Here is a 55953-nt window from a genome sequence, read left to right as displayed (position 1 = left end):
CGGCCCCAGCGGAAGGCATTGATGTTGGCCTCGGCCGCGGCGCCGTTGGCGCGCAACGCCGCCTCGATCGAGGCAGCCGAGATCGGGAGCGCACCGGCCTGGAAGGCCGCACCGACGAGCACTGTGTTGGTCATCAGGTGGTTGCCGAAGATCGCCTCGGCGATCGCGTTCGGGTCGACGGCGACGTTGTCCGCGGCGCGTGACACCTCGCCGAGCTCGGCGAGCAGCAGACCGGCGTCGGGGTAGGCGATGCTCGGGTCGACCGCCATGTCGGCAGTCGGCGTGATCGAGGTCGACGCCACGATGACGGTGCGACCGGGCGAGGCGAGGGCGACGTTCCTGGGCGCCATCGAGGTCAGCAGGTCGAAGGCGAGGAACAGGTCGGTCTCGCCCTCGGCGATCTGCGCCGCGGGCTCGGCGGACGGGTCGGTGAAGACCTGCAGCTGGGAGACGACGGGGCCGGCCTTCTGGCTGGACCCGGTCAGGTCGAGGTTGCGGACCAGCTTGCCGTCGATCGCGGCCGCGGTCGCGAGCACCTGGCTCATCGTGACGACGCCGGTGCCCCCGATCCCGGTCATGGCGATGTTGAAGCGCTGCTGGTCGACGAGCTGCGGCGGCTCGGGGACGGCCGGCGCCTCGGCGACGTCGCGCTTGCGGCGTACGGCGTCCTTGGTCTCGACCTTGAGGAAGGACGGGCAGTTGCCGTCGGCGCAGGAGTAGTCGAAGTTGCAGGACGACTGGTGGATCGTGGTCTTGCGGCCGAACTCGGTCTCGAGGGGCTGCACCGAGAGGCACTGGGACTTGGCGTTGCAGTCGCCGCAGCCCTCGCACACCCGCTCGTTGACGCCGATGCGCTGGGTGGGGGTGGCCATCTGCTTGCGCTTGCGCAGTCGCCTCTTCTCGGCAGCGCAGTACTGGTCGTGCAGCAACACCGTCACACCGGGGACGGTGGCGAGCACCTCCTGGGCCTCGATCAGCCGGTCGCGGTGCCACACGTCGACGCCCGGCGCGAGCCTGACCCGGCGGTACTTCTTCGGGTCGTCGGTGGTGATGATCGTGCGTCGCACGCCCTCGGCCTCGAACAGCTTGGTGAGGGCGGGGACGCTCATGCCACCAGCGACCTCCTGCCCGCCGGTCATGCCGACGGCGCTGTTGTAGAGCAGCTTGTAGGTGATGTTGACGTCGGCCGCGACCGCCGAGCGCAGGGCCAGGCTCGCGCTGTGGTGGAAGGTGCCGTCGCCGACGTTCTGGAAGATGTGCGGGGTCGCGGTGAACGGCGCCATCCCCACCCACTGCGAGCCCTCGCCGCCCATCTGCGTGTAGCCCGCCATCTCGCCGTACTCCTCGCGCGGCACGACGAGCTCCAGGATGTGGCAGCCGATGCCGGCAGCCACGGTCGCGCCCTCCGGCGCGATGAGCGAGCGGTTGTGGGGGCAGCCGGAGCAGAAGAACGGCTTGCGCGAGGTGACCAGCGGGAGCATGGTCCGCGGCCGGACCACCTCGGGGAGCAGGACGTCGGGACCGAGCAGGTCCCGCAGCACCGGACCCACGCGGCGGGTGAGGATGTCGCTGGTGAGGGCGCCGTGCTCGGGCAGCACGGAGCGACCGTCGGGACCTCGCTTGCCGATGACCTGGGGGGCGTCGGCCCGGCCGTACAAGGACTCCTTGATGAACCGCTCGAGCAGGGGCTTCTTCTCCTCCACGACGACCACGTGCGCCAGGCCGTCGGCGAACTCCTGCCACTCGCCGTCGCTGACCGGCCACAGCGCGCCGACCCGCTTGAGTCGCACACCGAGCCGGTGGAGCACGGTCTCGTCGAGACCCATCTCCGCGAGCGACTTGAGGAGGTCGTAGTACGTCTTGCCTGCCGCCACGATGCCGACCCGGGCGCCCTGCGGGTCCACGGTGATCGGGTTGAGCCGGTTGAGCCGGATGTACTCCTCGGCGATGGTCCTGCGCTCCTCGACGAGGTCGCGCTCGGCCTCCCGCATCGGTCCGCCCGGGGTGTTGACCCGCAGCACCGGCTGGAACGGCTGACCGTCGCTGCCGGCCACGTCCGGACGCACGAACGTCAGCCGGTCGGGATCGACGTCGGCCGAACCGGAGGCGTCAGCGGTCTCGGTGACCATCTTGAAGCCGATCCACAGTCCGCTGAGGCGCGAGAGCTCGTAGCCGTGCGCGCCGAGGTCGAGGATCTCCTGCACGTTGCCGGGGAACAGCAGCGGCATCCCCCAGTCGATGAACATGCCGTTGCTGTCGGTCGGGAAGTTCGTCGACGCCGCATCGGGGTCGTCGCCCGCGACGACGAGGACGCCGCCGTGGCGACCCGCCCCCCGGATGTTGCCGTGCCGCAGCGCGTCGGCCGCCCGGTCCACGCCCGGCGCCTTGCCGAACCACATCCCGAACACACCGTCGACCGTCGCGCCCGGCAGCTCGGTCACCGTCTGCGCACCCCACAGCGCGGTGGCCGCGAGCTCCTCGTTGAGCCCGGGACGGTGGACCACCCGGTGCTCGGTGAGCAGTGCGGACTGCTTGGCCATCTCACCGTCGACACCACCCAGCGGCGACCCCGGATAGCCCGAGACCAGTCCCCCGGTGTCGAGCCCGTGCGCGACATCACGGCGTCGCTGGTCGAGCAGGATCCGGACCAGTGCCTGGATGGCCGTCAGGTACGTCTGGTCCTGCTGGCTCCCGAAGCGGTCCGCCAGGGTGAATTGTCCCTCCGGGCGGCTGGTGAGCGTCATCGTCGGACCTTTCTGGGTGGTTGAGGGCGCGCTCGTCCGCGCCCGCAGCCGAGTGGGTGGAATACGGGGGTACGGCGGTCAGGCCGCCGGGCAGTTCAGGGAGGTGGGGCGGGCTCAGAGCTCGGCGATCTTGTACTTCTCCACGTAGTCCCAGTCGATCTTCAGGCCGAGTCCGGGGCCCTCAGGAGCGACGGCGTAGCCCTGGCTGTCGACCTGCACGGTCTGCTCGACCGCGAAGTCGAAGGTGTGGGTGGGCACGAGCTGTTCGAAGAACTCGGTGTTCGGCAGCGACAGCGCGACGTGCAGCGCGGCGGCGTCCATCATCGGGTTCGGGTTGGTGTGGATCTCGAGGTTCTTGCCGAAGGCCTCGGCCAGCGCACCGATCTTGCGGGTGTGGCCGATGCCGTAGGTGAAGGACGGGTCCGCCCGGATGATGTCGCAGGCGTTGGAGGCGGCCCACTCGGCGCGCGCCATCAGGCCGCCCTCGTTGGTCTCCGTGCCGGCGATCGCGATGTCGAGACGCTCGGTGAGCATCCGGTAGCCGGCGAGGTCGTAGTCGCGCAGCGGCTCCTCGAACCAGTGGTAGCCCAGGTCCTGCAACGCGTATCCGACCTTGAGCGCACCCGCGTGGTCGTACGCCGACACGGCGTCGACCATCAGCTTGAAGTCGTCCCGCGTCGCTGCGCGCACGGCCTTGCAGCACTCGATGTCGAAGTCCGGGTCACCCAGGACGTGCAGCTTGTACCCGTGGTAGTTGAGGTCCTGGAACTGCACTGCCTCCTCGACGAACGCCTCGACGGTGGTGTGCGTCATCGAGCTGGCGTAGGTCGGGATTCTCGTCCGGAAGGTACCGAGGACCTCGTGGATGGGCGCATTGCGGATCTTGCCGTACAGGTCCCACAGGGCGACGTCGGCGGTGCCCACCATGAAGAGCGGGCTGAACCAGAGCCGGTTCAGGTCCCACATCTCCTTCGAGTTGGCCTCGCGCTCGAGCGGGTTCCGCCCGAGCAGGAACGGCCTGATGGACGAGGCGAGGTAGTGGCCCATGCCCATGCCACCGCCGAGGCTCAGGGTCTCTCCCACGTGCCCCGAGTCACTGATGACCTGGAGGGCGACGATGTCGCTCGTCAGGTGCTGCATGGACTGGCCCTTGATCTTGGTTCCGTCGCCGGGGCGGCGGAACACGGTGATCTTGACGTCTTCGATCTTCATGACTTCTCCGTGGTGAGGGTGAGGTCGGCAGCCCGGTCAGGGGCTCCCGCGAGGGCGAGCTCGGGGGCGGTGAGGTGGCAGGCCACCGCGCCCCCGGACGTGAGGGGGGTGGGTATCGGTGGCACCGAGGTGCACGCGTCGGTGACGTCGCGGCAACGGCTGGCGAAGATGCAGCCCTTCGGCTTCGCGAACTGGTCGGGCGCCTCACCGGAGATCAGCACCCGGGCCCGCAGGTCGCGCTTGCTCGGGTCGGCGATGGGCATCGCGGCGATGAGGGCCTTGGTGTACGGGTGCTCCGGAGAGGTGTGGACCCGCTCCGTGGGTCCGCGCTCGACGACGTGACCCATGTACATCACCAGCGTCTCGTCTGCGATCCACCGCACGACACCGAGGTTGTGGGAGATGAAGACGTACGCCAGTCCGTAGCGGGCCTGGAGGTCGTTGAGCAGGACGAGGATCTGGTTCTGCGTCGACACGTCGAGGGCGCTCACGGCCTCGTCGAGCAGCAGCACCTTCGGGTGGGTCGCGATGGCTCGCGCGATGGCGATCCGCTGGCGCTGGCCGCCCGAGAACTCGTGCGGGTAGCGACGGGCGGAGTCGCGTGGGAGGCCCACGTCGTCGAGCAGCTCGGCGATCCGGCGGGAACGGTCGACCCGCGACATCCTCTCGTGCACGATGAGCGGCTCGGCGAGCGAGCTCCCCACCGACGACGACGGGTCGAGGGAGGAGAACGGGTCCTGGAAGACCATCTGGATGTTGCGCCGCTGCGCCCGGCTCGGCCGCGCGAAGGTCTCGCCCAACAGGCTCACCCGTCCGGAGTGCAGCGGCACGAGTCCGGCCATCGCCCTGGCGACGGTGGACTTGCCCGAGCCCGACTCCCCCACGATCGCGAGGGTCTTGCCGGGCTCGACGGCCAGGCTCACGTCGGAGACCGCACGCAGGCGTCGGCGGCCGCGCCCGAACTCGACGCTCACGCCCTCGGCGACGAGGGCAGGGACCTGGTCAGACATGGATGCTCCCTTCGAGGGCGAGCGTGAGCTCGGTGGTCCGTGCACACCGGGCCTCGTGGCGGATGCCGACCTCCAGCAGCGCCTGCGGCTCGGCGCACACGTCGGTGGCGAAGTCGCAGCGCGGCGCGAACCGGCAGCCGGCGGGGAAGTCGGCGGGACGCGGCGGCGCGCCCGGGATGGAGAAGATCGGCTCGCCACCGTGACGTGGCCCGGTGGGCATCGAGCGCAGCAGGCCTGCGGTGTACGGGTGCCGGGGATCAGCGAACAACGGGCCCACGGCTGCCTGCTCGATGATGTTGCCGGCGTACATCACGGCGACCCGGTCGGCGACCTCCGCGACCACCCCGAGGTCGTGGGTCACGAAGATCATCGCCATCCCGCGCTCCTCCTGGAGCCCACGCAGCAGGTCGAGGATCTGGGCCTGGATCGTCACGTCGAGCGCCGTGGTCGGCTCGTCGGCGATCAGCAGTCGCGGCTCGCAGCTCAGCGCCATCGCGATCATCACCCGCTGGCGCATGCCACCCGAGAACTCGTGCGGGTAGGACCGGGAACGCTGCTCGGCGTTGGGGATCCCGACGGCCTTCATCGCCTCGATGGCGGTGGCCATCGCTGCCCGCCTCTTGAGCCCGAGGTGGCGGCGGACGGCCTCGGCGATCTGCTCACCGACGGTGAAGGCCGGGTTCAGGCTGGTCATCGGCTCCTGGAAGATCATCGCGATCCCGGCGCCCTTGACCTGGTCGAGGTCGCGCTTGCGCAGCGTCAGCAGGTCACGTCCCTCGAACTCGATCCGTCCGGTGACCCGCGACTGGCGGGGCGGCAGCAGACCGAGCAGGGACATCGAGGTGACCGTCTTGCCCGAGCCGGACTCGCCCACGATGGCGAGCGTCTCGCCGGCGTCGACGGACAGGTCGACACCGGTCACGACGCCGGTCCAGTCCCCGCCGATGCGGAACTCGACGGTGAGGTCCTCCACGGACAGGACGGTGCGGCCCTTCGCGGTGGCGGCCGAGCTGGTGGCGAGGGTCTCGGTCATCGGTCGTTCCCGTCCCCGCTCACGCGGCCGATCGAGTCGCGGAGTCCGTCTCCGACGAGGTTGAGCGCGAGCACCGCGAGGGCCAGCACCACGCCGGGGACGATCACCAGCGAGGACTGCTGGTACAGGAAGTTGTAGCCCTGGGAGATCATCAGGCCCCAGCTGGCCTGGGGCGGTGCCACACCGAGACCCAGCAGGCTGAGGCTGGCCTCGGCGATGAGCGCCATGCCGGTGACGATGGAGGCCTGCACGAGCACCGGCGGCAGCGCGTTGGGCGCGATCCGGGTCAGCACCAGGCGCAGGGTCGGCGTACCGATGCTGCGGCTCGCCTCGATGTAGGTCTCGCTCAGGATCTCCATCACCGCGGCCCGCACGATGCGCAGGAAGGCAGGCGAGAAGACGACCCCGATGACGACCATGGCGTTGGTCAGGCCGGGCCCGATCGCACCGAGCAGCGCGATCGCGAGCATCAGCGGCGGCAGGCTCTGCAGTGCGTCGGTCAGCCTCATCACGATGAGGTCCACCCACTTGCCGCCCATGGCGGCGACGAAGCCGAGCGGGATGCCGATCAGCATCGACACCGTCACCGCGGTGGCGGCAGCGCGGAGCGCGACGCGGTCGGCCGCGATGATCCGGGAGAGCACGTCGCGGCCCAGGTTGTCCGTGCCGAGCAGGTGCGCGCCCTGCGTGAAGGGGGCGACGAAGGTGTTGTCGAGGTCCTGCTGGTTCGGCGGGTGCGGCAGGATCCACGGCTCCAGGACGGCCGCGAGGACCAGGACGAGGAGGAACACCAGCCCGATCAGAGCCGGGACGTTGCGCAGGAAACGCCGTACGGACCGGTTCTGGGTCACGGCCCGCAGGAGGCTGGCCCGCGGAGCGACGGCGCCGGACGCGCCGATCGATGAGCTGCTCATGCTGCCCTCAGCTTCGGGTTGAGCCATCCGTACATGACGTCCACGCCGAGGTTGATCACCTGGACGGCGACGGCACAGACGAGCACGACGCCCTGGATCACCGGGATGTCCTGCTGGAGCGCGGCGTTGTAGGCGAGTGCCCCGAGCCCCTGGATCCCGAAGATCTGCTCGATCAGGACGGTGCTGCCGATGACCACGGCCATCTGGGTCCCCAGTGCGGTCACGCCCGGGACGGCGGCGTTCTTGAGGGCGTGCTTGAGCAGGACCGTGCGGCGGGGAAGTCCCTTCGCCGTCGCGGTGCGGGTGTAGTCCTGGGCCAGGACGCCGATCAGCGCACTGCGGAGCTGGCGGGCCAGGATCGCCGCCGGCACCAGGCCCAGCGCGATCGACGGGAGGACCAGGTGTCGGGCCCATTCCCCGACACCGGCGCTCAGGTCGACGTACCCGGTCGGCGGGAACCACTGCAGCCGGTTGGCGAGGAAGACGATGAGGACCAGGCCGACGACATAGCTCGGGGCCGAGAGGGCCACGGCCGTGATCACGCTGGCGATCCGGTCGGCGATGCGTCCGTGGTGGGCGCCGGCGATGACGCCGAGCGGCACCCCCAGCAGCACGGCCGTCACCAGAGCGCCGAGCACCAGGTACAGCGTGACGGGCAGCCGCTGGTTGATCGCGTCGAGGACCGGCTGCGCGCTGAAGAGCGAGGTCCCGAGGTCACCGCTCAGGACGGACCCCAGCCAGGAGAAGTACTGGCCGAAGAGGGACTGGTTGAGGCCGAGCTGGTCTCGGATCGCCGCGATCTGGGCGTCGGTCGGCGAGTCACCGGCGAGGGTCACGGCCGGGTCACCGGGGACCAGCTGGACCAGCGAGAACGCCAGGATCGACACGAGGAAGAGGACCGGAACGGTCGCGGCGAGCCGTCGGAGGAGGAGCCTGCGCACGTTCGTCTCCTTTCGGTGCTGTCGGACGGGAGCCTGGTCGGGGCAGCGGGATCGCCGCTGCCCCGACCGGGGTGGTTACTTCAGGGTGATGCCGCGGGTCGGGGCGTAGGCACCGACGTACGACGGGGTGTAGCTCGAGACGGTGTCCGCGTTGACGGCGAACAGCACCTCGGGCTGGATGAGCGGCACGTTGAGCACCTGCTCGGCCGCGATCAGGCTGGCGGCCTGGGAGTAGGTCTCCCGGTCCGCCTGCTCGGTGGCCCCGCGGAGCTGGGCGATGACCGCGTCCAGCCCACCGGGCGCGTCACCGCTGGGGTTCAGCGTGCTGCCCGACTCGAACTCCTTCTGCAGCGACTGGCCCGGATCGGCGACCTGTCCGCCGCCACCGAGCATCGCGTCGGCGTTCTTCTCGGTGAAGTAGATCGGCGACAGCTGGTTGATGTCGACCGGCTTCAGGTTGAGCGTGATCCCCGCCTCGGCGAGCTGGCTCTTCAGCAGCTCGGCGAACTGCGGGTACGGGTCGGCACCGGCAGCGAAGAGCATGGTGAACTCGAAGCCGTCGGGCAGACCTGCGTCGGCCAGCAGCGCCTTCGACTTGGCGATGTCGTGGGCGAAGTAGTCCGGGGTGACCTCGGGCGAGGCGCCCCACGAGTCGCTCGCGAAGATCGACGACGTCGCCTGGCAGTGGTCGAAGTAGACCGCCTTGCAGATGGCGTCGCGGTCGATCGCGTGGGCGACCGCTTGGCGCACCTTCACGTCGCTGAGCTTGCTGCGCTGACGGTTCGTGAAGATGTTGATGAACCACGTCCCGGCCTTGGCCTCGACCTCCAGACCAGCGGCGGCAGCGGCGTCGTACTGCGACGGCGTCAGGTAGGTGATGTCGTACTTCTTCGACGTCGCGCCGTTGAGTCGCGCCTGGCCGTCACCGACCGCGTCGATCTCGATGCGCTCGGTGCCGGCGGCGGCCTCGTCCCAGTAGCCGTCGAACTTCTCGTAGACGGCCTTCTCGCCGACCTTGTACTCGGTCAGCTCGTACGGGCCGGAGCCCGCCTCGGCGTTGGCCAGGTCGGTGCCGGCCTCGATCGCCTTGGGGCTGACCATCAGGCCACCCCGGTCGGCGAGCGCGGCGGGCAGGGACGAGTCGACCTCGTTCAGCAGGAGGCTAGCGGTGTGGTCACCGGTGACCTCGACGCCCTTGACCGCCCGGAACATGCTGGAGACCGGGGACTCCTTGGCCGCGAGCAGACGCTCGATGTTGACCTTGAACGCCTCGGCGTTGAACGGGGTGCCGTCGTGGAAGGTGACGTCCTCCCGGAAGGTCAGGTCGAGCGTGGTGTCCGTGAACGCCCACTCGGTGGCCAGCATCGGCTGGACCAGGCCGTCGGTGTCGATGCGGGTGACGCCGTCGTACATCGGCTCGGTGTACGTCGTCAGCTGCCAGATCGGGATCTCGAGCGGATCGAGCGACCCCGGAGCCAGGTGGTAGGCGACGTTCAACGTGTCGTCGCCGTCACCGGAGCCCGAGGATGATCCCCCGCATGCCGCCATGGTGACGAGGAGGACACCCGATGCGAGGGCGGCAATGCCCTTGCGTACCTTCATTCCTGCAGTTCCTTTCGGGAGTTGCCGTTCCGTCGACCGGACCCGGTGCGATGCGTGACCGGTCGGCGGATGGCGATGGGTTCCGAGATCGGGGCCGAGATCAGAGCTCGGCGACCTTGTGCGCCTTGATGTAGTCCCAGTCCAGGGGGCGCCCGATGCCGGGGCCCTCCGGGAGGTGGACGAAGCCTTCGGCGTCGATGGACGTGGGCTCACAGGCGGGGAAGTGGAAGAACCGCTCCGGGACGAGCTGCTCGAAGAACTCGCTGTTGTTCATCGCCGCGATGCAGTGCAGGTGCGCGGTGTCGATGTGGCTGTTGGCGTTGGTGTGGACCTCCATGTTGAGTCCGAACGCCTCGGCGAGGTGGGCGGTCTTCATGACCTGGCCGACGCCGCCGGTGAAGGAGATGTCACCGCGCACGATGTCGACGGCCCGCTCGACGATGTACTCCGGCTTGGAGTAGACCGCGCCGGGGATGACCTCGAGCGCCATGACCGGGATGTCGAGCTTGTCGGCGAGCATCTTGTAGCCGTGGATGTCGAAGTCGCGCAGCGGCTCCTCGTACCAGTGGAAGTCGAGCTCCTCGAGCGCCCGGCCCACGCGCAGCGCCTGGGTCTGGTTGTAGGCACCGGCCGGGTCGATCATCAGGGTGTAGTCGGGACCGACCGCCTCGCGCACCGCGGCGCAGGCCTCGATGTCCTCCTTCCACTCCCCCTTCACGTGCAGCTTGTAGCCCTGGTAGCCGGCTTCCTTGTACTTGAGGGCGTCCTCGGCGAACCCGGCGGGCGTCGGCAGGGTCATGCCGCTCGCGTAGGCCGGCACCTTGTCCCGGACACCGCCGAGCACGCGGTAGAGCGGCTCGTTGATCGACTTGCAGTAGAGGTCCCAGATCGCCAGGTCGACGGTGCCGATCGCGAACTGGGTCGTGTAGAGCAGGCGGTCGAGGGTCCACAGCTCCTGCCAGATGGCCTCCCGCATGCCCGGGTCCTTGCCGATGAGGAACGGCCGGATCCGGTCGGCGATGGAGTGGCCGAGGCTGAGCCCGCCGTAGGGGCTGATCGCCTCGCCGACGAGGCCCTCGTCGGAGACGACCTCCACGGCCAGGAAGTCGGTCACGTAGGGGGCGATCGACTGGCCCTTGATCATGACCTCCTCGAGCCCGCCCGGAAGCGGGATGCGGAAGGAGGTCAGCCTGACGTCCTGAATCTTCACTGTTTCAGCCTCACTGTTTGTCGTGGTTCGAAGTTGACACTCGTATCAATTTGATGTGCGCGTCAAGTGTGGGCCCCGTCACTCACCAGGTCAAGCCCTGAGCCGGGGAGACTTCAGTTGTTCCCCGCGGCGGCGGGGCCGGTTCCGATCTGCTCGAACCACAGCTCGGCCATGGCACGGATCGCCTCGTCCTTGCCCGCGGGCATGCCGCGCAGGATCCACAGGAAGCAGAAGCGCTCATGCTGCACCGTGAGCAGCGCAGCGCGCCCCAGGGCGACGTCGTCCGGGTCGCCGAGCTCGGCACGCACCAACGGCGCGACCATCCTGGCGAGCTCGGTCACCCGCTCGCCGTACGCAAGCGCGAGAGACTCCTCAACGGCGATCGCTTCGTGAATTGCCAGCAGACGCTGACGATTCTCGGCATAGAAGGCGTAGGTACGGTCCAACCACTCGGTCAGGTCGACCAGCCCCCGAGACTCCATCCGGACCAGGTCGCGGTAGAGCACCAGGAGAGATCGACGCACCACGTCCCACATGTTCTCGACCAGTTCCGCCTTGCCGACGAAGTGGACGTAGAACGTGGCCCGACTGGTCCCCGCGCGCTTGGCGATGTCCTCGATCTTGCACTGGACGTAGCCGCGCTCCTCGAACTCCGCGATGGCCGACTCGGCCAGTCGCTGACGAGTCTGCGCCTTGTACTGGCTGCGCATGGTGCCGCGACCCGGACCACCCGAGCCGGCTGGCTCACGATAGTTCGCCATCATCCACCCCTGAATCTCGCTGACACACCGTCACTGAATGACAGTGAGCCACATCACCAGCCGAATCGTCAAGGGGATCCGGGAAATGTCCCCGAGGGGTCGCGCGGTGATCCGCTCAGGAGCGGGTGGGCGCGAGCGCCTGGACCCAGATGTCCGACAGCGTGGCGACGAGGCGCTCCTCGTCGAACTCACGGCCGAGCGAGAACCAGACGTAGCAGGTGTACTCGAGCATCGCCCCGAGAGCTTCGGCGGTGTACTCGACGTCGATCTCCGGGCGGGTCACGCCGGCGTCGACCAACCGGGCGATGCCGCGCTGGGTCCGACGGACGAAAGTCTCCCGCAGGTCCAGACGCAGGTCGCGCAGCTCGGTGGAGAACGTGCCGACCTGCTCGATCAGCCCGATCATCCGGGCGTTCGGCCGATAGGCGTGCAGGAAGCGACGGACCGAGTCGGTGATCCGGTCGTGGAACTCGGCCTCCGGGACGGGCGGTGCCATCGACAGCAGCATCGAGTCGATGACTCCACGGGCGACGTCGGTGAAGATCGCGTCCTTGGTGTCGAAGTAGGTGTAGAAGGTGCCCTGCGAGACCTTCGCCTCGCGGACGATGTCGCTCACCCGGGTGTCGACGAAGCCCTGGCGCTCGAAGACCACGCGCGCAGCCGCGAGCAGCGTCTCGCGACGCTGCACTCCGCGGTCGGTCAGCGGACCCTGGTCACGCCGGGCCTGCTGGGGTTCGACACCACTCACTTGTTCCTCCTCGTCGACCACAGAAATATCACCCCGGCGCGGGGCTCAGCGCATCCAGGAGCGCCGTGACGGTCCGGGCCACGGGCACGTCGATGCCATGACGCTCGCCCTCACGGACGACGACGCCACTGATCGCGTCGTGCTCGAAGGGACGACCAGCCTGGCGGTCCTGCCACATCGAGGAGTGGAGGGCGTCCGGGAAGTCGGCGAAGGAATCGACCATCCGGCGGAACCGGTCGGGATCCAGGTCGGCGCCGACCTGCCGGCCGACCAGGCAGCACTCGAGGATCAGGTCATCGGCGATCCGCCGCAGCGCGGGCCGGCGGGCCACCTCCTGCACTGCGACGTCGGCGAGGGTGGTGAGCGAGTTGCTGACCAGGTTGAGGACCAGCTTCGACCACAACGCGGTCACGAAGTCGTCGACGACCTCGACCTCCAGGCTCGAGCCGCGCGCCAGCGCCGCGAAGTCCTCACCGAGACTGCCCGCCGGGACCCGCACGAGGCCCGCCAGCGTCTGCAGCACCTCGCCCGGCGCGGGGCGCTCGGCGCCGTAGGTGACGATCGCGGGTACGACGCGGGCGGGATCGACGAAGCGGGCGATCCGCTCCACCTGGTCGACGCCGTTCTGCGCGACGGCGAAGCGGGCGCCGGCGCAGCACGGGGCACCCAGCCACCGGCCGAGCCCGGTGGCGTCGTATGCCTTGGTCGCCACGACCACCCAGTCCGCGGGCGGGACACCATCGGGGTCGAGCGCGATCCGCACGTCGACCGGATCGGGTCCGGCTTCGGAGAACCGGAGACCGGGCAGTGGCGACCGGGAGCCGAGGGTCACCGAGAGACGGGGATTCTCGGCCAGTCGAGCGGCGACCAGACCACCGATGGCACCGGCGCCGATGACGAGGACGTGGCGGGGCGGAGCCATGACTCACCTTCCCACATGAGTTGACGGAGGCGTCACAATTCTCTAACTTGACACCTATGTCAACTATCTTCCACACCCGCTTCACCGAGGCCTTCGGCGTCGAGCACCCGATCGTGCAGGGCGGGATGCAGTGGGTCGGCACGGCGGACCTGGTCGCCGCCGTCGCCGAGGCCGGCGCCCTCGGCATGCTGACCGCGCTCACCTTCCCCGATCCCGAGGCCCTGGCCGCCGAGATCGCCAAGGTCCACGAGCGGACCGACAAGCCCTTCGGCGTGAACCTCACGATCCTGCCGTCGATGCGCACCGTGAACCACGACGAGCTCCGCGCTGCCGTCGTCGAGTCCGGCGTGAAGGCCATCGAGACGGCAGGCGCGAACCCGGCGCCGTACATGGACTACTTCCGCGCACACGGCGTGAAGGTCATCCACAAGTGCACGAGCGTGCGCCACGCCCTCAAGGCGCAGGCGGCCGGCGTCGCCGCGGTCAGCATCGACGGATTCGAGTGCGCGGGCCACCCCGGCGAGGAGGACATCCCCGGACTGGTGCTGATCCCCGCGGCCGCAGCACGGCTCGACATCCCCGTGCTCGCCGCCGGCGGCATCGCGGATGCCCGCGGCCTGGTCGCGGCCCTGGCCCTCGGCGCCGAGGGCGTCACGATGGGCACCCGGTTCCTGTGCACCGCCGAGGCCCCGATCCACCACCGTGTCAAGGAGGCGATGGTCGCCGCCACCGAGCGCGACACCGAGCTCCTGTTCCGCCCGCTGGGCAACACCTCCCGGGTGCACAGCAACGCCGTGGCGCGCGAGGCCGTCGGGATCCTCGCGGCAGGCGGGGAGTTCGCCGACGTGCAGCACCTCGTCAACGGCATCCGCGGCCGGACCGTCTACGAGCTCGGGGACCCGGAGGCGGGGGTGTGGTCGGTCGGGCTGGCCCAGGGACTCATCGAGGACATCCCGACCTGCGCCGAGCTGGTCGAACGGATGATGTCCGGGGCCGCCGCCCTGATCGACCAGCGCTTCGCGGCCATGAGGTCCTACGCGACGGTCTGACCCGTCGGGCGAGGGTCAGTCATCACCGAAGGTGACCTCGACGCTGCCCAGTCCGGTGAAGCCGGCGACGTAGGTCCCGCGCTCGGCGCGCACCGGCGCGGTGAGCGTGCCGGTCGCCACGACCCGTCCGGCCGGGAGTCCACCGAGGGCCTCGACCAGCCAGGCCAGCGCACGCATCGGATCACCCATCACCGCTGATCCGATGCCCCGCTGCTGCGTGCCGTCGGGCCCGGTCAGCACGACCTCGACCGCCGCCAGGTCCCGACCGGCCGCCGGCACCCAGGTGTCGCCGACGACGAGGTGCGCGGCCAGGCAGGCGTCGGCGATGAACTCGGGCCGGTCGAGTCGCGGACCGCCGCCCTCGGGCCACCACGAACGGAAGCGGGAGACAGGGACCTCGATCCCGGGCGCCACGTCGACCCGCGCCGCGAGGGCCGCCAGGTCGAGGTCGGGCGTGAGATCGGCACGGACCCGCATCACGATCTCGCACTCGACGAGCGGCTCGCCACCCAGCCTGATGGGCGCGGCACCGGGCCTGCCTGCGCGGACCTGACCGGACACGAAGGGGCCGTACGCCGGCGCCCGGCCGAGCCCGGTCGGCGGCGGGTCGGCCGTCGTGAAGCTCAGCTTGTGGCCCACCACCGGGCCGAGCCCCTGCGCGACAGCGGCCTGGACGGCGTACCCCTGCTCCTCGTCGATCAGCCCGGGGAGCTGCTCGATGGCGTCGGCACCGGCGTGGACCGCCAGCAGGGAGGCCGCCCAGGAATCGATGTCGTCCATGCCCACGTCCTTCGTCGCCCCGGTCGTCGCGCACCGTCGGTGGACGCGATTGACGCACTCGGGACTCCATCGTATCGTTTACCGAACGAACGTTTAGTTATCGACGAAGGAGCCGGCCGTGAAGCGCCACCTCTACAACGCCGACCACGACGAGTTCCGCTCGATCGTGCGCGAGTTCGTCGACCGTGAGGTCGTCGAGAACATCGAGCGCTGGGAGGACGAGCGGCTCATCGACCGCGACGTCTGGCTCGCAGCGGGCAAGCAGGGCCTGCTCGGCCTCGGCGCCCCCGTGGAGTACGGCGGCGCCGGACAGTTCCGCGACTACCGCTTCCGCAACGTGGTGCTCGAGGAGCTCGCCCGGGTGCACGCGACGTCGCTGTCCTCCAGCTTCTCGCTGCAGGACGACATCGCGATCCCCTACATCGCCAGCATCGGCAGTGACGAGCAGAAGCAGCGGTGGCTGCCCCCGATGATCGCCGGCGAGACGATCGGTGCGATCGCCATGACCGAGCCGGGCACGGGCAGCGACCTGCGCGGCATCCGTACCTCCGGCACCCGCGTCGACGGCGGCTGGGTCGTGAACGGCGCGAAGACCTTCATCACCAACGGCATCCACGCCGACCTCGTCATCGCGGTCGTGCGCACCGATCCCGACGGCGGCTCCCGCGGCTTCTCGCTGATGGTCATCGAGCGTGGCATGACCGGGTTCAGCCGCGGCCGCAAGCTCAAGAAGGTCGGCCTGCACGGCCAGGACACCGCCGAGCTCGTCTTCGAGGACGTCTTCGTCCCGGACGAGAACGTGCTCGGCGACATCGGCGGCGGCTTCGGCCAGCTCGTCCACCACCTGCCCCTGGAGCGGCTCTCGATCGCCGCCCACGCCGTCGCCGCAGCGAGCTCGGTGCTGACATCGACCGTGCAGTACACCGACAGCCGGACCGCCTTCGGCCAGCCGGTCGCCGACTTCCAGAACACCCGGTTCCAGCTCGCTGACGTGGTCACCGAGATCGACGTCACCCGCGCCTTCGTGGACGCCGCGATCCTCGCCTGGAACGCCGACGAGCTCACCGTCGTCGACGCCGCGAAGGCCAAGATGTGGGCCTCCGAGATGCAGAACCGTGTCGTGGACCGCTGCCTGCAGCTGCACGGCGGCTACGGCTACATGATCGAGTACCCGGTCGGTCGGGCCTACCAGGACGCCCGGATCCAGCGGATCTTCGGCGGCACCAACGAGATCATGCGCCAGATCATCGGCCAGGACCTGTTCGGTCGCCGCTGACGGCGTACGCAGCTCGCCGCCCGCCCCGCCCCACGCTCCAGGAGAACCCATGTCCCACCCCGAACTCGCGGACGTCATCGCCCGCACCCGCACCCTGATCCGCGACACCGTCATCCCGCTCGACGACCAGTACGACGGTGACATCGAGGCCGCCGGCGGCGACGACCTGCGCCGCACGATGCAGGAAGCCGCCCGCAAGGCCGGTGTCTTCGCACCCCACGCACCCGTCGACCTCGGTGGCCTGGGCCTCAACATGGTCGACCGCGCACCTGTCTTCGAGGAGGCGGGCTACTCGCTCTTCGGCCCGCTCGCCGTCAACATCGCCGCTCCCGACGAGGGCAACGTGCACATGCTCGACCACCTCGCGGTCGGCAGCCAGCGTGAGCGCTTCCTCGGACCGCTCGCCCGTGGCGAGGTCCGCTCCGCCTTCGCGATGACCGAGCCCTCCCCGGGCGCCGGTTCCGACCCGACGGCGCTCGCCACCGCAGCGACCAAGGTCGACGGCGGCTGGGTGGTCAACGGCCGCAAGTGGTTCATCACCGGCGCCGACGGCGCGGCCTTCTTCGTCACCATGGCCCGCACCGGCGGGGCGATCGGTGACCCCGGCGGGGCCACGATGTTCCTGATGCCGGCCGACACCGAGGGCATCAAGGTCGAGCGCCACCTGCGCAGCCTCGACACCTCCATGATCGGTGGGCACTGCGAGGTCTCCTTCACCGACGCCTTCTGCGCCGACGAGGACGTGCTCGGCGACGTCGGCCAGGGCTTCGCCGGCGCGCAGATCCGGCTCGGTCCGGCCCGGATGACCCACGTGATGCGCTGGCTCGGCGCCGCCCGCCGCGCGCACGAGGTCGCCGTCACCCACGTCGCCGGCCGCCAGGCCTTCGGCACCCGACTCGCCGACCTGGGCATGGTCCAGCAGATGATCGCCGACAACGAGATCGACATCGCGGCCACCCGCGCCCTGCTGATGGAGGCCTGCCGCGTCCTCGACGACGGCGGCCGCGCCGCCAAGGAGACCTCGATCGCGAAGACCTTCGCCGGCGAGGCGCTCCACCGCATCGCCGACCGCTCCGTCCAGCTGTGCGGTGGTCTCGGCACCACCCACGAGCTGCCGGTCGCGAAGATCGCCCGCGAGATCCGCCCGTTCCGGATCTACGACGGCCCGTCCGAGGTGCACCGCTGGGCCCTGGCCCGCCGCGCCGTCAAGGAGATCACCCGATGAGCGAGCTCACCCCCACCGAGCTGGCCGGCATCACCGCCGTGATGGCCCGGGCCGGCACCGTCCCGGTCGGTCCGCTGCGCGGTCGACTCCTCACCGCCGGTCGGTCCAACCTGACCTACCGGCTGGACGACGACCAGACCTCGTGGGTGATGCGGACCCCGCCGCGTGCCGGCCGCACCCCCTCGGCGCACGACGTCGCCCGTGAGTTCCGCGCCATCCAGGCTGTCGGGCGCACCGCCGTACCCGTGCCCCCGGCCGTCGTCCTCCACGAGGACGAGGAGCTCCTCGGCGCACCGTTCGCGATCTCCGGCTTCGTCGACGGTCGCACCATCCAGACCCAGGAGCAGCTGGCGGACCTCGACGACACGCAGGTCGCGTCAGCGATCGACGCGCTGAGCGCCGCCCTCGCCGCGCTGCACGCCGTCGACCACGTCGCGATCGGTCTCGAGCGGTTCGGTCGCCCCGACGCGTACGCCGCCCGGCAGCACAAGCGCTGGTCGGGCCAGTGGGAGATCCTCGGCGACGGCTTCTCGCCCGAGGTCGGCAAGCTCGCCACGGCTCTCTCCACCGCCCTCGCCGACCGCCTGCCCGTGCAGGCCGAGACCGGCATCGTGCACGGTGACTACCGTCTCGACAACACGCTGGTGCGCGTCGAGGGCCCCTCCGTCAGCATCGCCGCGATCGTCGACTGGGAGCTGTCCACCATCGGCGACCCCGTGGCCGACGTCGCCAACATGTGCGTCTACCGCGACCCGACCTTCGACCTGATCGTCGGCGAGCCCGCCGCCTGGACCAGCGACCGGATGCCGTCGGTGGAAGACCTCGCGACGTCGTACGAGAAGGCAGGTGGCGTGCCGCTCCGCGACTTCGACGAGCACCTCGCGCTGGCCTACTTCAAGCTGGCCGTGATCGCCGCCGGAATCGACCACCGCTACCGTGCAGGCGCGACACACGGAGAGGGTTTCGACACCTCCGGCGACGCCGTACCCCTGCTGCTGCAGAGTGGTCTCGACCGACTGTGAGGATGGACCGATGAACTTCGACGAGCTGATGGCGAACCGGTGGAGCTGCCGCGAGTACCTCCCCGAGCCGCTGCCCGAGGACGTGCTCACCGAGCTGTTCACGACGGCCCAGCGCACGGCCTCCTGGTGCAACACCCAGTCCTGGCAGGTGCACCTCCTGTCGGGTGATGCCACCGAGTGGCTGGGCAAGGAGCTCCACGCCCACGTCCTGTCCGGAGCGGCCGGCGTGGCCGACATGCCCATCCCGGCGTCCTACAGCGGCGTCTACAACGAGCGTCGGCGCGAGGCCGGCTTCTCGCTCTACGAGAGCCTCGGCATCGAGCGGTCCGACTTCGAGGCCCGCACCGAGCAGATGCTGAAGAACTTCACGTTCTTCGGTGCTCCCCACGCCGCGATCATCACGACCGACCGCGAGCACGGCACGTACGGCGCGATCGACGCAGGCGGCTACGTCGCCAACCTGATGAACGCCGCGCTGGACCTCGGGATCGGCTCCATCGCCCAGGGTGCGATCGCGATGCACTCCGACAAGATCCGGAGCCTGCTCGACCTGCCCGAGGACCGCGTCGTGGTCTGCGGCGTGTCCTTCGGTCGGCCCGCGACCGAGCACCCCGTCAACGCGTTCCGCACCTCCCGCGCCGAGCTCGAGGACCTGGTGATCCGGGTCGAACGTCCGTGACCGTCCTCGAGGTCACCCGCGAGGGCGGGGTGCTGCTGCTGACCCTCAACCGACCCGCACAGCGCAACGCCCTCGACCGTGAGCTCACCGACGCCCTGTCCGCGGCACTGGACGAGCTCGACGACGACCCGAGCCTGCACGTCGGCATCCTCGCCGGCAACGGTCCGGCGTTCTGCGCGGGCACCGACCTGCACGAAGGCGTGAGCCCGGCGACGGACCGCGGCGGCGAGTACGGCGTCGTACGGCGTCGTCGTACCCGGCCCCTGATCGCGGCGGTCGAAGGGGCCGCTCTCGGCGGTGGCATGGAGGTCGTGCTGTCCTGCGACCTCGTCGTCGCCGGCCGCGAGGCCCGCTTCGGACTGCCCGAGGTCGCCCGCGGCCTGGTCGCGACCTGCGGCGGCCTGTTCCGCGCCGCCGACCGGATCCCGCCGGCGATCGCCGCCGAGCTCCTGCTGACCGGCGACCCCATCGGCGCCGAGCGCGCCCACCAGGTCGGACTCGTCAACGTGCTGACCGACGCAGGCGGAGCACTCGACGGCGCCCGCGCCCTCGCTGCGCGGATCACCCGCAACTCCCCCGACGCCGTCGCCGCCTCGCTGCGGGCCCTGCACGACTCCCGTGGCCCCGCCGAGGCCATCGGCTGGACCGCCACCGACAAGGCGATCGCCACGTTGGCGAGCTCGCCGGATCCTGCTGAGGGGATTGCTGCGTTTTTTGAGAAGCGTGCGCCGCGGTGGGGTGGTGGCAGTTTCACCGCTTAGGCGGTGAAACTGCCGGACTGGGCGCACGAATCTCCCTCTGGGCACACGGAGTTTCATGTGCTCAGGGGGAGTTTCACCGCCTAAGCGGTGAAACTGCCGAATCCGCGCCCTCAGACCCACCCAGCAGATCCCGAGCTATGCCGGCTTCGGGGCACTGACCTTCTTCGCCGCAGTCTTCGCAGCGGAAGCCTTCTTCGCCGGACCCCTCACCGAGGCCTTCGCCGCCACCTTCTTCACCGGCTTCCCCGCCGACGCTGCAGCCAGCGACACGTCCCCGACCGTCCCCCGCGCCAGCTCCCGGTAGCGCACCGACATCTCCTCGGGGCTCAGCTCGCCGCCGATGCGGTACCAGGACGACACGGAGTAGCCCATCTCGATGATCGCCCGGGCGGCTTCGCGCGGGTAGTTCGTCGCGAACGCCCCGCTGCTGACGCCGTCCTCGATGATCGAGCGGAACAGCGCCTCCTGCTCGTCGCGGTAGCCGACGACGACGGTGCGTCCGGCCTCGTCGAGGCTGCGGATCTCCGAGGCGCCGATGAGGGCGTCGGCCTGGCGGGTGGTGTGGAAGATCATCCAGGCGTCCACCAGGGCCTCGAGCCGCTCGGTCGGGGAGGTGCGGCCGTCGGCCGTGGCCTCGTCGACAGCGCGTCGGGTGGCGCCGAGGACGTCGGTGATCGTGGTGATCATGACGTGCTGCAGGATCTCCTGCTTCGAGGCGAAGTGGTGGTAGATGCTGGCGACCGTGACGCCCGCGGTGCGCGCGACGTCCCGCATCGACGTGCCGTGGTAGCCGAGCGTGGTGAAGTTCTCCACCGCTGCGGCAACCAGCACCTCACGGCTGTTGCGCGACTGCCCTCTGGGCCGGGCCACGGCACTCCCCCTTCGTCTCGACCTGCTCCACGACGAGCGTCAGTCTGGCATCCCTGCGGTCCGGGTTCAGGAAACGACGGACTCCGACACGATCTGCTCGGCCGCCCACGGACGCAGTTCGCGCTTCAGGAGCTTGGCGTTGGCATTGCGGGGAAGCCGCTCGGTGCGCACGATCGTGCGGCGCGGCCTCTTGTACGACGCGAGGTGCTCCGCGCACTCGACGTCGACCTGGCTGACGTCGAAGTCGGGGTCGTCAGTCACCACGATCGCGACGGCGGTCTCGCCGAAGCGCTTGTGCGGGATGCCCACGACGGCGGTCTCGACGACGCCGGGGATCCGGGCGATGACGTCCTCGATCTCCTTGGGGTACACGTTGAGCCCACCGGAGATGATCATGTCCTTCGTGCGTCCGACCACCGTCATGAAGCCCTCCGCGTCGAGCTCGACGAGGTCGCCCGTGTGCAACCAGCCGTCACGGAACGCCTCGGCGGTCTGCTCAGGACGCTCGTGGTAACCGGCCATCGTGGCCAGCGAGCGGACGAGCAGCTCGCCCGTGCCCTCGCGTCGGATGACGCCCTCGGAGTCGCGGACCGCGAGGTCGGTGTGCGGCAGCGCGCGACCGGCGGACCCCTCGTGGTCGAAGACCTCGTCGGCCATCAGCACGGTGGTGATCGTGGGGAACTCCGAGAGGCCGTAGCCCTGGCACACGTCCACGCCGGGGATGCCGCGGCAGACGCCCTCGATGACCGTGACGGGCACCGGCTCGGCGCCGGTGACGATCCAGGTCAGCGGGCTGTCGGAGAGTCGCTTCATCAGGTCGGGTCGGCCGACCAGCTCGCGGAGCAGGCTGGGCACCAGCATCACGTGGGTGATCGCGTGCTCCTCGACCATCTCCACGATGCTCTCCATCGACGCACCGCCGGTGGGGCGCACCTGCGAGTAGCCGCCGATCCAGACCAGCGCGATGACGAGGTTGTGGAAGCCGGCCGCCCACGAGAACGACGGGATGACGGCGTACCTGTTCTCCTTCTGGAGCCCGAGGCCCTGCACCTGGCCGAACGCGTTCCACAGCACGCCGTTGTGGGTGTGCACGGCGGCCTTCGGCAGACCGGTGGTGCCGGAGCTGTAGTAGAGGATGAAGGGGTCGTCGAGCCCGGGACCGACGTGGTCGTCCGGCAGGCCGCCGGCGGCGACCAGGTCGTCGTACGACGTCGCGGCGGCACCCTGTGGAGCGGCGGCGGAGCCGACGGTGACCACCAGGTCGAAGGTGACGTCGAGGCGGGCCGTGCTCTGCACGCCGATCTCGTCGACGACGAGCGTGCGGGCACCGCTGTCGCGGCACACGTGCTCGATCTCGGGACCGGTGAGGAGCACGTTGACCGGGACGCACACGGCACCGAGCGCGGAGAGGCCGAAGAAGACCTCGATCCACTCGAACCGGTTGCCCATCATCACGGCGACCTTGTCGCCGGGGCGGATGCCTGCGCGGGCGAGTCCGCCAGCCACTTGGAGGGCTCGGTCGCGGACCTCGACGAAGGTGCGCTGCTCGCCCTCGAAGCCGAAGGCGGGCTGGTCGCCGTACCTGCTGCTGGCGGATCGATCGAGGATGCCGTAGACGTTGCGGGCCAGACTCATGAGCTTCTCCTCGGCCGGTTGCGGGCGTGGCGTGCATCACCTAGCCTAGCGAACGTTCGGTTTAAAGCAAATGCCTGAAACAACCCGAGGAGGCGGCATGACCGCGACCCCCCGCTGGGGCACCACGATCCCGCTCGAGGGCGTCCCCCTGCCCCAGCAGGCCGACGTCTGCCGTGAGCTCGAGGCGCTGGGCTACACCGACCTCTGGACCGCCGAGGGCATGGGAACCGACGGCTTCACGCCGCTCGGCATCGCTGCGGGCGCCACCACGCACGCCCACCTCGGCATCGCGATCGCCTCCGCCTTCACCCGCGGCCCGGCCCTGCTCGCGCAGACCGCCGCGACCCTTGCCGCCACGGCACCCGGGCGGTTCACGCTCGGGCTCGGCGCGTCCTCCAACGTGCTCGTCCAGCAGTGGAACGGGATCGAGTTCGACCGCCCGCTCTCCCGCACCCGCGACCTGGTCCGCTTCCTGCGGACCGCCCTCGACGGCGAGCGGGTCGAGGCGGCGTACGACACCTTCGCCCTGAAGGGCGTACGGATCGACGTGCTCGGCGACGCGCCCCGACCCTCGATCGTCGTGGCGGCGCTGCGCGGCAAGATGCTCGCGCTGGCCGGCGAGGAGGCCGACGGCGCGGTCATCAACTGGCTCTCCGCCGGCGACGTCGCCCGGGTCGCCCCGATCATCACCGCACCCGGGGCGCGCGAGGTCGTCGCGCGGGTCCTCGTCGCCCCCACCGACGACGCCGAGGTCGCCCGCGCCATCGGACGCCGCCTGATCGCGACCTACCTCAATGTGCCGGTCTACCGCGCCTTCCACGAGTGGCTGGGACGCGACGACCTCGAGCCGATGTGGAAGCTGTGGGCCGCCGGTGAACGTCGCGAGGCCTCCGCCGCCATCCCCGACCACGTCGTCGACGAGCTGGTCCTGCACGGCAGCCCCGACCAGATCCGCGCCGGCATCCAGGCCTACGTGGACCACGGCGTCACCGTGCCGGTGAGCAACCTGCTCCCGGTGCCCGGCATCGACCCGCGCCAGGCCGCCCGCGACCTCGCACCCCGCTGACCACCCCCACGAGCCCCACCCTTCGAGGAGAACCGATGAATTCCGCAACCGAACCCAACGAGCTCGCCGGCAAGGTCGTCCTGGTCACCGGGGGCAGCCGCGGCATGGGCCGGGAGATGGTCCACGCCTTCGCCGCCCGCGGCGCCCACGTCGTGATCGCCAGCCGCAAGCTCGACGCGTGCGAGGAGGTCGCCACCGAGGTGCGCGAGGCGTACGGCGTCCGCGCCCTGCCGGTCGCCTTCAACGTCAGCTCATGGGAGGACTGCGACCGCCTCGTCGAGACGGTCTACGCGGAGCTCGGCCAGGTCGACGTCCTGATCAACAACGCCGGCCTCTCCCCGCTCTACCCCAGCCTGTCCGAGGTCTCCGAGTCCCTCTTCGACAAGGTCATCGGCGTCAACCTGCGTGGCCCGTTCCGGCTGACCGCCGTGATCGGCGAGCGAATGGCCGCGGCCGACGGCGGCTCGATCATCAACATCGGCTCCATCGAGGCGATCCGCGTGCAGACCCACGCCCTGCCCTACGCGGCGGCGAAGGCCGGGCTGCACATCCTCACCGAGGGCTTCGCGCAGGCCTACGGCCCGAAGGTCAGGGTCAACACCATCCAGGCGGGCGCCTTCCTCACCGACATCTCCAGCAACTGGCCCGAGGGCCTGCAGGAGGAGATGGAGAAGAAGATCGCGCTGGGCCGCTGTGCCACTCCCGACGAGGTCGTCGGTGCCGTCCTCTTCTTCGCGACCGGCGCGTCGTCGTACGCCACCGGGGCGCTGCTGCGGCTCGACGGCGGCTGGCAGTAGGCCGAGCGCCCTTGTAACTACGTGTTCATGTCACGAGGGTCACGTCAGAGCACCCGGGCAGGTGCCACAGCACCCGGGTAGCTCTGTGCGCACCACCACGGACTCGACCATCGCTGTACGGCGGCGCCTGACACCGGCAACGCCGATGGGCCGCGGCGATCCGCGGCCCATCGGCGTCATCCACCTCGGCGCTGTGGCACCTACCCGGGTGCTGTGACAGGGCGGGGTCAACACGAACACGTAGTTACAAGCGCGGTGTGGCCCGCTGCCCCTCTGGGCCCGGCTCAGAGGCGGGTCAGATGCGCCAGGTGCGCAGCGACCCCGTGCGGCGCCGGCGTGACGGCGTCCTCGTGGCGACGCAGCTCGGTGCGCGCCACGGCGCGACGGTGCACCTCGTCGGGACCGTCGGCCATCCGCACGATCCGGGTCTCGGCGTACATCCGGGCCAGCGGGTAGTCCTGGCTGAGCCCGGCGCCACCGAAGGTCTGGATGGCGCGGTCGATGACGCGCGAGGCCATGTTGGGTACGGCGACCTTGATGCCGGAGATCTCGCTGGCGGCGGCCTTGTTGCCCACCGTGTCCATCAGGTGTGCGGTGTAGAGCGTGTAGAGACGCGCCTGGTCGATCTCGATCCGCGAGTCCGCGATCCACTCGCGCACGACGCCACGGTCCGACAGCGGCGAACCGAAGGTGCTGCGCACCTTGGCCCGCGCGATCATCAGCTCGAGCGCGCGCTCCGCAGCCCCGATCATCCGCATGCAGTGGTGGATCCGGCCGGGGCCGAGACGCGCCTGGGACATCGCGAAGCCCGCGCCGGGGTCGCCGAGCAGGCTCGTCGCCGGCACCCTGACGTTGTCGAAGACCATCTCGACATGCGACTCGAACGGGTCGTAGCCGAGGACGGTGAGGTCCCGCTCGATCGTGACGCCGGGGGTGTCCTTCGGGATCAGGACCATGCTGTGGCGGGCGTGCCGGGGCGCGTCTCCGTCGGGGTCGGTGACACCCATCAGGATGAGGAGCTCGCACTGCGGGCGCGCGGCGGCGGAGATCCACCACTTGCGGCCGTTGATGACCCACTCGTCGCCGTCGCGCTCGACGGTCGTCTCGATGTTGCTGGCGTCGCTGGAGGCGACGAGCGGCTCGGTCATGACGTACGCCGACCGGATGGTCCCCTCCATGAGGGGCTGGAGCCACCGCTCCTTCTGCTCGGGCGTGCCGAACATCGACAACAGCTCCATGTTGCCGGTGTCGGGCGCCGAGCAGTTCATCGACTCCGGCGCGAGGTGCAGGCTGCGGCCGGAGAGCTCGGCGATGCGGGCGTAGTCGAGGTTGCTGAGCGGCTCGTGGCCGGGCTCGGCGTGCGGGAGGAAGAGGTTCCACAGGCCGAGCTCGCGCGAGGTCTTCTTGAGCTGCTCCAGCACGGGAGGCTGCTCCCGGCCGGGGCCGGCAGCGCGGACCTGTGCCTCGAACTCCTCCTCGGAGGGGTAGACGTGCTCCGCCAGGAAGGACGTCATGGTCTCGATCAGCGCGGCACCGCGCGGGGTCGGGTCGAACACGTCAGTCCTCTCAGGCCACGCCGAGATAGGCGCGGCGGATCTCGTCGGAGGCACGCAGCGTCGCGGCGTCACCCTCCATGGCGACCTTGCCGTGCTCGAGCACGTAGGCACGGTCCGAGGCAGCGAGTGCCTGGTCGGCCATCTGCTCCACCAGCAGGATCCCGGCACCGGTGCGCTCGCGCACCAGCTCGATCAGCTGGAACACCTCGAGCGTCTTCAGCGGGCTCAGGCCCAGGGACGGCTCGTCGAGCAGGAGGTAGCGCGGACGGGCCGCGACGGCGCGGACCAACGCCACCATCTGCTGCTCGCCGCCGGAGAGCAGGCTGGCCTGCTGTCCCCACCGCTCGCGCAGGATCGTGAACGTGTCGAGCAGCGCGTCGACGGGGTCCTCCCCCGACGTACGTCCCCTGCCCGCGCGGCGACCCATGGCGATGTTCTCGCCGACGGTGAGTTGCGGGAAGAGCTTGCGGCCCTCGGGCACCATCACCACGCCACGGCGGGCGCGGCGCTCAGGGGCGAGCTTGGTGATCGCGACGTCATCGACGGTGATGGCGCCGGAACGCACGGCCAGCAGGCCGCTGATGGTGCGGACGAGAGTGGACTTGCCGGCGCCGTTGGAACCGACGACGGCGACCATCTCGCCCGGGTCCACCCGCAGGCTGACGCCGGTGAGGATGGGGGCCCGGTCGTAGCCGGACTCGATGGTGTCGACGACGAGGCTCATCAGTGGCCCCCTTCCGTTCCAGTCTCGTGTGGCTTGCCGAGGTAGGCCGCGACCACGCGTTCGTCCGCGAGGACCTCGGCCGCAGTGCCCCGGGCCAGCAGACGGCCCTGGTCCATGCAGGTGACTACGTCGGCCACGCGGGACACGAGGTCCATGTGGTGCTCGACGACGACCATCGCGTAGCCCTGCGCCCGCAGGGACAGGAGCAGGTCACCCAGACCTGCGGTCTCGGTGGCGATCAGGCCGGCAGCCGGCTCGTCCAGGACGATCAGCTCGGGCTGACCGGCCAGTGCCCGGGCGATCTCGAGCGCACGCTGCTTGCCGTACGGCAGCTCGCTCGCTCGCAGGTCGGCCACGTCGGACAGCCCGACGAGGGCCATCAGGCGGTCGGCCTCGACCCGCATCTCGGCGTCGCGGCGGTAGCGCCCCGGCGTCTTGAGGGCGGCGGACCACAGCGGCGTACGACCCGTGTCGGGGAAGCCCGCGAGCACGTTGTCGCGCACCGTTGCGTCGTGGAAGAGCTGCGGCGTCTGGAAGGTACGGCCGACCCCGGCGCGTACCACCTTGTGCGGCGGCTGCCCGGTGATGTCGCGACCGGCCAGCGTCGCCGTACCCGCGCTGGGCTTGTAGACGCCCGTGACGAGGTTGGCGAGGGTCGACTTGCCGGCACCGTTCGGACCGATGATCGCGTGGACCTGGCCGGGGGCGACCACGAGGTCCATCTCGGCCACGGCCTGGAGGCCGCCGAAGTTCTTGCTCATCCCGGTGAGGGCGAGCAGGGCACCGGTGGTGTCGACGGGCTCTGCCGTGGGCACCAGCTCCTCGTCCGTGTGCTCGAGGCCACCGGAGGCGTCCGCTGCGTCGATCTCGCGGGCACGCAGGCGGGCCGTGATCAGCCGACCGATGCTGCCGACGATGCCGCGCGGCATCAGGAACAGGGTGAGGATGAACAGCACGCCGAGCAGGCCGTGCGAGGAGAGGAACCACGCGTCGGAGAGCGTGTCCTGCTGCCACTGCGAGACGGAGTTCAGGGCGTCGGACTGCTCGAGCCAGACGATCGCGATGGCACCGACGACCGGGCCGAGGATCGTGCCGCTGCCGCCGAACACGACGGCCAGCACGATCGTGATGGTCAAGAAGATGTCGAAGGTCTCCGGCTGGAGGTGACCGAACGCCTGCACGGCGATCACGCCACCCAGGCCACCGAGCACGGAGGCGAGGACGAACACCGCCACCTTGCGGCGTACGACGTCGACGCCGAGGTGGGAGGCGAGCATCTCGCTCTCACCGATCGCGCTGAGCGAGGCGCCCCACGGGGAGCGGGCGATGTTGCGCGACAGGATCACGACGATCGCGGTGATGATGACGATCGGCACCATGACGGTGGCGACCTCGCCGGCGATCATCGGCGGCAACAGCTCGACGCCGAACACCGTCATCGGCTTCATCACCGTGGTGTCGTGCTGGGCGAAGTTCGGGTAGCCGGCGAGCCGACCGAAGGCGTTGCCCTCGTTGAGGATCCGCTCGATGAGCACGGCGAGGATCAGGGTGATGACCGAGAACTGCGGTCCACGCATCCGCATCGTCGCCATCGCGGCAACGGCACCGACGACGGCGCAGAAGGTCAGCGCGCCGACGATGGCGAGGACCGGGTTCCAGCCCTTGTCGAGCGCCAGGTAGGCGCTGCCGTAGGCGCCGAGGGCGTAGAAGCCGCCCTGACCCAGGGACACGAGACGGGTGTAGCCGACCAGCAGGTTGAGGCCGACGGCGGCGACGATCATCGCCGACATGCTCGCGATGAGCTGCATGGTCGAGATGGAGGTGCCCTCGCCGCTGCGGCCGGGCAGGATCGCGACGACGGCGATCAGGATCGCCAGACCGGCGAAGACCAGGTCGCGACGAATCGCGTTGCGCACGTGGCGTCGGCCCTCGCCGCCGGACGGCGACCTCCCGGCGTGACGACCCGGTCCGTCCCCGGCGTCCGCGGTCACGGGCTCGTGCTCGATGGTGCTCACAGCTTGACCTCCGTACGACGGCCGAGGAGTCCCTCGGGCTTCCACACCAGGACGGCGATCACCAGGAGCAGACCAGCGGTCTCGCCCCAGATCGTTCCCCACTGGTAGCTGGCGAACTGGCTCAGGACGCCGTACAAAGCACCGCCGAGGAGCGGGCCCCACAGTGAGCCGAGGCCACCGACGATGGCGACGGCGATCGAGGCGACCAGCAGCGGTTCACCCATGACGGGCGAGGCACCGACGGTGGCGGCGTAGAGCACACCGGCGAGGCCGGCGAGGCCCATCGCAGCGGCGTACGCACCCATGCCGACGCGGCGCGGGGAGACACCCATGAGGGAGGCGGTCTCGGGGTCCTGGGACACCGCGCGCATGACCAGGCCCATCGGCGTGCGCTTGGTGACCAGGATCAGCAGGAGCGAGATCACGACGGCGAGGGTCGCGAGCAGCAGCTGCTGCTTGCTGACGCCGGTGCCGAAGAGGTCGACGGTGCCACTGACCCGCGCGGTGTCGCTGCGCTGGGGCGAGGGGCCCTCGACGTTGGTGATCAGGTCGAGCAGCACGAAAGAGACGGCGACCGACGACAGCAGCCAGCGCACGTCGTGCTCGCCCTGCGTGGTGAAGGGAAGGATGAGGAAGCGGTGCACGAAGGCACCGACCACGCCCGCCACGAGGACGCCGACGACGACCTTGCCGACGTCGGGCAACCAGCCCCACGACGCCACCGCGAGGGTGGCGAACGCGCCGAGGGCGACGAACTCGCCGAGGGCGAAGTTGAGGGTCCTGGTGGTGATGAACGTCAGCACGAACGACTGGGCGAGGAGGGCGTAGAGCCCTCCGAGCACGAGCCCGATGATCACGGGTTCCATGGGTGCTACCTCCGGTGGCACGAATGGTGCGACGGCGAACCGTCAGGGACTGGAGTACCGGCGGGCGGAAGAGAAGTGGGATCCGCCCGCCGGTGTCCGGGGAAAGAGGTCCGTGAGGACCGTGACTGCGTCAGCAGCCCTTGTCAGCACACTCCTGGGCAGTGCCCTTGAGGACGAGGTTGAAGTCCTTGTCGAAGCCGTAGGTGAACCAGGTCGACAGGTCGTCGGTGTAGAGGCGGTGGTCGTCGGCAGCGAACGGGCTGTCGATGGTGAGCGTCTCGCCGATGTGGACGGTCTCGATGTCCTCCATCGCCTTGCGCACGGCCTCCTTCTCGTTGGCGTCGCCGACCTCCTTCACGGCCTGCGCGTAGATGTCGAGCATCGCGTAGGTCGAGATGTTGTTGGTCGGGATCGCCGGAGCGTCACCGGTGGCCTCCTGGACCGCGTCGAGGACCTCCTTGTCGCCGCCCTCGAGGAAGTTGCGGGGGTCGACGATCTGGATGTTCGCCCACTGCTCGGGCTCGGCGAGGTCCTTGTAGTTGGTCAGGATCGTGCCCGTGGTCATGATCGTGGCCGGGTCGAAACCGGCCTGGGCGATCGCCCGGGTCACGGTCGCGGTGTCGGCGCCCTGGGTGATGCCCATGAAGACCGACTCGACGCCGGAGCTCTTCATCCGCTGGATGATCGCGTTGGCGTCGGCGGCACCGGGCTGGATGCTCTCCTCGACGGTGACCTCGTGGCCGTTCTCCTTGGCCCACGACTTCAGGTGGTCCACGTTGGACTGGCCGAAGCCGTCCGCGGAGAAGACGATGCCGACCTTGGCGTCGTTGGCGAACAGACGCTGGCCGAGGACCTCCATGATCTGCTGGTTCGTGAAGTTGGTCTGGAAGGCCCAGTTCGGCTGCTGGTCGTAGTTGATGATCTCGTCGGCATTCGGGCCGGCGAGCAGCCACGGGACCTTGCTGCGCTGGATGGTCTCGGCGACCTGGAGCGCGTTGCCGGACAGCGGCGGGCCGAGGATCGCGTGCACGCCCTCGTCGTTGATCAGGGTGCTGACCGCGCGTGCGGTCTCCTCCGGCGAGGCCTTGTCGTCCTCGGCGATGACCTCGAAGCGAACGCCGTACTTCTCCTCGAAGTCGTCCGAGAACGTCTCGAAGGTCTGGTCCATGTACTGGTAGTAGAGCGAGGCGGGGCCCGTCTTGGGGCCGACGACGCCGAGCTTGACGGTGATGACGCCGTCGGCGTCGGCCTTGCCCGTGGCGTCGCTGTCGTCGCTGCCGCCACATGCCGTCAGCGAGAGGAGCGCGACCGCGGCGATGCTGGCCAGCAGCGGCTTGCGGGGTGAGGACCAGTTGAACATGTGAGGACCTTCCTGGGTGGTGCGGCGCCTGGCGCCGGCTTGCAAGTGATGGAGAGACCTTGTGATGCGCGTCGCATCCCCGAGCTGTCGTCGTGACCCTAGCCACATTAAGTCACTTGCCACAACCCCTGAGCCAAATACTTGAAACATTTGTTCGCGCGCTTTGATTGTTCAGGCTTAGACTGCGCTGCCATGAGCACACCTGCCCCCGTTCGACCGCGCACTTCAGGGCGCCGGGAGGGCAGCGACGCCCCCAGCGAGCTGATCACGGCGGCCGAGCGCCTCTTCGCCGAGCGCGGCATCGACGGGGTGTCGCTCCGCGAGATCACCCGCGAGGCCAACCAGCGCAACACCACCGCGCTGCAGTACCACTTCGGCGACCGCGACGGCCTCGTCCGGGCGATCGTGCTCAAGCACATGGAGACCGTCGCCGTACGCCGCGAGGCACTCCTCGAGATGGTCGCCGGCCGCGACAACCTGACCCTGCGCGACGGCGCGACCATGCTGGTCCAGCCCCTCATCGCCAAGCTCACCTCGGATGACGGCGGCCCGGAGTTCCTCCAGATCGCCGCCGAGCTGCTCCACCGCACCGATCGCTGGATCAACGTCGAGGAGCCCGTCGGGCCGGTCATCTACGACCACCTCTCCACCCTGGACCGCTGGTCGGAGATGTTCGAGGCCCTCATGCCCGAGGGCTCCACCGGCGCCCCGCTCCACCGCCGCTTCGCCGTCATCCGGTTCACCCACATCGAGGTCGGTCGACGTGCCCGCGTCGGCGAGCCCATCGACGTACCCCTCTTCACTGCACAGCTGGTCGACATGGTCACCGGGCTCCTCGGCGCCGAGCTCGCCGAGGAGACGAAGAAGCTGCTCAGCGCGCGCACCGACGGTCACTGAGTCGCGCCGATCGGCCCGACTCGTGGTGCAGGTTCGTCACGGGTGCGGGTGAGTCGCCCCGCGCACCTCGCAGGAGAAAACCACACACTTCGCGGGAGAAGACGCCGCACTTCGCGACCTACGAGATCCACCCCGCGAGCACCTTGTCCAGCGTGCCGACCTCGGCGAGCCCGGCCGGTCCGGTGGAGCCGGCGGAGAGGAACGGCGCGGCGCCGGGGACGACCTCCTCGCCCTCCCCGGCCACCAGCGCACGGCGGGCGGCGACCTGGGGATGGGCGGGGGCTTCGGTGAAGCTGAGGACGGGGGTGACGCACGCGTCGGTGCCGTCGTACACCTGCTCCCAGTGGGCGCGGGGCTGCGTCGCGAAGATGTCCGCGAACTGCTCGCTGAGCACCGGCCAGTTCGACTTCTCGTCGCGGCTCGGAAGCTCGGCGGGGTCGAGGCCGAGGCCGCGGACGAGCAGGTCGTAGAACTGGGGCTCGACGGCACCCGCGGCCATGAAGCCGCCGTCGGAGCACCGATAGGTCCGGTAGAACGGGGCCGCACCATCGAGGATGTTGTCGAAGCGGGTGTCGGTCCACATGCCCATCGGGCGCAGCTCCAGGATGCCGGCGAGCAGCATGCCGACGCCGTCGACCATCGCGGCGTCGACCACCTGGCCGACGCCGGTGCTCGCCCGCTGGACGAGCGCGGCGAGGATCCCGTTGACGAGCAGCATGGAGCCGCCGCCGAAGTCGCCGACGAGGTTCAGCGGCGGGAGCGGCTGATCGGCCGGACCGATCGCGTGGAGCGCGCCGGTCAGCGAGATGTAGTTGATGTCGTGCCCGGCCGTCGTGGCGAGCGGGCCGGTCTGGCCCCACCCGGTCATCCGTCCGTAGACCAACCGCGGGTTGCTGGCGTGCACGACGTCCGGCCCGAGGCCCAACCTCTCGGCCACCCCGGGTCGGTATCCCTCGACGAGCACGTCGGCGCGAGCCAGCAGCTCGAGCACGCGGTCCCGGTCGGACGGGTCCTTCAGGTCGGCTTCGACGATCGTGCGGCCGCGCAGCGTGTACGGCGTGGGCGGCTCCTGGACGCCGGGGCGCACGACCCGCACCACCTCGGCCCCCAGGTCGGCCAGCATCATGCAGGCGTGCGGACCGGGACCGATCCCGGCGAGCTCGACGACGCGGATGCCGGAGAGCGGCTGGTTCATGGATTCCTCCAGGGAAGGGTCGTCAGAGTCCGGCGGCCTCGCGCGCGCGGCGGAGCAGCACGAGCGTTGCGGCGTGCTGGCTCTCGCCGATCTCGCGGGGGGCGAGGCCGGCCAGGGAACGGGCGTAGGTGCCCTCGAGAACGATGCCGAGCTTGAAGCCCGCCATCGCGACGTACCAGTCGATCGCCGTCACGTCGCGCACCGAGTGGGCGGCGTACTCCGCCACGAGCTCCTCCGGCGTCGGGATCCCACCGGCGCGGGCGAGTGCAGCGTCGACGACCTCGGTCTCCTCGCCGCGGTACCACGTGACGAGCAGGGCACCGAGGTCCATCAGCGGGTCGCCGACGGTGCACATCTCCCAGTCGACGATGGCCGCGACGTCGCCGCCCTCGGGCGCGAGCATCACGTTGGCGAGGTGGTAGTCGCCGTGGATCAGGCCCGGCGACCACTCCGCGGGCCGGTTGGCCTCCAGCCAGTCACCGAGCTCCTCGATGCCGGGCAGCTGCGGTCCGTCGTACCCCTCGTGCCCTGAGTACGACGCCAGCTCGGCCCGCCACCGCGGCACCTGTCGTTCGAGGAAGCCCTCCGGGCGGCCCAGGTCGCCCAGGCCGACGGCCACGTGGTCGACCGCACCGAGCCCGGCCAGCGCGCGGGCCACGGCCAGTCCGGCCCGGTGCCGCAGCGCCGGGTCGGTGTCGTACGGGGCAGGGACCTCGACGGCCGGGTTGAAGCCCGTGACGGGCTCCATCACGTAGAAGACCGCGCCACCGAAGCCTTCGACGTCCGCCTCGGCGGACGCGATCGCCCGCGGGTGCGGGACATCGGTGGCGTCGAGCGCCACGAGCACCTTCAGCTCCCGGCGCAGTGCATCGTTGGACCGGGGCCGCAGGTGACGCGGGCCGCGACGGAACACCAGGTCCCGCTCGCCGCGCCGCAGCCGCAGCATCACGTTCTGCGTGCCACCCCCCAGAGGTCGCACGTCCGTGAGCGGCCCCGAACCGATGCCCTCGTCGTCGAGCCAGGCCGTCAGGCGGTCCAGGTCGACGCCGAGATCACTCCGCCCCGTCATGCCCCTAGGCCTCGACGCCGTACAGCGAGCGCGCGTGCCGCTCCTGCTCGTGGCGGATGTAGCTGGGGAACATCGCTTCCTCTGCCTTGTAGTCCTTGAGCACCTCGCGTGCGACCACCATCTTGTGCACCTCGGTGGGGCCGTCGGCAAGGCCGACGTGGAAGGAGTTGATCACCCACTCCGCGAAGGGCAGGTCATGCGTGAGGCCCAGGGAGCCGTGCAGGTGCAGGGCGCGCGAGGAGATGTCGTTCAGGACGCCGGGCATGATCGCCTTGACCGCGGAGACGTTCTTGCGGATCGCCTTCCAGTCGTTGCCCTGGTCGGCGAGCCACGCGGTCTCGAGGACGAGCAGCCGGAACTGGCGCAGCTGGACCCACGAGTCGGCGATCTTCTCCTGGACCATCTGCTTCCGGGCGAGCAGCTCGCCCTTGGTGCTGCGCGAGACGACGCGCTCGCAGGTCATCTCGAAGGCGCGGGTGGCCTGCGCGAGAGTGCGCATCGCGTGGTGCATCCGGCCGCCACCGAGGCGGGTCTGTGCGATGGCGAAGGCGGCGCCGGGCTCGCCGAGGATCGCGCTGTGCGGCACCCGGACGTCGGTGAGGCGGAGGTGGGCGTGGGTCGGCTCGACCTCGCCGTAGAAGCCGTAGTTGCGGACGATCTCGATGCCCGGGGTGTCGGTGTCGATGAGGAACATCGTGGCCCTGCGGTACGGGTCGGAGTTCTCGGGGTCGGTGACGACCATCATGATGTAGAACGCCGCGGCCTCGGCCTCGGAGGCGAACCACTTCTCGCCGTTGATGACCCACTCGTCACCGTCGCGCACGGCGAGGGTCTTGAACAGCAGCGGGTCGGCGCCGCCCTGCGGCTCGGTCATCGAGAAGCAGGACACGATGTCGTTGGCCAGGAGCGGCTCGAGGTACTTCTTCTTCTGCTCCGGCGTGCCGAAGTGGGCGAGGATCTCGGAGTTGCCGGTGTCGGGCGCCTGCGCGCCGAACACGATCGGGCCGAACCGGGACATGCCGAACTTCTCGTTCATCAGCGCCAGCTTGAGCTGGCCGTAGCCGGGGCCGCCGAGCTCGGGGCCGAGGTGGCAGGCCCACAGGCCGCGCTCCTTGACCTCGGCCTGCAGGGGACGGACGAGGCGCTGGAACTCGGGCGCGTGGATGTCCCACTGGCTGCCGAGGAGGTAGTCGAGCGGCTGCACCTTCTCCCTGACGAACGTGTCGATCCAGTCCAGCTCGGGCTGGAAGTCCGGGTCGTTCTCGAAGCTCCACACGTCAGGTTGCCGCCTCTCTCGTCGCAGCGCGTCCGTCACGCCGACCGCGGCCCACCTTGCAACACAATCGCCCTATTCGTCAATGCATTCCCCTGATAGTTTCAGTCATATGCCTTATCCCACCTATGACGACGTCCTCGCGGCCGGCGCGATCCTGCCGGCGTACGAGCGCCGGACCGTGCCCCCGGACTTCGAGGACCACAACGGGCACATGAACGTCGCGCACTACCTCACGATGGCCTCCTGGGGCGCCCAGAACGCGCTGCACGACTGGGGTGTGCCCGTGGACTGGGTCGAGCGCGAGAAGCTCGGGACCTTCAGCGCCGAGCACCACCTGCGCTACTTCCACGAGGTCCACGTCGGCGCAGAGGTCTCCACGCGGGTGCGCGCCGTCGCGCGTTCGGAGCGCGGGCTGCTGCTGCACGTGCTGCTGCTCAACGACACCGAGCGCACCATCGCCTACTCGATGGAGCTGCTCACCGTGCACGTCGACCTCAGCGCGCGCCGTACCTCTGCCTGGCCCGACGACGTGGCCGCGGGGATCGATGCGGCCATCGCCGCGCACGCCGATGTCGACTGGCCGCTCAGCGGCTGCCTGACCGTGCGCTGAGCCGCAACCGGTCAGCGGTGGGTCTGGCCGTCGTCGACCTTGACGATCGTGCCGGTGACGGCGTCGGAGGCGGGCGAGGACAGGTAGAGCAGGGTGCTCTCGAGCTGCTCCGGCACGCCGATCCGGCGGCGCGGGAACCCGGCGGCGATGTCACCCATCCGCTCGAGCATCCCGTCCATCATCTCGCTGGCGAAGGCGCCGGGCGCGATGGCGTTGACGTTGATGCCGTAGCGGGCCCACTCCACGGCGAGGGTCTCTGTCATCCGGTTCACCGCAGCCTTGGTGGTGCAGTACAGCGCCGCGCCCTCGCCGGAGTAGTGGTAGGCGGACATCGAGGAGATGTTGATGATCCGGCCCGGTCGTCCTGCATCGATGAGACGGCGGGCGACCTCGGTGGAGAGCAACCACGGGCCGCGCAGGTTGGTCGCGAGGACCGCGTCCACCAGCTCCAGCGGCATCTTGTGGGCGCGTTGCGCATCGGGCATGCCCGCGTTGTTGACCAGGATCGTCGGCGTACCCAGGGCCTCGGCGACCAGGTCGACGGCGTTCGTGATCGCGACCGGGTCGGTCACGTCGAGGGCGACCGGCACAGCACGGCCGCCAGCGGCCTCGATCTCGGCGACCAGGTCGGCCAGTCGTTCGGTGCGGCGCGCGGCCACCGCGACGGCGGCCCCCGCGCGGGCCAGGGTCAGGGCGAAGTGCCGACCCAGGCCCGCGCTGGCACCGGTCACGAGCGCGACCTCGCCCGAGAGTGGGAGGACGCCCGGCGGGAGGTCGCGGGGAGTGGGGCTGTCGGGACCAGTGCTCACCGGGCTACGATACCGAACGATCGCTCGTTTAGGAACGGAGAAGGTCCATGGACTCGCTGCTGGTCACCCACCCGATCGAGGGCGTCACGCTGCTGACGCTCAACCGACCGGACCGGCTCAACGCGCTCGACGCCGATCTCGTCCGCGCCCTCTCGACGGAGCTCGACCGGATCGCCAGCGACCGGACCTGCCGCGTGGTCGTGCTGACCGGCGCCGGCCGGGCGTTCTGTGCCGGCCTCGACCTGCAGGGGTACGACGACGGCTCGTTCACTGACGCCGACCCGCTGGCCATCCTCGACCGCCAGCGCGACATCGCCGCCCTGAGCACCAAGCTCCACACCCTCCCCCAGCCCGTGATCGCGGCCGTCAACGGCGCTGCCGCGGGCGGTGGGCTCGCGCTCGTCTGCGCGGCCGACATCCGGATCGCCGCGCCCCCTGCGATCTTCAAGGTCTCCTTCATCACCGCGGGCTACTCCGCCTGCGACATCGGCGTCTCCTGGCTGCTCCCCCGCATCGTCGGCGCCGGCAACGCCCACGAGCTGATGCTGACCGGCCGCCGCTTCGACGCCGAGGAGGCAGCCCGGATCGGGCTCCTCGTCCGGATCACCGGGCCCGACGACCTGCTCGACTCGGCCCTGCAGACGGCGGAGCTGATCCTCGGCAACGGCCCCGGCCAGGTCGAGCTCACCAAGCAGGGCATGTGGCTGGCACTCGAGCTCCCGAGCCTGCGCGCCGGGATCGAGTTCGAGAACCGCCAGCAGGTCATCACCGCGATGACGCGGGACCAGAAGGAGGCGACCGCCGCCTTCCTCGAGAAGCGCACGCCCTCCTTCGAGCGCCGCTGAGCGGCGCGCCAGCCAGCCCCTGCAACACGCTGTTGGCGTCGTCCAGACCGCGCTGGGACGGCGTGTTGCCGACGGGAACCGTCGGGCAGTCGGGTGGACAGCGTGTTACAGCCCCGCCACACCCGACCCGCCAGAACCCGCCCGCGTCGCCGCGACGGACCGAGCCAGGTCAGCAGGATCGAACTCCGGCGCGGGGAATCCGGCGAGCACGTCGGGTACGTCGCGCGGCACCTCGTCGACGAACACGGGGTCGCGCTTCTCGAGGAAGGCCGCGATCCCGTCGTGGGCGTCGCGGCTGACACCGCGCAGGTTGATCCCGACCGTCTCCGCCGTGTGGGCCACCACGGGGTGCGGGGCTCCGAGCATCCGCCACATCATCCGGCGGGCGAGCGTGGTGGAGACCGGCGCGGTGTTGTCGGCGATCTCGCGGGCCAGTGCGTACGCCGCCGGCAGGAGCTCGTCCTCGGCGTACACGTCGCGCACCAGGCCCTTCGCCAGGGCTTCCTCGGCGCCGAAGACGCGGCCCGTGTAGACCCACTCGAGGGCGGTCTGCATCGGCACCACCCGCGGGAGGAACCACGTCGAGCAGGACTCGGGAACGAACCCGCGGCGGTTGAAGACGAAGCCGAAGCGAGCCCGCTCCGAGGCGAGCCGGACGTCGCAGGGCAACGTGATGGTCGCGCCGACCCCGACCGCGGGGCCGTTGATCGCTGCGATGATCGGCTTGTCGAGGTCGAAGAGCCGCAGCACCACGCGGCCGCCGCCGTCGCGTCGCATCGGCAGGTCCTCTCCTTCGACGTCGAAGACGGTGCCGTCGGGCGCGGTGTCCGAGGTGCGCCAGAGCGTGAAGGCGTCGGAGGAGTCGGAGAGGTCCATGCCGGCACAGAAGGCACGGCCCTCGCCGGTGAGGACGACGACCTTGACTGCGGGGTCCGCATCGATCCGGTCGAGGGCCTCGATCAGCTCGACCTCCATCGTGTCGGTGAAGGCGTTGAGCCGGTCGGGACGGGCGAAGCGCAGGGTCGCGATGCCGTCCTCGACGTCGAGGGCGATGTGTTCCACGGCGGACTCCTCAAATAATCAAACGAGCGTTCACTCAGCACCCTGAGGGTAGACGTGGACCTGCTCCCGGTCAACGCGCCCCGGACCGGCAACCGAACCTCTGAGCGTCGTCTGCCTGGGGCGCGCACCAAGCGTTCTCGGGGTGAAATCGCGCGATCAGGCCCGAATTCGCTTGGTGCGCGCCCCACCCCGGACCCGGATCTGCTGGGATGGGCCCATGCTCCTCGATCTCCAGCTCGACGCCCGCCCGGACCACGCGCTCGAGCGTGCGCGGGAGCTCCGCGAGACGGGGGCGGCCGGTCTGTTCACCTTCGAGGGTCCGCACGACGTGTTCCTCCCGCTCGCCGCGATCGCCGGCCAGGTCGACGCCGACCTGATGACCAATGTCGCGATCGCGATGCCGCGCTCGCCGATGCACCTGGCACACACCGCCTGGGACCTGCAGCTGATGTCGCGTGGCCGGTTCCGGCTCGGGCTGGGCTCGCAGATCCAGCCGCACATCGAGAAGAGGTACGGCGCCCGGTGGTCCCCGCCGGCCGCCCGGATGGCCGAGATCGTCGCCGCCGTCCGCGCCATCCTCACCTCCTGGCAGGACGGCACCCGCCTCGAGTTCCGCGGCGAGCACACCACCCACACCCTGATGCCGCCGACCTTCGTGCCCGGCCCGAACCCGTACGGACCGCCGCCGCTGCTGCTCGGTGCGCTCGGTCCGGTGATGACCCGCACCGCCGCCCAGGCGGCCGACGGGCTCCTGGTGATGCCCTTCCACACCCACCAGCACTTCCTCCAGCGCACCCTGCCCGCCGTCGCCGAGGGCCTGGCCCGCCGCGAGCTCACGGACACGCCCTTCGCCGTCTTCCCCCAGACGATCGTGGCGATGGGACGCACCGACGCCGAGGTCGAGGCAGCCCGCACCGGCGTACGCCGCCTCCTCGCGTTCTACGGATCGACGCCGGCCTATCGCCCGGTCCTCGACGTCGAGGGCTGGGGAGACCTCCAACCCGAGCTCAACCGGCTCTCGAAGACCGGCGACGTCGCCTCGATGTTCGCCCTCGTCGACGACACCATGCTCGACACGATCGCCGTGGCCGGCACCCCCGAGGAGTGCGCGGCCGAGATCCGCCACCGGTTCGAGGGCCAACCGCACGTCGCCGACCGGATCGGCTGCTACTTCCCCGGGTACGAGCCGCCCGCGGACCAGATCGCCGCTCTGGCGTCGAGCCTGCGCTGACGGTGCCGATCAGCGTCCGAAGACAGGCTTCTCCTTGGCAAGGAAGGCACGAAGGCCCTCATTGAAGTCGGGTCCGGTGTAGACCTCGCGCAGCAGCGCCTCCTCGCCGTCGATCGACGCCTCGGCCGGGCGGGCACGGGTGAGGAGCTGGTGCTTGGTCGTCTCGATGGTGACCCGCGAGGCCTGCAGGATGCCGCCGACCAGCGAGCCGATCTCGGCGTCGAGCGCCGCCGCATCCGCGACGACGGCCGTGAGCGCGCCGACGGCGTACGCCCGATCGGCGTCAACCAGGCGCGACGCAAGAAGCATCTCCCGGGTCAGCGGCTCACCGAAGATCGCCTGGCAGCGGTAGAGGACCGTGCCCGAGAGCGCGTTGCCGAGGGTCCGCGCGATCGGGTAGCCGAAGCGCGATCCCGCGGTCGCGACGCGCAGGTCGCAGTGGGTCGCGACCGCCAGGCCGCCGCCGACGCAGACCCCGTCCACGGCCGCGATGGTGACCTGCGGGAGCGACCAGAGGCGGTCGAACATCTCGCGGATCCAGTTCTCGTACTCGACGGCATCGGCCTCGACGAAGTCGCTGATCTCGTTGCCCGCTGCGAAGGCCTTCCCGCCCGCGCCGCGCAGCACGACGACGCGGACCGAGGGGTCCTGCGCGGTCTGCTCCCACAGCCGGCCCAGCTCGTCGTACATCGCCTTGGTGAACGCGTTGCGGCGCTCGGGCCGGTTGAACGTCACCTCGAGCACCCCGGATCCGAGGCGGTCACGGTCGATCAGCAGGTCGTCAGTCACGGCCCGAGGGTACGGCGCGCAGCAGCACGTCCCGCACCGGAGTCCGACTGGTGAGGAGACCCAGCCCCACGCCAGCGGCGTTGGCGATCGCGTCGCGCCAGTCCATCATCCGGTCGTCGGTCAGCGTGCCCTGGGCGACCTCGAGCCCGATCCCGACGACGACCAACGCCACGGCAGCCCGCAGCACCGGCTCCCCCGGGAGGAACACCTGGACGGCGAGCGCCGCCAGCACGAAGTACGCCGTGAGGTGCTGCCACTTGTCACCGGCCGGGACGCCCGGCGACTCCGGCGGGGAACCCAGGGAGAGCACGACGACGACACCGATGAGCAGCACCCAGAGGCCGACCCAGAGGGCCGGCCAGCGCAGGTCCTTCACCGGATGCCGGAGCGGGTGCCCGCGCGAGCACCCGAGCGGAACGGCCGGCGCTCACTCACGAGCACCGCGGCCAGCACCCCCGCGACGGCACCGAACAGGTGGCCCTGCCACGAGACGCCCGGCTGGCCCGGGAGCACGCCCCACAGGACGCTGCCGTAGACCAGCAGGACGACCACGCCGATCACGATCTCCCAGGGCTTGCGGTCCACGAAGCCCTGGACGACGAGGTAGGTGATCCAGCCGAAGACCAGGCCGGATGCACCGATGTGCACCGAGTTGCCGCCGGCGAGCAGCCAGACGGCCAGGCCACCGGCCACCCAGATGATCGCGGTCGCGGCCAGTCCGCGGGCGAGGCCGGTGACGAGGGTGAGAAAGCCGAGCACCAGCGCCGGGACGGTGTTGGCCACGAGGTGGTCCCAGCCGCCGTGCAGGAGCGGTGCCGCGAGGATCCCGAACAGGCCCTCGCCGCTGCGGGGCTGGATGCCCCAGCCGTCGAGCCGGTGCGACGCGGCGACGTCGACGACCTCGATCACCCAGAGCAGGGCGACGAAGCCGGCCGTCGCTGCGGCAGCCACCTGCCAGGCGGGACGCTGGGCACCGTTGAGAGCCATGCGCCCAGTGTGGCCGATCAGCCCCAGACGGCGACCCAGTACTGCACACCGAAGGGCGCGTCGTCGTACACGACCTCGGCCTCGGCGAGCGACGGGAGCCCGCCCAGTCGGTCGGCGTCGGCCCACAGGTCGGCGGCGAGTGCCGCGTCGATCCCGTCGAAGGAGACGCGCAGGGCGGCGTCGAAGTCCGCCGCGCGCTCGTCGAGGTGGCCGGGCGCCTTCTCGGTGCGGGTGGCCGAGCCGTTGCCGACCACCAGCACCCCGGTCTCGCCGTCCTCGACGACGACGGCGCCGACCGCCGCGACCAGGGCGGCCCCGACCTTCGCGCCGGATCCGCCGGTGGCTCCCGAGGCGACCACCCGGATCCGCGGCCCGAGCCGGGCGACGGCGTCGAGACAGGCCGAGCGGAGCGCGGCGACCGGGTCCTCGAGCGAGGAGTACGACGGAAGCAGGGCCAGCACGCCCGGCACCAGTGCGGTACGCACGCCGCTCACTGGAGGCCCCGAATCGCGCGCAGCGGCGGGCGTCGGCCTGCGATGGACCACACCATGTCGACGGTCTGCCGCGTCTCCACCACCTGGTGGACGCGGTAGATGCGGGCGCCGGCGAGGGCGCAGACCGAGGTGGCGGCGAGGGTACCGACGAGTCGCTCACCCACCTCGAGGCCGAGAGTCTCGCCGACGAAGTCCTTGTTGGACAGCGACACCAGGACCGGCCACCCGGTCGCGACCATCTCCCCGATCCGGCGGGTCACCTCGAGGGAGTGGAAGGTGTTCTTGCCGAAGTCGTGGGCCGGGTCGATCACGATCGACTCCCGTGCGACACCTGCTGCCAGCGCCCGCTCCGCGTAGGCGAGCGTGTCGGTGATCGCGGCCGCGACCACGCCGCCCTGGTCGTCGTAGTCGATCCGGTAGGGACGGGTGCGGGGCGTGACGCCGCCGGTGTGGGTGCAGATGATCGCGGCGCCACGGGCCGCGGCCACGTCCACCAGCTCCGGGTCCGCGCCGCCCCAGGCGTCGTTGAGGACGTCGGCGCCGACAGCGCACACGGCATCGCCCACCTCGGCCCGCCAGGTGTCGACGGAGATCACCAGCGCCGGCCAGGTCTCGCGGACCCGGGCGACGAAGTCGACGACGCGCGACTTCTCCTCGGCGGCCGAGATCTCGACCCCGGGCGCTGCCTTGATCCCGCCGATGTCGACGATCTCGGCGCCCTGCTCGACGACCTCGGCGACGCGGGCGAAGGCCGCGTCCTCGGCCCAGGTGGCGCCCTTGTCGAAGAAGGAGTCGGGCGTGCGGTTGACGATGGCCATCATCAGCGCCTCGTCGTCGCCGAACGAGTGCCGGCCGAGTTCCAGGGTCACAGCCAGGCCTCCGCAGGCGGTCGTTCGATCACGGGTACGACGCGCTCGACGGGCTCGAGTCCGCGCAGGTACTGCCGCAGCACGGTCTCACGAGCGGCTCCCCCACCTGCGGCGTGCTCCACCCCCACCCGGGTGAGTGCGGCCGCGAGGATCTGGGTCGCCATCCCCCCGAGGTCGCGCAACGCCTGGTGCCGGTGCGCCCGGGCGCCGAGGTCGACCTGTGCGATCGCGTCGGGTCCGCCGGCCCGGACCGTGTCGACGAGCGCGGCCAGCTCCACGGCGTACCCGGTCGGCACGGACAGGCCTGCGAACCAGGACCTCCGCACGGCCCACTCCCCGGCGAGCGGCTGGACGAGCGGCGCCAGCTCAGGAAAGAGGAGGGAGATGAGGGGCCGGGCGACGAGCTCGGTGACGCGGCCGCCCTCGAGCGGGCCGTCGGCGCCGGGGCGGTCGTAGAACCCCTTGACCAGCTGCACGTCCGGGTCGGACAGGAGCGGACCGAGCAGCCCGGGCACGAAGTGGGTGTCCCAGTCGTGCAGGTCGGCGTCCATGAAGACGACGAGGTCTCCGGAGGTCACGAAGAGCGACTTCCACATCGCCTCGCCCTTGCCCGGGTGAGTGCCCAGGTCCGGACGGATCTCGGCGGAGCGATGCACCCGCGCTCCGGCCGAGGCGGCGACGGCGAAGGTGTCGTCCTCGGAGTCGCTGTCGATGACGACGACCTCGTCGACCAGCGCGACGGTGTCCATCAGGGCCTCGCGGACCCGCTCGACGACCGCGCCGACGGTCGCGGCCTCGTTGCGGGCCGGGACGACGAGGCTGACGCGTTGCCCCAACGACCTCTTCGTCCCCAGCAGTCCCTCGAGGGTCCAGTCGTCCCAGTGGGCGGCGCGGATACCCATGTCCGTCAACCTACCCGCCGGAAATCTCCCGTACTTGCCAAGGGTTCTTTACCCACCAGTAGCGAATCCGGTGCTACGGTCGAAAGGTCTCGGGAATTCTGTGGGCGCTCCCACCCTCTGGAGTTCGAATGACTGTCAAACGTTGGCGACGCAAGGTCCGTTGCCTGCTCAAGCACGGGCCGCGTCGATGCCCTCACATCGAACGGCACAGCCGGCGCCGCAAGCGTCGGAAGCGACCGCTCAGTGCGGCTCCGCTGATGCCGGCCGCGCTCACCGAGCAGCGGCCGATGTCGAACGGACGGCACACGTTGCCGTTCGGTTGACGCTGCGCAGAGGTGCGTGGCTCAGGCCCGCAGGTAGGCGCGCACGGCGGCCGCGATCGCTCGCGCGTACCTCCGCTGCCCCGCCGCGCTCTCCATCACCGCTGCCTCGTCGCCGTCGCGCATGTTGCCGAGCTCGGCCATCACCGCCGGGACGTCGGACAGGTTGAGCGTCCCCAGGTCGCGGCGTACGTCGATGCCGCGCTCACCGCGGTAGGTCGCCGGGCCGAAGCCCTCCGCGACCAGGGCATCGCGCAGCACCCGCGCCAGGCGCCGTGAGGGCCGCTCGATGTCGTCGGTCCACCCGACGAGCTCGCCCGGCCGGATCACGTGGAAACCGACCGCCCCGTCAGCGAGGACACCGTCGGCATGGATGCTGATCCGCAGGTCGGCAGCCGGTCCGGGCTCCGTGGGGTTGCCCATCCGGCCACGCTCGTCCACGCACGGCCCCCACTCGTCGTCGGAGTTCGAGCTCCGGGTGAGCAGCACCCGCGCGCCCAGCCGCCGCAGGATCCGACGGGTGGCCTCGGCGACCCGCCAGGTGAAGGTCGCCTCCGGGTAGCCCGACGACGTCGCGGTGCCGGTGGTGTTGCACTCCTTGTCGAAGCCGCCCGCATCGACCGGCGCCCCGATCTCGGCGCCGTGGCGCCGGTTGCCCAGCTGGTGACCGGGGTCCAGCACGACCACCTTGCCGGCCAGGGGCAGCGCGGCCGCGCTGACCGACGGGCTCGGCTGCGGCACGGACGAGGAGGTGGGCTCGCCGGGACCGGCCGCCTCACCGCCACCGTCGCTCGAGCAGCCCGCCGCGAGAGCGGCCAGCGCCACGAGTGCGACCGCGCGCGGTGAGCTCACTCGTACCCCAGGACGGCCTTCCGCTTCTCCCCCCACGCCAGGGCGGAGGCGATGGCCTCGTCGAGGGTCAGCTCGGTGCGCCAGTTCAGCAGCTCGGCGGCCTTGTCGGCGTTCGCGAAGGCACCGGCGGCGTCCCCCGGACGCGGCGGCGCCTCGGTGACCGGCACCGGCTTGCCGACGACCCGCTCGACCGCGGCGAGGAGCTCGCGCACGGTCACGCCGTCGCCGCCGCCGAGGTTGATGTAGGTGTACGGCTCGCCGACCTTGGACAGCACCGAGTCGAACTCCTCCACCGCACGGACGTGGGCGCGGGCGAGGTCCCAGACGTGGATGTAGTCGCGGATGCCCGTGCCGTCCCGGGTCGGGTGGTCGGTGCCGGTGATGGTGAAGGTGTCGCGGAAGCCCAACGCCGTCTGCGCCATGAGGGGGACGACGTGCGTCGCGTCGCGCAGGTGGTAGCCGGACGCCAGGTCCGGGTCGGCACCGATCGGGTTGAAGTAGCGCAGGATCACGGCGCGCAGGTCGCTCGCGCGAGCCAGGTCCTCCAGCACCATCTCCATCATCCGCTTGGTGCGGGCGTACGGCGACGTCGGCTCCACCGGGTCGCCCTCGGACACCTCGAAGTCCGGCTTCAGCGCGTAGAGCGAGGCGGTGGAGGAGAAGATGATCCGCGGCTTGCCGAGCGCGGTGAGCTCGTCGAACATCTCCAGCGACTTCGTGACGTTGTCGCGGTAGTAGCCGTAGGGCTGCTCGACCGACTCGGGCACCACGATCCGCGCCGCCATGTGGATCGTGGCGTGCAGGTCCGGGTGCTCCGCGACGATGCGCTGCAGCAGCTCCCGGTCGGCGATGTCGCCCTCGTAGAAGATCCGGCCGGCGGCGTACTGCCGCGGGCCGACCAGCAGCGAGTCGAGGATGACCGGCGTGTGGCCGGCCTGCTCGAGCGCCTTCGCGGTGATCGAACCGAGATAGCCGGCACCGCCGGTGACGAGGACCTTCATGGCCCCGACCCTACCGACCGCGCCGCCGTCCGCCGAGCGCGCGCAGCGCCGTCAACCGCCGTGCTTCTCGTCGAGCAGGCCCAGCAGGTAGCGCCCGTAGCCGCTCTTCAGCAGGCCCTGGGCCAGCTCGGCGAGACGGGTGTCGTCGATGTAGCCGAGTCGCCACGCCACCTCCTCCGGCGCACCGACCTTGGTCCCCTGCCGCGCCTCGAGCGCCCGGACGTAATTGCTCGCGTCGTTCAGGTCGTCGAAGGTCCCGGTGTCGAGCCAGGCCGATCCGCGCGGGAGCACCTCCACCTGGAGCCGCCCCTCCTCGAGGTACTTCCGGTTCAGGTCGGTGATCTCCAGCTCGCCACGCTCGGAGGGCTTCAGCGCCCGGGCCTTCTCCACGACGTCCGCGCCGTAGAAGTAGAGGCCCGGCACCGCGAACTGGCTGCGCGGCTTCGCCGGCTTCTCCTCCAGGGAGAGCGCGCGTCCCTCCGGGTCGAACTCCACCACGCCGTACGCCGTGGGGTCGGCCACCCGGTAGCCGAAGACCGCGGCACCGTCGAGGTCGCCGAACCGGCGCAGCCGCGTGCCGAGACCCGCGCCGTAGAAGATGTTGTCGCCGAGGACCAGGCCGGCGCCACCGCCGGCGAGGTGCTCCTCGCCGATCAGGAACGCCTGCGCGAGCCCGTCCGGGGACGGCTGCACGGCATAGGTGATCTCGATGCCGAATCCCGAGCCGTCACCCAGCAACCGCCGGAACTGCTCCGCCTCGTGCGGGGTGGTGATGACCAGCACCTCGCGGATCCCGGCGAGCATCAGCGTCGACAGCGGGTAGTAGATCATCGGCTTGTCGTAGATCGGCATCAGCTGCTTGCTGATGGCATGGGTGATCGGGTGCAGGCGGCTGCCCGTACCGCCCGCCAGGATGATCCCGCGCATCTCGTCCCTGCTCTCGAACCTGCTATTCGGCTGACGCGCCGATTGTCCTCCATAGACTCCTCCCTGTGCAGCGCATTCTCGTGACCGGCGGGGCCGGCTTCATCGGCTCCAACTTCGTCCACCACCTCCTCCGCCACACCGACGCGACGGTGACCGTCCTCGACAAGCTGACCTATGCCGCGTCCCGCGAGTCCCTCGCGGGCCTCCCGGCCGACCGGGTCCAGCTCGTCGTGGGTGATGTCGCCGACGCCGAGGTAGTGGCCCCGCTCGTCGACCGTCACGACGCCGTCGTGCACTTCGCAGCGGAGTCCCACAACGACAACTCCCTGGACGACCCCTCGCCGTTCATCAGGACCAACCTGATCGGGACGTTCACGCTCCTCGAGGCGGTCCGCAGGTCCGGGGTCCGCTACCACCACGTCTCGACCGACGAGGTGTACGGCGACCTGGAGCTCGACGACCCGCAGCGGTTCACCGAGCAGACGCCGTACCAGCCGTCGTCGCCGTACTCCGCCTCCAAGGCCGGCTCGGACCACCTCGTGCGCGCCTGGGTGCGCAGCTTCGGCGTGCAGGCCACCATCTCGAACTGCTCGAACAACTACGGCCCGTGGCAGCACGTCGAGAAGTTCATCCCGCGCCAGATCACCGAGCTGATCGAGGGACGCCGCCCGAAGCTCTACGGCTCGGGCGAGAACGTCCGCGACTGGATCCACACCGAGGACCACTCCTCCGCGGTCCTCACCATCCTCGAGCAGGGCCGGATCGGCGAGACCTACCTCGTCGGCGCCGACGGTGAGCGCTCCAACCTCGAGGTCGTGCGCCTGGTCCTGACCCTGATGGGCCGCGACGCCGACGACTTCGAGCACGTGAGGGACCGCGCCGGGCACGACATGCGCTACGCCATCGACTCCACCAAGCTGCGCACCGAGCTGGGCTGGAAGCCGGTGTACGACGACTTCGAGGCCGGCCTCGAGCAGACGGTCCGGTGGTACCAGGGCGCCCAGGACTGGTGGGGACCGCACAAGCACGCCACCGAGGCGGCCTACACCGCGAAGGGGCAGTGACCACCGTGAACGGCGTCGAGACGACCCCCGTCCCGGGGATGCTGGTGCTGCGCCTGGACGTGCACCGCGACGACCGGGGCTGGTTCAAGGAGAACTGGCAGCGCGCCCGGATGGTCGAGGCCGGTCTGCCCGACTTCGGGCCGGTCCAGAACAACATGAGCCTCAACGCCCAGCGCGGCGTCACCCGGGGCATCCACGCCGAGCCGTGGGACAAGCTCGTGTCCGTGGCGATCGGCAAGGTGTTCGCCGCGTGGGTCGACCTGCGCCCGGGTGAGCACTTCGGTGCGACGTACTGGACCGAGATCGACGAGAACGTCGCGGTCTTCGTGCCCCGCGGCGTCGGCAACGCCTACCAGGCCCTGGTCGACGGCACCGTCTACTCCTACCTCGTCAACGACCACTACTCGCCCGGCACGACCTACCCCGCGCTCGACCTCGCCGACGAGACCGTGGCGATCCCGTGGCCGATCCCGCTCGCGGAGGCCGAGACGTCGGAGAAGGACCTGACCAACCCCTCGCTCGCCGAGGTCACCCCGATGCCGCCGAAGCGCACCCTGATCACCGGGTGCCGCGGCCAGCTCGGCCAGGCCCTCGCCCGCGAGTTCCCCGACGCGACCCTGGTCGACCTCGACGAGCTCGACCTGACCGACCCGAAGGCGCTCGAGGCCTGGCCCTGGCAGGAGTACGGCGTCGTGCTCAACGCGGCCGCTTACACCGCCGTCGACCGGGCCGAGACCCCCGAGGGCCGGGCCGACGCCTGGGCGGCCAACGCTGCCGCACCCGCAGCGCTCGCGAGGATCGCGGCCCGGCGCGGCCTGACCCTGGTGCACTACTCGACCGACTACGTCTTCGACGGCTCCGAGGTGCCCGGAGGGCACGCAGAGGACGAGCCGTTCGCCCCGTTGGGGGTCTACGGCCAGACCAAGGCCGCCGGCGACATCGCCGTCGCCACCGCGCCCCGCCACTACGTCCTGCGCACCTCGTGGGTCATCGGCGAGGGCCACAACTTCGTGCGCACCATGCAGAAGCTGGCGGCGGACGGGGTCGACCCGGCCGTGGTCGACGACCAGGTCGGCCGCCTCACCTTCACCGACGAGCTCGCCCGCGCCACTCGCCACCTGCTCGACACCGGTGCCGCCCACGGCACCTACAACGTCACCAACAGTGGCGTCCCACGCTCCTGGGCGGACTACGCCCGGTGCGTCTTCGAGCTGACCGGCCACGACCCCGCGCGGGTCAGCACCGTGACGAGCGAGGAGTACGCCGCCGGCAAGTCGCTCTCGCCGCGACCGCTCCACAGCACCCTCTGTCTCGACAAGCTGGCAGCGACGGGCTTCGTCAGCAGGGATGCCGAAGTCGCCCTCGCCGACTACACCACCCCTCTAGGCTGACCGACGTGCTCGCCCTCAGCTGCCCCACCCAGTCCTACGACTGGGGGTCCACCCACGCCATTCCCGGCTTCCAGCGTCAGGAGTCGGACGGTCGCCGGGTCGCCGAGGTATGGATCGGTACGCATCCACTGGGTACGGCGCGAGTCGTCGACGGCACGGAAGAGGGACGGTCACTGACCGAGGTGGCCGGCGAGCTCGGCTTCATGCTGAAGGTGCTGGCCGCGGACCGGCCGCTGTCGATCCAGGTCCACCCCGATGCCGACCGGGCGGCTGCCGGCTTCGCCGACGAGGAGGCCGCGGGCGTGCCGCTCGGCGCCCCGCACCGCGTGTTCAAGGACCCGCACCCCAAGCCGGAGATGGTCTATGCCCTCTCCACCTTCGACACCCTCGTCGGCCTGCGCCGCACCTCCGAGATCATGCGGATCCTCGAGGCGCTCGAGACCCCGCTGACCGACGAGCTGATGGCGAGCCTGATCGACAACACCGGCTTCGGCGGCATCGTGACGCTGATCGGCGGCCTGCTGGCCGACCCGCCGCCCGCCGACGTCGTGGACGGCGTCGCCGCGGCCTGCCAGAAGGCGCTCGACGGGGGCCGCGACGTGAAGCGTGCCTACGAGACGGCCGTGGAGCTCGCCGAGTCCTCCCCCGGCGACGTGGGCGTGATCATCTCGCTGCTCCTGAACCGCCTCACGCTGCAGCCCGGCGAGGCGGCGTACCTCGACACGGGGATCATCCACGCCCACCTCCGCGGCCTGTGCCTGGAGGTGATGGTGTCCTCCGACAACGTGCTCCGTGCCGGCCTGACCACCAAGCACATCGACGCCCCGGGCTTGGTCCGCTGCCTGGCCGAGGGCACCTCGCGCGCCGCCCGCGTCGAGCCCCTCGTCTTCAACTACTCCACCGACGTGTTCAGCCCGGGCGGCGACTTCGCCCTGTCGGTCACCCAGAGCTCCCCGGCCGACCCCGCCGGCGTCGTCCTGCCCGCCACCGGCCCGCGCCTGCTGGTCTGCACCGGCGGCGAGGTCGCCCTGGTCAACCGCCGCGACCAGGTCCTGCGCCTGGGCCGCGGGGACGCGGCGTACGCCGACGACACCGACGGCGAGCTGCGCGTCGCCGGCACCGGCGAGATCGCGCAGGCGTTCGTGCCGGGCACCGGCGCCCGCGGTCAGCTCTTCGACCTGCTCTGAGGGGCCACCACGAACAACGCGAGGCCGTTGGTCGAGTAGCCCGCGAGGAACGAGCGGGCGTATCGAGACCCCACCCGCCGCCGACAGCGGCGCCRTTGGTCGGAGGCCGTTGGTCGAGTAGCCCGCGAGGAACGAGCGGGCGTATCGAGACCCCACCCGCCGCCGACAGCGGGCCTGTGGATGACCGGAGCAGGCGGTGCCGGAATCCGGCACCGTCGAGCCATGGCCTACGTCTACCTCCTGCGCTGCGGCGACGGCTCATACTACGTCGGCAGCACCCGCAGCCTCGAGCACCGCATCCACCAGCACCACGTCGGCGCCGGAGCCGAGTACACCCGTCGTCGACGTCCGGTCGAGCTGGTGTGGGTCGGCGAGTACTCGAACATCGGAGACGCCTTCTTCTGGGAGAAACGAATCCAGGGGTGGTCGCGCGCCAAGCGCGAGGCGCTCATCCGCGGCGACTATGACGCCCTGCCCGGACTCTCACGCAAGGACTTCAGCCGGTCACGAGCCGGCGAGCACGGGGAGGGTCTCGATACGCCCTCGCCCAGGGGCTCGGACTACTCGACCAACGACCACCCATCCCCGCCGCCGTTGGTCGAGTAGACCGCGAGGAACGAGCGGGCGCATCGAGACCCACCCAGGGGCTCGGACCACTCGACCAACGACGACCCATCCCCGCCGCCGTTGGTCGAGTAGCCCGCGAGGAACGAGCGGGCGTATCGAGACCCACCCAGGGGCTCGGACCACTCGACCAACGACGACTGGGAACGACGCGTCAGCGCCGGCGCAGACCTGCCAGCGCGGGCCGCACGTCAGCGAGGTAGACGGCCGCGGCGACCGTCATCGCGAGGTTCACGATCGAGAAGTCGATGCCGAGCCACAGGAAGAGCTGCAGGCCGGCACCGACACCGAGCAGCGCGCACCAGGTGACCTTGGTCAGCTTGTCGGCGGCGGAGTAGGACTCTGCGGAGTAGAGCAACGCGCTGACCAGCGCGAAGATCTTGAGCACGAGCAGCGCGAACGCGATACCGAGATTGATGTACATCTCGGCGTCCGACACTGCCGGCACGAATCCCCCACCCATGACGGCGATGGTAGTGGGTCATGACGAAAACGACCGCGACCCCGGGGCCGGAGCCTCGGGGTCGCGGTGCTGACGAGCGTGCGCTCAGTTGGCAGCAGCCTTCTTCGCGGGAGCCTTCTTGGCCGGAGCCTTCTTGGCCGGGGCCTTCTTGGCGGCGGCCTTCTTGGCCGGAGCCTTCTTCGCGGGAGCCTTCGTGGCCGGAGCCTTGGGGGCCTCGCCGCTGCGCAGCTTCACGACGACACCCTCGCCGCGCTTGGCGAGGTCGGCGTACAGAGCGGTCGCGGTGGCGACGTTCTCGTCGTACGCGCCCTTGACGGAGGTCTGGACCTTGGACGGCAGGGCCTTCGCGTCAGCCTGGAAGCCGGCGATGCGGGCCTCGGCCTGGGTACGACGACCGGCGAAGGACGCGGTGGCCTTGCCCTGGAGGGACTTGGCCTCGGGGAACTCGAAGCCCTTGACGGTGCTCTGCACGTCGGCGACGCGAGCGGTCACCTTGGCCTGCACGTCGGCGACGTAGGTCTTGACCTTCTCGACAGCCAGGTCGGTCGCGCCGACACCGGCGTAGATCGGCTTGGCGGCGACCGGGGGGAGCTCCGGCAGGTCGATCGACTTGAGGTCGATCGCGGGGATCTCGATCTTGGGCAGGTCGATCTTGGGCAGGTCGATCTTCGGGAGGTCGATCTTGGGGAGGTCGATCTTGGGGATCTCGAGCTTCGGCATGTTCATTACCCTTCGTTGATGACGCGGTCGTTGTCGCTGTCAGGATTGATCTCGGTCTGGACCGGCAGGTCGTCCTCGACCCCCGTGCCACTGTCGGACTCCTCGGCACCCGCAGGTGCGTCGGCGGCGTTCAGTGCGAGGAACGAGGCGTAGACGTCGAGCAGCGACTGCTTCTGCCGCTCGGTCAGGCCGGCATCGCCGAGGATGGCGAGCTCGACCGATCCGCCCACGCCGTCATCCGGGCTGAGGATCCCGGCCCGGATGTAGAGCTGCTCCGCAGAGATCCGAAGAGCCTTGGCGATCTGCTGGAGCACCTCGGCCGACGGCTTGCGAAGCCCCCGCTCGATCTGGCTGAGATAGGGGTTCGAGACACCCGCCTGCTCGGCGAGCTGCCGCAACGAGAGCCGGGACGAGACCCGCTGCTCCTTGAGGTAGTCCCCGAGCGACCCGACGGTCTTCCCGACCTTTCCTTTAGCCATGTCCCCATGGTGCTAGCAAGAGTTAGCACTTTGCAAGCACCCAGCTTGTGAAGTCCTTCACATGAGCACGCTTACGGCGTCCGGCGCTTCCGGGCGTGCGCGGTGACAGGTTTCGCCTGTCAGTCTTCAAATGGGATCAACTCACTCGACTCTGTACGATCGCCACCGTGTCGAGTCCGTCCGTGCCCCAGCACTGCCCCACCCCGCTGGAGCTCGACGACCTCGAGCTGCTGACCTCCGGCGCCGCGGGACCGATCGTCGGGTTCAACGAGCCCGGCAGCCCGATCACGCTGGCGCTGCCCGAGGCCCTGGAGTCCCACCTCGAGGAGGGTCACGAGGTCGAGCTCGTCGACCCCGAGGGCCTCCCCCTGGCCCGGGTCGCACGGACCCTGCGCGGGTTGAGCGTCGAGCCCCTCACCCACGCGCAGTTCGGCGCCTTCCGCGAGCTCCACCTGCCCCCCGAGCGGGCGCGCGAGCTGTACGCCGGGCGCACCGTCGTCCCGGTCACCGACCTGGTCACCGACACCCAGCTGTCCCAGCTGCGCGAGCTCGGCCCCGTGCTGCTCGCCGCCCTCGTCGGTGTCGGCAGCCCCGCCGTGAGCCCGGTCGGCCTGCTCCGCGCCACCGTCCGTGTCGCCGACCTCCTGGACGCCGAGGTGGTCGCGATCCCGCTGACCGACCACGGCACCAAGGCCGACGCGACCCTGCGCAAGTCCGTGCTGGCGTGGTACGCCGGCGCCGACTCGATCGTCGAGCTCGAGCCCGGCGGCAGCCCGCTGGCCGAGCTGGGTGACATCGCCCGCCGCGAGCACCCGTCCCCCGACGAGCAGGGCCTGGTCCTGTTCTTCACCGGCCTCTCGGGCAGCGGCAAGTCGACGCTGGCCCGCGCGTTGATGGATCGCGTGCTGGAGCAGGGCACCCGCACGATCACCAGCCTCGACGGCGACGTCGTACGCCGCAACCTGTCGGCAGGCCTGAGCTTCTCCAAGGCGGACCGCGAGACCAACATCCGCCGCATCGGCTGGGTGGCGGCCGAGATCGCCCGCCACGGCGGCATCGCGATCTGCAGCCCGATCGCTCCCTTCGACGAGACGCGTCAGCAGGTGCGGGCGATGGTCGACCAGGCCCGCGGCCGCTTCTTCCTCGTCCACGTCTCCACCCCCCTCGAGGAGTGCGAGCGACGCGACCGCAAGGGGCTCTACGCGAAGGCCCGCCGCGGCGAGATCCCCGAGTTCACCGGCATCTCCTCGCCCTACGAGGAGCCCGCGGACGCCGACGTCCGCGTGGACACCACCGGTCGCACCATCGAGGCAGCGCTGGACGAGGTGATCTCCGCGCTCGCCGACTCGGGCCTGCTCGACCTCGCGATCCCGGAGCCGCCCGTCGAGCTGCGCTCGCCGGCGGTCGTCGCCGAGCCGGTCGCCGAGCCCACCGCCTCGACCTCGGACCGCGTGTCCTCCCGCCTGATCGGCGCGCGCAGCTCTGCCGCCTCCGGCGAGCCCGTGCGGGTGCTGTTCATCTGCACGGCCAACATCTGCCGCTCCCCCTACATGGAGCTGCGGGCCCGGTCCCTGCTCGCCGGGCGCGAGGACGTGCTGTTCTCCAGTGCGGGCACCCATGGCTTCCGCTCCCACAAGGTCGACCCGACGATGGCCGCCGTCCTCGCCGACCGCGGCGTGGGCGAGGACCTCCTCGGCGGCTTCGCCAGCCGGCGGCTGACCCGCGACCTGATCAACGAGGCCGACCTCGTCCTGACCGCGGAGTCCTCGCACCGGGCGTTCGTGCTCGAGGACGTCCCGGGCGCGTTCCGCAAGGCGTTCACGCTCGGCCAGTTCGCCGACTCCATCGACCGGGTGGACACAGCCCTCACCGGCGCGGCCCTGGTGACCGCCGCCGGCCACCGTCGCGCGGGCGCGATCGACGCGCACGACATCCGCGACCCCTATCGACGCGGCCGCGCGGCCGCCGACGTCTCGGCAGACCAGATCGATTCGCTGCTCCAGGCGGTTCTCCCCCGCCTCAGCCCTTCCGAGACAGGCACCTCATGACCGAGTGGATCACCCTCACGGCGCTCTCGATCGTCGCCGCCGGCTTCCTGGTCGGCATCGTGGTCGGCCTGACCGGCATGGGCGGTGGCGCCCTGATGACGCCGGCACTCATCTTCCTCGGCGTCGGCCACACCTCCGCGATCGTCACCGCGGACCTGACCGCGGCCGCGATCTACAAGACCGGCGGAGCGATCACCCACGCCCGCGAGGGCAGTCCGAACCTGCGCCTGGCTGCCTGGCTGATCGCCGGGTCGGTCCCGATGGCGTTCGTCGGTCCCTGGCTGGTCAACTGGTTCACCGACGACCCGGCCGAGCTGGAGAAGACCCTCAAGCTCTGCATCGGCATCGCGCTGCTGTTCGCCGCGTCGACGTACGCACTGCGGCTCTACATCAACCTGCGTCTGGTCCGCAGCGGAGGAGTGCTGCCCGACGACAACCCGCGCATCAGGCCGGTGCCGACCTTCCTGGTCGGCATGCTCGGCGGCCTCCTGGTCGGCATCACCAGTGTCGGGTCCGGCTCGGTGATCATGATCGCGCTGCTGATGCTCTACCCCGGGCTCTCGGCCGTGCGCCTGGTCGGCACCGACCTCGTGCAGGCCGTCCCGCTGGTGCTGAGCGCCGCGCTGGCCAACATCGCGATCCACGGTCTCGACTGGGAGCTGCTCATCCCGCTGGTGATCGGCTCGGTCCCCGGGACCCTGCTCGGCGCGAGGCTCGCGCCCCGCGTCCCGCAGTCGTTCATCCGCCGCGGCATCGTCATCGTGCTGACGATGTCGGGGGTCGCGCTGCTCTTCAAGGCGGGCATCCACCCGTTCGGCGAGGGCCACGAGACGCTCGAGGCGATCCTCGTCGCGGTGGTCGGCCTCGTGATGCTGCTGCTCGTCCCTCTGGTGTGGGGCGTGCTGCGCCGCCAGCAGGGGCTGCCGATGTTCGGCGCCCCGACGGTCAGCGAGATCGAACGGCTCGGCGCCGCTGCCGGCCAGCAGGACCGGCAGGGTACGACGGACGAGCGCTGACGCCTCGGCGAGCGGTCGGTCTAGCGACTCAGCAAGCGGTCGGTGTCG

At 70.4% G+C, this 55953-nt stretch carries 54 protein-coding genes (1 of these 54 running past the window's edge); 18 read left to right on the top strand and 36 right to left on the bottom strand.

Features of this window, described 5'->3' with window-relative positions; genetic code table 11:
• The 11 genes from ASE01_RS07240 to ASE01_RS07190 form a co-directional block, all read right to left on the bottom strand.
• Positions 1 to 2744 carry the 5' portion of an indolepyruvate ferredoxin oxidoreductase family protein gene (locus ASE01_RS07240; RefSeq protein WP_056749515.1) on the bottom strand. It extends 778 nt beyond the left edge of the window, so the window shows 2744 of its 3522 coding nt (coding positions 1–2744); the start codon lies at positions 2742 to 2744; its stop codon lies off the left edge, out of view.
• Positions 2745 to 2858: 114 nt separating this feature from the next.
• Complete coding sequence (locus ASE01_RS07235) at positions 2859 to 3956, bottom strand: enolase C-terminal domain-like protein (RefSeq protein WP_056749514.1); 1098 nt, start codon at positions 3954 to 3956, stop codon at positions 2859 to 2861.
• Positions 3953 to 4966 carry an oligopeptide/dipeptide ABC transporter ATP-binding protein gene (locus ASE01_RS07230; RefSeq protein WP_082605891.1) on the bottom strand — a complete coding sequence of 338 codons (1014 nt, stop codon included), beginning with the start codon at positions 4964 to 4966 and terminating at the stop codon, positions 3953 to 3955. Before ASE01_RS07230 ends, ASE01_RS07235 begins: the two co-directional genes overlap by 4 nt.
• Positions 4959 to 5999, bottom strand: coding sequence for an ABC transporter ATP-binding protein (locus ASE01_RS07225; protein ID WP_056749513.1), 1041 nt, complete (start codon positions 5997 to 5999; stop codon positions 4959 to 4961). Before ASE01_RS07225 ends, ASE01_RS07230 begins: the two co-directional genes overlap by 8 nt.
• Positions 5996 to 6913 (bottom strand): ABC transporter permease, encoded by a 918-nt coding sequence (locus tag ASE01_RS07220; protein WP_056749512.1) that lies wholly within the window; start codon positions 6911 to 6913, stop codon positions 5996 to 5998. The genes ASE01_RS07225 and ASE01_RS07220 overlap by 4 nt, the downstream gene beginning before the upstream one ends.
• Positions 6910 to 7854 carry an ABC transporter permease gene (locus ASE01_RS07215; RefSeq protein ID WP_056749511.1) on the bottom strand — a complete coding sequence of 315 codons (945 nt, stop codon included), beginning with the start codon at positions 7852 to 7854 and terminating at the stop codon, positions 6910 to 6912. The genes ASE01_RS07220 and ASE01_RS07215 overlap by 4 nt, the downstream gene beginning before the upstream one ends.
• A gap of 75 nt (positions 7855 to 7929) precedes the next feature.
• Complete coding sequence (locus tag ASE01_RS07210; RefSeq protein ID WP_056749510.1) at positions 7930 to 9456, bottom strand: ABC transporter substrate-binding protein; 1527 nt, start codon at positions 9454 to 9456, stop codon at positions 7930 to 7932.
• 100 nt (positions 9457 to 9556) lie between these two features.
• A complete protein-coding gene (locus ASE01_RS07205; protein ID WP_056749509.1) occupies positions 9557 to 10666 on the bottom strand; it encodes an enolase C-terminal domain-like protein in 1110 nt (369 codons plus the stop codon).
• A 113-nt stretch (positions 10667 to 10779) separates the two neighbouring features.
• On the bottom strand, positions 10780 to 11427 hold the full coding sequence (locus ASE01_RS07200) for a TetR/AcrR family transcriptional regulator (protein WP_056749508.1): 648 nt from the start codon (positions 11425 to 11427) through the stop codon (positions 10780 to 10782).
• Positions 11428 to 11542: 115 nt separating this feature from the next.
• Positions 11543 to 12175 (bottom strand): TetR/AcrR family transcriptional regulator, encoded by a 633-nt coding sequence (locus tag ASE01_RS07195; protein ID WP_056749507.1) that lies wholly within the window; start codon positions 12173 to 12175, stop codon positions 11543 to 11545.
• 28 nt (positions 12176 to 12203) lie between these two features.
• A complete protein-coding gene (locus tag ASE01_RS07190) occupies positions 12204 to 13097 on the bottom strand; it encodes a ketopantoate reductase family protein (protein WP_056749506.1) in 894 nt (297 codons plus the stop codon).
• A gap of 56 nt (positions 13098 to 13153) precedes the next feature.
• Here ASE01_RS07190 and ASE01_RS07185 point away from each other — a divergent pair, with 56 nt between their 5' ends.
• Positions 13154 to 14146, top strand: a complete 993-nt coding sequence (locus ASE01_RS07185; RefSeq protein ID WP_056749505.1) for an NAD(P)H-dependent flavin oxidoreductase — start codon at positions 13154 to 13156, stop codon at positions 14144 to 14146.
• Positions 14147 to 14161: 15 nt separating this feature from the next.
• On the opposite strand, the gene ASE01_RS07180 is transcribed toward ASE01_RS07185, so the two are convergent.
• The gene (locus ASE01_RS07180; RefSeq protein WP_056749504.1) at positions 14162 to 14926 is read right to left on the bottom strand and encodes a 2-keto-4-pentenoate hydratase; all 765 of its coding nucleotides are present in this window, start codon (positions 14924 to 14926) and stop codon (positions 14162 to 14164) included.
• Between the two features lie 118 nt (positions 14927 to 15044).
• Here ASE01_RS07180 and ASE01_RS07175 point away from each other — a divergent pair, with 118 nt between their 5' ends.
• The 5 genes from ASE01_RS07175 to ASE01_RS07155 are packed head-to-tail and all read left to right on the top strand — an operon-like array spanning position 15045 to position 19889.
• Complete coding sequence (locus ASE01_RS07175; RefSeq protein WP_056749503.1) at positions 15045 to 16202, top strand: acyl-CoA dehydrogenase family protein; 1158 nt, start codon at positions 15045 to 15047, stop codon at positions 16200 to 16202.
• A gap of 49 nt (positions 16203 to 16251) precedes the next feature.
• Positions 16252 to 17427 (top strand): acyl-CoA dehydrogenase family protein, encoded by a 1176-nt coding sequence (locus ASE01_RS07170; protein WP_056749502.1) that lies wholly within the window; start codon positions 16252 to 16254, stop codon positions 17425 to 17427.
• Positions 17424 to 18449 carry a phosphotransferase family protein gene (locus ASE01_RS07165; RefSeq protein WP_056749501.1) on the top strand — a complete coding sequence of 342 codons (1026 nt, stop codon included), beginning with the start codon at positions 17424 to 17426 and terminating at the stop codon, positions 18447 to 18449. The genes ASE01_RS07170 and ASE01_RS07165 overlap by 4 nt, the downstream gene beginning before the upstream one ends.
• Positions 18450 to 18459: 10 nt before the next feature.
• The gene (locus tag ASE01_RS07160; RefSeq protein WP_056749500.1) at positions 18460 to 19128 is read left to right on the top strand and encodes a nitroreductase; all 669 of its coding nucleotides are present in this window, start codon (positions 18460 to 18462) and stop codon (positions 19126 to 19128) included.
• Positions 19125 to 19889: a crotonase/enoyl-CoA hydratase family protein gene (locus ASE01_RS07155; RefSeq protein WP_056749499.1), complete on the top strand. Its 765-nt coding sequence runs from the start codon at positions 19125 to 19127 to the stop codon at positions 19887 to 19889. The genes ASE01_RS07160 and ASE01_RS07155 overlap by 4 nt, the downstream gene beginning before the upstream one ends.
• Before the next feature lie 135 nt (positions 19890 to 20024).
• Here ASE01_RS07155 and ASE01_RS25410 read toward each other — a convergent pair whose 3' ends face one another.
• Both ASE01_RS25410 and ASE01_RS07145 read right to left on the bottom strand, forming a co-directional pair.
• Positions 20025 to 20759, bottom strand: coding sequence for a TetR/AcrR family transcriptional regulator (locus tag ASE01_RS25410; RefSeq protein ID WP_082605887.1), 735 nt, complete (start codon positions 20757 to 20759; stop codon positions 20025 to 20027).
• A gap of 66 nt (positions 20760 to 20825) precedes the next feature.
• Positions 20826 to 22394: a class I adenylate-forming enzyme family protein gene (locus tag ASE01_RS07145; protein ID WP_056749498.1), complete on the bottom strand. Its 1569-nt coding sequence runs from the start codon at positions 22392 to 22394 to the stop codon at positions 20826 to 20828.
• Between the two features lie 97 nt (positions 22395 to 22491).
• On the opposite strand from ASE01_RS07145, the gene ASE01_RS07140 reads away from it, so the two are divergent.
• Together ASE01_RS07140 and ASE01_RS07135 are read left to right on the top strand one after the other, a co-directional pair.
• On the top strand, positions 22492 to 23460 hold the full coding sequence (locus tag ASE01_RS07140) for an LLM class F420-dependent oxidoreductase (RefSeq protein WP_056749497.1): 969 nt from the start codon (positions 22492 to 22494) through the stop codon (positions 23458 to 23460).
• 35 nt (positions 23461 to 23495) lie between these two features.
• Positions 23496 to 24257 carry an SDR family NAD(P)-dependent oxidoreductase gene (locus ASE01_RS07135; protein ID WP_056749496.1) on the top strand — a complete coding sequence of 254 codons (762 nt, stop codon included), beginning with the start codon at positions 23496 to 23498 and terminating at the stop codon, positions 24255 to 24257.
• Between the two features lie 284 nt (positions 24258 to 24541).
• Here ASE01_RS07135 and ASE01_RS07130 read toward each other — a convergent pair whose 3' ends face one another.
• The 5 genes from ASE01_RS07130 to ASE01_RS07110 all read right to left on the bottom strand — a co-directional run bounded on the left by ASE01_RS07130 (position 24542) and on the right by ASE01_RS07110 (position 30778).
• Complete coding sequence (locus ASE01_RS07130) at positions 24542 to 25813, bottom strand: acyl-CoA dehydrogenase family protein (protein WP_235535899.1); 1272 nt, start codon at positions 25811 to 25813, stop codon at positions 24542 to 24544.
• 10 nt (positions 25814 to 25823) lie between these two features.
• Complete coding sequence (locus ASE01_RS07125) at positions 25824 to 26537, bottom strand: ABC transporter ATP-binding protein (protein WP_056749495.1); 714 nt, start codon at positions 26535 to 26537, stop codon at positions 25824 to 25826.
• A complete protein-coding gene (locus ASE01_RS07120) occupies positions 26537 to 28552 on the bottom strand; it encodes an ABC transporter permease subunit (RefSeq protein ID WP_056749494.1) in 2016 nt (671 codons plus the stop codon). Before ASE01_RS07120 ends, ASE01_RS07125 begins: the two co-directional genes overlap by 1 nt.
• Positions 28549 to 29418 carry a branched-chain amino acid ABC transporter permease gene (locus tag ASE01_RS07115; protein ID WP_056749493.1) on the bottom strand — a complete coding sequence of 290 codons (870 nt, stop codon included), beginning with the start codon at positions 29416 to 29418 and terminating at the stop codon, positions 28549 to 28551. The genes ASE01_RS07120 and ASE01_RS07115 overlap by 4 nt, the downstream gene beginning before the upstream one ends.
• A 130-nt stretch (positions 29419 to 29548) precedes the next feature.
• A complete protein-coding gene (locus ASE01_RS07110) occupies positions 29549 to 30778 on the bottom strand; it encodes an ABC transporter substrate-binding protein (protein ID WP_056749492.1) in 1230 nt (409 codons plus the stop codon).
• Positions 30779 to 30970: 192 nt separating this feature from the next.
• Between ASE01_RS07110 and ASE01_RS07105 the strand changes: the two genes are divergently transcribed.
• Positions 30971 to 31675: a TetR/AcrR family transcriptional regulator gene (locus ASE01_RS07105; protein ID WP_056749491.1), complete on the top strand. Its 705-nt coding sequence runs from the start codon at positions 30971 to 30973 to the stop codon at positions 31673 to 31675.
• 118 nt (positions 31676 to 31793) lie between these two features.
• On the opposite strand, the gene ASE01_RS07100 is transcribed toward ASE01_RS07105, so the two are convergent.
• From ASE01_RS07100 to ASE01_RS07090, 3 genes are read right to left on the bottom strand one after another with little or no spacing between them, the layout of a single operon-like run.
• Positions 31794 to 32870, bottom strand: a complete 1077-nt coding sequence (locus tag ASE01_RS07100; RefSeq protein WP_157537149.1) for a CaiB/BaiF CoA transferase family protein — start codon at positions 32868 to 32870, stop codon at positions 31794 to 31796.
• A gap of 22 nt (positions 32871 to 32892) precedes the next feature.
• Positions 32893 to 33939 (bottom strand): phosphotransferase family protein, encoded by a 1047-nt coding sequence (locus ASE01_RS07095; RefSeq protein WP_056749490.1) that lies wholly within the window; start codon positions 33937 to 33939, stop codon positions 32893 to 32895.
• Positions 33940 to 33943: 4 nt separating this feature from the next.
• A complete protein-coding gene (locus tag ASE01_RS07090; RefSeq protein WP_056749489.1) occupies positions 33944 to 35215 on the bottom strand; it encodes an acyl-CoA dehydrogenase family protein in 1272 nt (423 codons plus the stop codon).
• A gap of 109 nt (positions 35216 to 35324) precedes the next feature.
• Between ASE01_RS07090 and ASE01_RS07085 the strand changes: the two genes are divergently transcribed.
• Entirely contained in the window at positions 35325 to 35825 is a 501-nt protein-coding gene (locus ASE01_RS07085; protein ID WP_056749488.1) for a thioesterase family protein, read from the top strand.
• Between the two features lie 11 nt (positions 35826 to 35836).
• On the opposite strand, the gene ASE01_RS07080 is transcribed toward ASE01_RS07085, so the two are convergent.
• Positions 35837 to 36634 (bottom strand): SDR family NAD(P)-dependent oxidoreductase, encoded by a 798-nt coding sequence (locus tag ASE01_RS07080; RefSeq protein ID WP_056749487.1) that lies wholly within the window; start codon positions 36632 to 36634, stop codon positions 35837 to 35839.
• Between the two features lie 47 nt (positions 36635 to 36681).
• On the opposite strand from ASE01_RS07080, the gene ASE01_RS07075 reads away from it, so the two are divergent.
• Positions 36682 to 37479, top strand: a complete 798-nt coding sequence (locus ASE01_RS07075; RefSeq protein ID WP_056749486.1) for an enoyl-CoA hydratase/isomerase family protein — start codon at positions 36682 to 36684, stop codon at positions 37477 to 37479.
• Positions 37480 to 37584: 105 nt separating this feature from the next.
• On the opposite strand, the gene ASE01_RS07070 is transcribed toward ASE01_RS07075, so the two are convergent.
• On the bottom strand, positions 37585 to 38541 hold the full coding sequence (locus ASE01_RS07070; protein ID WP_082605884.1) for a crotonase/enoyl-CoA hydratase family protein: 957 nt from the start codon (positions 38539 to 38541) through the stop codon (positions 37585 to 37587).
• Between the two features lie 217 nt (positions 38542 to 38758).
• On the opposite strand from ASE01_RS07070, the gene ASE01_RS07065 reads away from it, so the two are divergent.
• Positions 38759 to 39772 (top strand): TIGR03617 family F420-dependent LLM class oxidoreductase, encoded by a 1014-nt coding sequence (locus tag ASE01_RS07065; protein WP_056749485.1) that lies wholly within the window; start codon positions 38759 to 38761, stop codon positions 39770 to 39772.
• A 9-nt stretch (positions 39773 to 39781) separates the two neighbouring features.
• Here the strand turns inward: ASE01_RS07065 and ASE01_RS07060 are convergent, their stop codons facing one another.
• The 9 genes from ASE01_RS07060 to rfbA all read right to left on the bottom strand — a co-directional run bounded on the left by ASE01_RS07060 (position 39782) and on the right by rfbA (position 46913).
• Entirely contained in the window at positions 39782 to 40561 is a 780-nt protein-coding gene (locus ASE01_RS07060) for an enoyl-CoA hydratase-related protein (RefSeq protein ID WP_056749484.1), read from the bottom strand.
• The gene (locus tag ASE01_RS07055) at positions 40554 to 40937 is read right to left on the bottom strand and encodes a hypothetical protein (protein WP_056749483.1); all 384 of its coding nucleotides are present in this window, start codon (positions 40935 to 40937) and stop codon (positions 40554 to 40556) included. Before ASE01_RS07055 ends, ASE01_RS07060 begins: the two co-directional genes overlap by 8 nt.
• Positions 40934 to 41548 (bottom strand): rhomboid family intramembrane serine protease, encoded by a 615-nt coding sequence (locus ASE01_RS07050; RefSeq protein WP_056749482.1) that lies wholly within the window; start codon positions 41546 to 41548, stop codon positions 40934 to 40936. The genes ASE01_RS07055 and ASE01_RS07050 overlap by 4 nt, the downstream gene beginning before the upstream one ends.
• A 17-nt stretch (positions 41549 to 41565) precedes the next feature.
• Positions 41566 to 42033, bottom strand: coding sequence for a hypothetical protein (locus ASE01_RS07045; protein ID WP_056750072.1), 468 nt, complete (start codon positions 42031 to 42033; stop codon positions 41566 to 41568).
• 5 nt (positions 42034 to 42038) lie between these two features.
• Entirely contained in the window at positions 42039 to 42911 is an 873-nt protein-coding gene (folP, locus tag ASE01_RS07040) for a dihydropteroate synthase (RefSeq protein WP_200958774.1), read from the bottom strand.
• Positions 42908 to 43813, bottom strand: coding sequence for a glucosyl-3-phosphoglycerate synthase (locus ASE01_RS07035; protein ID WP_056749481.1), 906 nt, complete (start codon positions 43811 to 43813; stop codon positions 42908 to 42910). Before ASE01_RS07035 ends, folP begins: the two co-directional genes overlap by 4 nt.
• Positions 43814 to 44157: 344 nt before the next feature.
• Positions 44158 to 44985: an N-acetylmuramoyl-L-alanine amidase family protein gene (locus ASE01_RS07030; protein WP_056749480.1), complete on the bottom strand. Its 828-nt coding sequence runs from the start codon at positions 44983 to 44985 to the stop codon at positions 44158 to 44160.
• On the bottom strand, positions 44982 to 45986 hold the full coding sequence (gene galE, locus ASE01_RS07025) for a UDP-glucose 4-epimerase GalE (protein ID WP_056749479.1): 1005 nt from the start codon (positions 45984 to 45986) through the stop codon (positions 44982 to 44984). Before galE ends, ASE01_RS07030 begins: the two co-directional genes overlap by 4 nt.
• A gap of 51 nt (positions 45987 to 46037) precedes the next feature.
• Entirely contained in the window at positions 46038 to 46913 is an 876-nt protein-coding gene (rfbA, locus tag ASE01_RS07020; RefSeq protein ID WP_056749478.1) for a glucose-1-phosphate thymidylyltransferase RfbA, read from the bottom strand.
• 65 nt (positions 46914 to 46978) lie between these two features.
• On the opposite strand from rfbA, the gene rfbB reads away from it, so the two are divergent.
• From rfbB to ASE01_RS07000, 4 genes are all read left to right on the top strand, one after another.
• Positions 46979 to 47977: a dTDP-glucose 4,6-dehydratase gene (gene rfbB / locus ASE01_RS07015; RefSeq protein WP_056749477.1), complete on the top strand. Its 999-nt coding sequence runs from the start codon at positions 46979 to 46981 to the stop codon at positions 47975 to 47977.
• Positions 47974 to 49368: a bifunctional dTDP-4-dehydrorhamnose 3,5-epimerase family protein/NAD(P)-dependent oxidoreductase gene (locus ASE01_RS07010; protein ID WP_268788661.1), complete on the top strand. Its 1395-nt coding sequence runs from the start codon at positions 47974 to 47976 to the stop codon at positions 49366 to 49368. Before rfbB ends, ASE01_RS07010 begins: the two co-directional genes overlap by 4 nt.
• Before the next feature lie 5 nt (positions 49369 to 49373).
• Positions 49374 to 50555 carry a mannose-6-phosphate isomerase, class I gene (gene manA, locus ASE01_RS07005; RefSeq protein WP_056749476.1) on the top strand — a complete coding sequence of 394 codons (1182 nt, stop codon included), beginning with the start codon at positions 49374 to 49376 and terminating at the stop codon, positions 50553 to 50555.
• Positions 50556 to 50777: 222 nt separating this feature from the next.
• Positions 50778 to 51161, top strand: a complete 384-nt coding sequence (locus tag ASE01_RS07000) for a GIY-YIG nuclease family protein (RefSeq protein ID WP_082605882.1) — start codon at positions 50778 to 50780, stop codon at positions 51159 to 51161.
• Positions 51162 to 51333: 172 nt separating this feature from the next.
• Here ASE01_RS07000 and ASE01_RS06995 read toward each other — a convergent pair whose 3' ends face one another.
• The 3 genes from ASE01_RS06995 to ASE01_RS06985 form a co-directional block, all read right to left on the bottom strand.
• Positions 51334 to 51642 carry a DUF2516 family protein gene (locus ASE01_RS06995; protein WP_082605881.1) on the bottom strand — a complete coding sequence of 103 codons (309 nt, stop codon included), beginning with the start codon at positions 51640 to 51642 and terminating at the stop codon, positions 51334 to 51336.
• Between the two features lie 84 nt (positions 51643 to 51726).
• Positions 51727 to 52362 (bottom strand): hypothetical protein, encoded by a 636-nt coding sequence (locus ASE01_RS24945; protein WP_157537148.1) that lies wholly within the window; start codon positions 52360 to 52362, stop codon positions 51727 to 51729.
• A gap of 5 nt (positions 52363 to 52367) precedes the next feature.
• On the bottom strand, positions 52368 to 52841 hold the full coding sequence (locus tag ASE01_RS06985; protein ID WP_056749474.1) for a helix-turn-helix domain-containing protein: 474 nt from the start codon (positions 52839 to 52841) through the stop codon (positions 52368 to 52370).
• Between the two features lie 167 nt (positions 52842 to 53008).
• Here ASE01_RS06985 and cysC point away from each other — a divergent pair, with 167 nt between their 5' ends.
• Positions 53009 to 54889, top strand: coding sequence for an adenylyl-sulfate kinase (gene cysC, locus ASE01_RS06980; RefSeq protein ID WP_056749473.1), 1881 nt, complete (start codon positions 53009 to 53011; stop codon positions 54887 to 54889).
• Complete coding sequence (locus ASE01_RS06975) at positions 54886 to 55905, top strand: sulfite exporter TauE/SafE family protein (protein WP_056749472.1); 1020 nt, start codon at positions 54886 to 54888, stop codon at positions 55903 to 55905. Before cysC ends, ASE01_RS06975 begins: the two co-directional genes overlap by 4 nt.
• Positions 55906 to 55953: the final 48 nt, after the last annotated feature.

The organism is Nocardioides sp. Root190, from assembly GCF_001428565.1.
Classification (GTDB): domain Bacteria; phylum Actinomycetota; class Actinomycetes; order Propionibacteriales; family Nocardioidaceae; genus Nocardioides.
This window is presented reverse-complemented; position numbering and strand designations above follow the sequence as displayed.

Excerpts from the sequence above, each read along its gene's own strand:
- ASE01_RS07235 (WP_056749514.1), bottom strand. The coding sequence starts at position 3,956 with ATGAAGATCGAAGACGTCAAGATCACCGTGTTCCGCCGCCCCGGCGAC.
- ASE01_RS07230 (WP_082605891.1), bottom strand. The coding sequence starts at position 4,966 with ATGTCTGACCAGGTCCCTGCCCTCGTCGCCGAGGGCGTGAGCGTCGAG.
- ASE01_RS07225 (WP_056749513.1), bottom strand. The coding sequence starts at position 5,999 with ATGACCGAGACCCTCGCCACCAGCTCGGCCGCCACCGCGAAGGGCCGC.
- ASE01_RS07220 (WP_056749512.1), bottom strand. The coding sequence starts at position 6,913 with ATGAGCAGCTCATCGATCGGCGCGTCCGGCGCCGTCGCTCCGCGGGCC.
- ASE01_RS07210 (WP_056749510.1), bottom strand. The coding sequence starts at position 9,456 with ATGAAGGTACGCAAGGGCATTGCCGCCCTCGCATCGGGTGTCCTCCTC.
- ASE01_RS07200 (WP_056749508.1), bottom strand. The coding sequence starts at position 11,427 with ATGGCGAACTATCGTGAGCCAGCCGGCTCGGGTGGTCCGGGTCGCGGC.
- ASE01_RS07190 (WP_056749506.1), bottom strand. The coding sequence starts at position 13,097 with ATGGCTCCGCCCCGCCACGTCCTCGTCATCGGCGCCGGTGCCATCGGT.
- ASE01_RS07185 (WP_056749505.1), top strand. The coding sequence starts at position 13,154 with ATGTCAACTATCTTCCACACCCGCTTCACCGAGGCCTTCGGCGTCGAG.
- ASE01_RS07180 (WP_056749504.1), bottom strand. The coding sequence starts at position 14,926 with ATGGACGACATCGATTCCTGGGCGGCCTCCCTGCTGGCGGTCCACGCC.
- ASE01_RS07170 (WP_056749502.1), top strand. The coding sequence starts at position 16,252 with ATGTCCCACCCCGAACTCGCGGACGTCATCGCCCGCACCCGCACCCTG.
- ASE01_RS07165 (WP_056749501.1), top strand. The coding sequence starts at position 17,424 with ATGAGCGAGCTCACCCCCACCGAGCTGGCCGGCATCACCGCCGTGATG.
- ASE01_RS07160 (WP_056749500.1), top strand. The coding sequence starts at position 18,460 with ATGAACTTCGACGAGCTGATGGCGAACCGGTGGAGCTGCCGCGAGTAC.
- ASE01_RS07145 (WP_056749498.1), bottom strand. The coding sequence starts at position 22,394 with ATGAGTCTGGCCCGCAACGTCTACGGCATCCTCGATCGATCCGCCAGC.
- ASE01_RS07140 (WP_056749497.1), top strand. The coding sequence starts at position 22,492 with ATGACCGCGACCCCCCGCTGGGGCACCACGATCCCGCTCGAGGGCGTC.
- ASE01_RS07135 (WP_056749496.1), top strand. The coding sequence starts at position 23,496 with ATGAATTCCGCAACCGAACCCAACGAGCTCGCCGGCAAGGTCGTCCTG.
- ASE01_RS07125 (WP_056749495.1), bottom strand. The coding sequence starts at position 26,537 with ATGAGCCTCGTCGTCGACACCATCGAGTCCGGCTACGACCGGGCCCCC.
- ASE01_RS07115 (WP_056749493.1), bottom strand. The coding sequence starts at position 29,418 with ATGGAACCCGTGATCATCGGGCTCGTGCTCGGAGGGCTCTACGCCCTC.
- ASE01_RS07110 (WP_056749492.1), bottom strand. The coding sequence starts at position 30,778 with ATGTTCAACTGGTCCTCACCCCGCAAGCCGCTGCTGGCCAGCATCGCC.
- ASE01_RS07105 (WP_056749491.1), top strand. The coding sequence starts at position 30,971 with ATGAGCACACCTGCCCCCGTTCGACCGCGCACTTCAGGGCGCCGGGAG.
- ASE01_RS07100 (WP_157537149.1), bottom strand. The coding sequence starts at position 32,870 with ATGAACCAGCCGCTCTCCGGCATCCGCGTCGTCGAGCTCGCCGGGATC.
- ASE01_RS07095 (WP_056749490.1), bottom strand. The coding sequence starts at position 33,939 with ATGACGGGGCGGAGTGATCTCGGCGTCGACCTGGACCGCCTGACGGCC.
- ASE01_RS07085 (WP_056749488.1), top strand. The coding sequence starts at position 35,325 with ATGCCTTATCCCACCTATGACGACGTCCTCGCGGCCGGCGCGATCCTG.
- ASE01_RS07075 (WP_056749486.1), top strand. The coding sequence starts at position 36,682 with ATGGACTCGCTGCTGGTCACCCACCCGATCGAGGGCGTCACGCTGCTG.
- ASE01_RS07065 (WP_056749485.1), top strand. The coding sequence starts at position 38,759 with ATGCTCCTCGATCTCCAGCTCGACGCCCGCCCGGACCACGCGCTCGAG.
- ASE01_RS07050 (WP_056749482.1), bottom strand. The coding sequence starts at position 41,548 with ATGGCTCTCAACGGTGCCCAGCGTCCCGCCTGGCAGGTGGCTGCCGCA.
- ASE01_RS07035 (WP_056749481.1), bottom strand. The coding sequence starts at position 43,813 with ATGGGTATCCGCGCCGCCCACTGGGACGACTGGACCCTCGAGGGACTG.
- galE (WP_056749479.1), bottom strand. The coding sequence starts at position 45,986 with ATGAAGGTCCTCGTCACCGGCGGTGCCGGCTATCTCGGTTCGATCACC.
- rfbA (WP_056749478.1), bottom strand. The coding sequence starts at position 46,913 with ATGCGCGGGATCATCCTGGCGGGCGGTACGGGCAGCCGCCTGCACCCG.
- ASE01_RS07000 (WP_082605882.1), top strand. The coding sequence starts at position 50,778 with ATGGCCTACGTCTACCTCCTGCGCTGCGGCGACGGCTCATACTACGTC.
- ASE01_RS06995 (WP_082605881.1), bottom strand. The coding sequence starts at position 51,642 with ATGGGTGGGGGATTCGTGCCGGCAGTGTCGGACGCCGAGATGTACATC.
- ASE01_RS24945 (WP_157537148.1), bottom strand. The coding sequence starts at position 52,362 with ATGCCGAAGCTCGAGATCCCCAAGATCGACCTCCCCAAGATCGACCTC.
- ASE01_RS06985 (WP_056749474.1), bottom strand. The coding sequence starts at position 52,841 with ATGGCTAAAGGAAAGGTCGGGAAGACCGTCGGGTCGCTCGGGGACTAC.
- ASE01_RS06975 (WP_056749472.1), top strand. The coding sequence starts at position 54,886 with ATGACCGAGTGGATCACCCTCACGGCGCTCTCGATCGTCGCCGCCGGC.